General features: G+C 34.7%; 45 protein-coding genes (2 of these 45 running past the window's edge). 9 read left to right on the plus strand and 36 right to left on the minus strand.

What is annotated here, in order from left to right:
- The 6 genes from ACQ654_RS22655 to ACQ654_RS22680 all read right to left on the minus strand — a co-directional run.
- On the minus strand, positions 1 to 2,731 hold the 5' portion of the coding sequence (locus ACQ654_RS22655) for a VPS10 domain-containing protein (protein WP_430412623.1). 491 nt of this gene lie to the left of the window's left edge; the window shows 2,731 of its 3,222 coding nt (coding positions 1-2,731); the start codon lies at positions 2,729 to 2,731; its stop codon lies beyond the left edge, outside the window.
- Between the two features lie 372 nt (positions 2,732 to 3,103).
- Entirely contained in the window at positions 3,104 to 6,394 is a 3,291-nt protein-coding gene (locus ACQ654_RS22660; RefSeq protein WP_430412624.1) for an amidohydrolase family protein, read from the minus strand.
- A 132-nt stretch (positions 6,395 to 6,526) separates the two neighbouring features.
- Complete coding sequence (locus ACQ654_RS22665; protein WP_430412625.1) at positions 6,527 to 6,916, minus strand: hypothetical protein; 390 nt, start codon at positions 6,914 to 6,916, stop codon at positions 6,527 to 6,529.
- Positions 6,917 to 6,981: 65 nt separating this feature from the next.
- A complete protein-coding gene (locus ACQ654_RS22670) occupies positions 6,982 to 7,614 on the minus strand; it encodes a DUF2306 domain-containing protein (RefSeq protein WP_430412626.1) in 633 nt (210 codons plus the stop codon).
- Between the two features lie 91 nt (positions 7,615 to 7,705).
- Positions 7,706 to 8,251, minus strand: coding sequence for a hypothetical protein (locus ACQ654_RS22675; protein ID WP_430412627.1), 546 nt, complete (start codon positions 8,249 to 8,251; stop codon positions 7,706 to 7,708).
- Positions 8,248 to 9,135 (minus strand): TolB family protein, encoded by an 888-nt coding sequence (locus ACQ654_RS22680; RefSeq protein ID WP_430412628.1) that lies wholly within the window; start codon positions 9,133 to 9,135, stop codon positions 8,248 to 8,250. The genes ACQ654_RS22675 and ACQ654_RS22680 overlap by 4 nt, the downstream gene beginning before the upstream one ends.
- 259 nt (positions 9,136 to 9,394) lie before the next feature.
- On the opposite strand from ACQ654_RS22680, the gene ACQ654_RS22685 reads away from it, so the two are divergent.
- A complete protein-coding gene (locus ACQ654_RS22685; RefSeq protein ID WP_430412629.1) occupies positions 9,395 to 9,748 on the plus strand; it encodes a hypothetical protein in 354 nt (117 codons plus the stop codon).
- Positions 9,749 to 9,752: 4 nt separating this feature from the next.
- Complete coding sequence (locus ACQ654_RS22690) at positions 9,753 to 11,354, plus strand: FAD-linked oxidase (RefSeq protein ID WP_430412630.1); 1,602 nt, start codon at positions 9,753 to 9,755, stop codon at positions 11,352 to 11,354.
- A 78-nt stretch (positions 11,355 to 11,432) separates the two neighbouring features.
- Here the strand turns inward: ACQ654_RS22690 and ACQ654_RS22695 are convergent, their stop codons facing one another.
- From ACQ654_RS22695 to ACQ654_RS22725, 7 genes are all read right to left on the minus strand, one after another.
- Complete coding sequence (locus ACQ654_RS22695) at positions 11,433 to 17,765, minus strand: T9SS type B sorting domain-containing protein (RefSeq protein WP_430412631.1); 6,333 nt, start codon at positions 17,763 to 17,765, stop codon at positions 11,433 to 11,435.
- 67 nt (positions 17,766 to 17,832) lie between these two features.
- Positions 17,833 to 18,408: a YdeI/OmpD-associated family protein gene (locus tag ACQ654_RS22700; protein ID WP_430412632.1), complete on the minus strand. Its 576-nt coding sequence runs from the start codon at positions 18,406 to 18,408 to the stop codon at positions 17,833 to 17,835.
- Positions 18,409 to 18,410: 2 nt separating this feature from the next.
- The gene (locus ACQ654_RS22705) at positions 18,411 to 19,184 is read right to left on the minus strand and encodes a hypothetical protein (protein WP_430412633.1); all 774 of its coding nucleotides are present in this window, start codon (positions 19,182 to 19,184) and stop codon (positions 18,411 to 18,413) included.
- 6 nt (positions 19,185 to 19,190) lie between these two features.
- Complete coding sequence (locus ACQ654_RS22710) at positions 19,191 to 20,528, minus strand: M28 family metallopeptidase (protein WP_430412634.1); 1,338 nt, start codon at positions 20,526 to 20,528, stop codon at positions 19,191 to 19,193.
- A 32-nt stretch (positions 20,529 to 20,560) separates the two neighbouring features.
- The gene (locus ACQ654_RS22715; RefSeq protein WP_430412635.1) at positions 20,561 to 21,823 is read right to left on the minus strand and encodes a DUF6265 family protein; all 1,263 of its coding nucleotides are present in this window, start codon (positions 21,821 to 21,823) and stop codon (positions 20,561 to 20,563) included.
- Between the two features lie 122 nt (positions 21,824 to 21,945).
- Positions 21,946 to 22,677 (minus strand): hypothetical protein, encoded by a 732-nt coding sequence (locus ACQ654_RS22720; protein ID WP_430412636.1) that lies wholly within the window; start codon positions 22,675 to 22,677, stop codon positions 21,946 to 21,948.
- Positions 22,678 to 22,695: 18 nt separating this feature from the next.
- Positions 22,696 to 23,274, minus strand: a complete 579-nt coding sequence (locus tag ACQ654_RS22725) for a pseudouridine synthase (protein ID WP_430412637.1) — start codon at positions 23,272 to 23,274, stop codon at positions 22,696 to 22,698.
- A 109-nt stretch (positions 23,275 to 23,383) separates the two neighbouring features.
- Here ACQ654_RS22725 and ACQ654_RS22730 point away from each other — a divergent pair, with 109 nt between their 5' ends.
- Together ACQ654_RS22730 and ACQ654_RS22735 are read left to right on the plus strand one after the other, a co-directional pair.
- Positions 23,384 to 23,740 carry a DoxX family protein gene (locus tag ACQ654_RS22730; RefSeq protein ID WP_430412638.1) on the plus strand — a complete coding sequence of 119 codons (357 nt, stop codon included), beginning with the start codon at positions 23,384 to 23,386 and terminating at the stop codon, positions 23,738 to 23,740.
- Between the two features lie 391 nt (positions 23,741 to 24,131).
- On the plus strand, positions 24,132 to 25,040 hold the full coding sequence (locus tag ACQ654_RS22735; RefSeq protein ID WP_430412639.1) for a T9SS type A sorting domain-containing protein: 909 nt from the start codon (positions 24,132 to 24,134) through the stop codon (positions 25,038 to 25,040).
- A 32-nt stretch (positions 25,041 to 25,072) separates the two neighbouring features.
- Here ACQ654_RS22735 and ACQ654_RS22740 read toward each other — a convergent pair whose 3' ends face one another.
- The 15 genes from ACQ654_RS22740 to gndA form a co-directional block, all read right to left on the minus strand.
- Entirely contained in the window at positions 25,073 to 27,103 is a 2,031-nt protein-coding gene (locus ACQ654_RS22740; RefSeq protein WP_430412640.1) for an alkaline phosphatase family protein, read from the minus strand.
- Between the two features lie 50 nt (positions 27,104 to 27,153).
- Complete coding sequence (locus ACQ654_RS22745; protein WP_430412641.1) at positions 27,154 to 28,800, minus strand: sulfatase-like hydrolase/transferase; 1,647 nt, start codon at positions 28,798 to 28,800, stop codon at positions 27,154 to 27,156.
- 265 nt (positions 28,801 to 29,065) lie between these two features.
- The gene (locus ACQ654_RS22750) at positions 29,066 to 29,719 is read right to left on the minus strand and encodes an alpha/beta fold hydrolase (protein WP_430412642.1); all 654 of its coding nucleotides are present in this window, start codon (positions 29,717 to 29,719) and stop codon (positions 29,066 to 29,068) included.
- 32 nt (positions 29,720 to 29,751) lie between these two features.
- Positions 29,752 to 30,228, minus strand: a complete 477-nt coding sequence (locus tag ACQ654_RS22755; protein ID WP_430412643.1) for a hypothetical protein — start codon at positions 30,226 to 30,228, stop codon at positions 29,752 to 29,754.
- Positions 30,229 to 30,287: 59 nt separating this feature from the next.
- Positions 30,288 to 30,716, minus strand: a complete 429-nt coding sequence (locus tag ACQ654_RS22760; protein ID WP_430412644.1) for a GNAT family N-acetyltransferase — start codon at positions 30,714 to 30,716, stop codon at positions 30,288 to 30,290.
- A gap of 270 nt (positions 30,717 to 30,986) precedes the next feature.
- On the minus strand, positions 30,987 to 32,498 hold the full coding sequence (locus ACQ654_RS22765) for a sodium/proline symporter (protein ID WP_430412645.1): 1,512 nt from the start codon (positions 32,496 to 32,498) through the stop codon (positions 30,987 to 30,989).
- A gap of 252 nt (positions 32,499 to 32,750) precedes the next feature.
- A complete protein-coding gene (locus ACQ654_RS22770; protein WP_430412646.1) occupies positions 32,751 to 33,965 on the minus strand; it encodes a class I SAM-dependent rRNA methyltransferase in 1,215 nt (404 codons plus the stop codon).
- A 180-nt stretch (positions 33,966 to 34,145) separates the two neighbouring features.
- On the minus strand, positions 34,146 to 34,538 hold the full coding sequence (locus ACQ654_RS22775; protein WP_430412647.1) for a hypothetical protein: 393 nt from the start codon (positions 34,536 to 34,538) through the stop codon (positions 34,146 to 34,148).
- A gap of 118 nt (positions 34,539 to 34,656) precedes the next feature.
- Positions 34,657 to 35,787, minus strand: coding sequence for a helix-turn-helix transcriptional regulator (locus tag ACQ654_RS22780; protein ID WP_430412648.1), 1,131 nt, complete (start codon positions 35,785 to 35,787; stop codon positions 34,657 to 34,659).
- Positions 35,788 to 35,895: 108 nt separating this feature from the next.
- A complete protein-coding gene (locus tag ACQ654_RS22785) occupies positions 35,896 to 37,560 on the minus strand; it encodes a serine hydrolase domain-containing protein (RefSeq protein ID WP_430412649.1) in 1,665 nt (554 codons plus the stop codon).
- A gap of 90 nt (positions 37,561 to 37,650) precedes the next feature.
- Positions 37,651 to 38,727, minus strand: coding sequence for a polysaccharide lyase family 7 protein (locus ACQ654_RS22790; protein WP_430412650.1), 1,077 nt, complete (start codon positions 38,725 to 38,727; stop codon positions 37,651 to 37,653).
- A 47-nt stretch (positions 38,728 to 38,774) separates the two neighbouring features.
- Complete coding sequence (locus ACQ654_RS22795; protein ID WP_430412651.1) at positions 38,775 to 39,542, minus strand: SDR family NAD(P)-dependent oxidoreductase; 768 nt, start codon at positions 39,540 to 39,542, stop codon at positions 38,775 to 38,777.
- Positions 39,543 to 39,600: 58 nt separating this feature from the next.
- Entirely contained in the window at positions 39,601 to 40,293 is a 693-nt protein-coding gene (locus tag ACQ654_RS22800; RefSeq protein WP_430412652.1) for a FadR/GntR family transcriptional regulator, read from the minus strand.
- 43 nt (positions 40,294 to 40,336) lie between these two features.
- Positions 40,337 to 41,611 (minus strand): Nramp family divalent metal transporter, encoded by a 1,275-nt coding sequence (locus ACQ654_RS22805; protein ID WP_430412653.1) that lies wholly within the window; start codon positions 41,609 to 41,611, stop codon positions 40,337 to 40,339.
- Positions 41,612 to 41,632: 21 nt separating this feature from the next.
- Positions 41,633 to 43,522, minus strand: coding sequence for an NADP-dependent phosphogluconate dehydrogenase (gndA, locus tag ACQ654_RS22810; protein WP_430412654.1), 1,890 nt, complete (start codon positions 43,520 to 43,522; stop codon positions 41,633 to 41,635).
- 269 nt (positions 43,523 to 43,791) lie between these two features.
- Here gndA and ACQ654_RS22815 point away from each other — a divergent pair, with 269 nt between their 5' ends.
- The 3 genes from ACQ654_RS22815 (at position 43,792) to ACQ654_RS22825 (ending at position 46,276) form a co-directional block, all read left to right on the plus strand.
- Positions 43,792 to 45,456 carry a helix-turn-helix domain-containing protein gene (locus ACQ654_RS22815; RefSeq protein ID WP_430412655.1) on the plus strand — a complete coding sequence of 555 codons (1,665 nt, stop codon included), beginning with the start codon at positions 43,792 to 43,794 and terminating at the stop codon, positions 45,454 to 45,456.
- A 125-nt stretch (positions 45,457 to 45,581) separates the two neighbouring features.
- Positions 45,582 to 45,887: a hypothetical protein gene (locus tag ACQ654_RS22820; RefSeq protein ID WP_430412656.1), complete on the plus strand. Its 306-nt coding sequence runs from the start codon at positions 45,582 to 45,584 to the stop codon at positions 45,885 to 45,887.
- A gap of 110 nt (positions 45,888 to 45,997) precedes the next feature.
- The gene (locus tag ACQ654_RS22825) at positions 45,998 to 46,276 is read left to right on the plus strand and encodes a hypothetical protein (RefSeq protein WP_430412657.1); all 279 of its coding nucleotides are present in this window, start codon (positions 45,998 to 46,000) and stop codon (positions 46,274 to 46,276) included.
- A 111-nt stretch (positions 46,277 to 46,387) separates the two neighbouring features.
- On the opposite strand, the gene ACQ654_RS22830 is transcribed toward ACQ654_RS22825, so the two are convergent.
- A complete protein-coding gene (locus tag ACQ654_RS22830) occupies positions 46,388 to 47,575 on the minus strand; it encodes an alpha/beta hydrolase-fold protein (RefSeq protein WP_430412658.1) in 1,188 nt (395 codons plus the stop codon).
- Between the two features lie 512 nt (positions 47,576 to 48,087).
- On the opposite strand from ACQ654_RS22830, the gene ACQ654_RS22835 reads away from it, so the two are divergent.
- Together ACQ654_RS22835 and ACQ654_RS22840 are read left to right on the plus strand one after the other, a co-directional pair.
- Positions 48,088 to 48,459 (plus strand): hypothetical protein, encoded by a 372-nt coding sequence (locus ACQ654_RS22835; RefSeq protein WP_430412659.1) that lies wholly within the window; start codon positions 48,088 to 48,090, stop codon positions 48,457 to 48,459.
- A gap of 98 nt (positions 48,460 to 48,557) precedes the next feature.
- Positions 48,558 to 48,830 (plus strand): hypothetical protein, encoded by a 273-nt coding sequence (locus tag ACQ654_RS22840; RefSeq protein WP_430412660.1) that lies wholly within the window; start codon positions 48,558 to 48,560, stop codon positions 48,828 to 48,830.
- A 136-nt stretch (positions 48,831 to 48,966) separates the two neighbouring features.
- On the opposite strand, the gene ACQ654_RS22845 is transcribed toward ACQ654_RS22840, so the two are convergent.
- The 7 genes from ACQ654_RS22845 to ACQ654_RS22875 form a co-directional block, all read right to left on the minus strand.
- On the minus strand, positions 48,967 to 50,778 hold the full coding sequence (locus ACQ654_RS22845; protein ID WP_430412661.1) for an acyl-CoA dehydrogenase family protein: 1,812 nt from the start codon (positions 50,776 to 50,778) through the stop codon (positions 48,967 to 48,969).
- 116 nt (positions 50,779 to 50,894) lie between these two features.
- Positions 50,895 to 52,085, minus strand: coding sequence for an acetyl-CoA C-acyltransferase (locus ACQ654_RS22850; protein ID WP_430412662.1), 1,191 nt, complete (start codon positions 52,083 to 52,085; stop codon positions 50,895 to 50,897).
- A 43-nt stretch (positions 52,086 to 52,128) separates the two neighbouring features.
- Positions 52,129 to 52,476 (minus strand): four helix bundle protein, encoded by a 348-nt coding sequence (locus tag ACQ654_RS22855; RefSeq protein ID WP_430412663.1) that lies wholly within the window; start codon positions 52,474 to 52,476, stop codon positions 52,129 to 52,131.
- Positions 52,477 to 52,566: 90 nt separating this feature from the next.
- Positions 52,567 to 54,972 (minus strand): 3-hydroxyacyl-CoA dehydrogenase NAD-binding domain-containing protein, encoded by a 2,406-nt coding sequence (locus ACQ654_RS22860; protein ID WP_430412664.1) that lies wholly within the window; start codon positions 54,970 to 54,972, stop codon positions 52,567 to 52,569.
- Positions 54,973 to 55,047: 75 nt separating this feature from the next.
- Positions 55,048 to 55,512 (minus strand): MarR family winged helix-turn-helix transcriptional regulator, encoded by a 465-nt coding sequence (locus ACQ654_RS22865; protein ID WP_430412665.1) that lies wholly within the window; start codon positions 55,510 to 55,512, stop codon positions 55,048 to 55,050.
- A 200-nt stretch (positions 55,513 to 55,712) separates the two neighbouring features.
- Positions 55,713 to 57,488: an AMP-dependent synthetase/ligase gene (locus ACQ654_RS22870; protein WP_430412666.1), complete on the minus strand. Its 1,776-nt coding sequence runs from the start codon at positions 57,486 to 57,488 to the stop codon at positions 55,713 to 55,715.
- A 159-nt stretch (positions 57,489 to 57,647) separates the two neighbouring features.
- Positions 57,648 to 57,671: the 3' portion of a S41 family peptidase gene (locus ACQ654_RS22875; protein WP_430412667.1), read on the minus strand. Its footprint extends 1,029 nt past the window's final position; 24 of the gene's 1,053 nt are visible here — the last part of the coding sequence; its start codon lies beyond the right edge, outside the window — the gene reads right to left on this strand; the stop codon is at positions 57,648 to 57,650.

Consider the following 57,671-nt stretch of genomic DNA (forward strand, 5'->3'; position numbering starts at 1 on the left):
CCTGTAAGCGTGGATCACTTGCTACTTTAATAGAAGTTTCAGAAACTTGATCGCCATAAGTCATTTTTAGTTGATATGTTCCAGGTTTTACGCTCATTCCACCAGATTCACGTGTACGTTTCCGAATTCTTCTGGATGGTCTGTCAACTCCTTTTTCGTCCATTCCCCAAAACATTCTGTGAATTCCGTTTTCTTTTGGAACTTTATTTTTTAAGGTACGAATCAACTTTCCGTTGTTATACACTTGAAGCGTTAACGAATCCCATTTTACTTTCTTTTCATCATTCTTTGCTACTTCCTTTTCGTCTTTCTCATCATCTTCTTTGTCCTTTTTATTTTTCGAACCTTTTTTCGGCATTTCTTTCTTATTGATGTAATACGAAATCATTGCGCCGCCTCTTTTGTTTTCACCATGATACGTTGCGTCAGCACCAAAACGACTTCCCGTAGGTTGTTGATATGCCGCTTGATACGCAGTTGGTGGCTCAAATAGCTCAATATTTTTAGCTAGAATATTTTTATCTTTTGCAATGGCACGTAACGGACGAATATCGTCTAAAACCCATGCTGCTCTACCAAATGTTCCGATCACTAAATCGTGTTCACGTGGTTGAATTACTAAATCTTTTGTAGAAACTGTTGGAAACCCTGAAGTCCATTTTTGCCACTTATTTCCAGCATCTAAGGAAACGTATAAACCATCATCAGTTCCTAAAAACAATAAATTTTTATTCTCAGGATCTTCTACAATTGATAAGGTGTAACTTTTTACATCAGAAGCATCTACAATGCGTTCCCATGTGTTCCCGTAGTTTGTCGTTCTGTACGCATAAGGTTCGTAATTGAAACGTCTGTAATCATTCGCGACAAGCAATGCTTCACCTTGTTTTTTATTAGAAGCTTTTACTTGCACAATCCAACTTCCAGTTGGTAATCCTTTTATATTTTTGGTTACTTCCGTCCATTCTTGCCCACCATTTCTTGTAACATGCACACGACCATCATCAGTTGCCGCCCATAACATGTTTCGTTCTAATGGAGAAGGTTCAATGACTAAAACTGTACAATGGTTTTCTGCTCCAGTTGCATCCATGGTCAATCCGCCACTTTCTGCTTGTTTCAATTTTTCAGGATCATTCGTAGATAAATCATCCGAAATCACCGTCCATGTCAAACCTTTGTCGGTACTTTTATGTACAAACTGACTTCCAAAATAGAGTGTATTCGTATCAAAAGGGTCAATATTAATAGCAGCATTCCAGTTGAAACGAAGTTTTACATTTGCATCTGGATGTGTAGGTTTTACGGTGTAATTGTTTCCAGTAATCCAATCATAACGAGATACAAAACCTTGTTGACTCATAGACCAACCGTAACGTGAATCGTCTTTATCTGGAACTACATCAAATCCGTCACCAAACGAAATTTCCTGCCAATATGAATTGCGAATTCCTTGTGAACGCCAAACATAGGCAGGTCCGCGCCAAGAACCATTGTCTTGCATTCCGCCATAAACGTTGTATGGAAATTCGTTATCTACATTAATATGATAGAATTGCGCCACAGGAAGATTCCCGATAAAACGCCATGTTTGTCCACGATCTTTTGTAATATTCATACCACCATCGTTTCCATCAATCATAAATTTTCCATTTGTCGGATGAATCCACCATGCATGATGATCTGGATGTACACCATTGTCTACACCATACGCAGGCATCAACTGTCTGAAATTTTTTCCACCATCATCAGAAACATTTACATATGTAAATATTGTATACAACCTGTTTTCGTTTTGCGGATCAACATAAATTTCAGAGTAGTAAAACGGACGATTTCCAATACCAGGTTTATCACTTACCTTACGCCATTTAAATCCACCATCTATACTTTTATATAACGCATTCTTTTTAGATTCAATTAAGGCATATACAATATTTGGACTGCTTGGCGCGATTGCAATTCCGATACGACCCAAGTTTCCTTTTGGTAAACCTTCTTTATCCGTTAGTTTTTTCCACGTTTTTCCTCCATCGTGTGTAATGTGTAAACCAGAACCTTCTCCACCAGATTTGAAAAACCACGGATCGCGTTTGTGTTCCCACATGGCAGCAATTAGTTTGTTTGGGTTTGTTGGATCCATGACTAAATCAGCGGCTCCAGTTTTGTTATTTGCAAATAGAATTTGTTTCCACGTTTCGCCACCATCTGTTGTTTTGTACACACCGCGTTCTGGGTGTTCTCCCCAAGGTGAACCAATTGCCGCAACATATACTATAGCTGGATTTGTCGGATCGATAATCACACGGTGAATGTGACGTGTTTTTTCTAATCCCATCAATGTCCAGTTTTTTCCACCATCTAATGATTTGTATATTCCGTAACCACCATTTAGGCTGTTTCTAGGATTTCCTTCACCAGTTCCAACCCAAATTACACTTGGATTTGATTGTTGAATGGCAACAGCTCCGACAGAAGCCGTTACTTCTTTGTCAAAAACGGGCTTCCATTTGATACCGCCAGATGTAGATTTCCACAATCCGCCAGAAGCTGTACCAACGTACATTACATCAGGATCATTTGTGACAACATCAATTGCGGTAACACGTCCGCTCATTCCGCCAGGACCAATATTACGTGGTTTCATGTTTTTGACCGTTTCCATAGAAAACTCTTGTGCTGAAATACTCAGCGCGGAAAAGGTAAGTAGGAGTAGGAGTAGTTTTTTCATTTTATTTTAGGTTGGTTATTTGTGGTTTTGTTTATTTTTTATTTTGTTTACACTGAGCATTATTGAAATCAAAATACATTTTGATTGAAAGTACCTAGCGAAGCTACCGACGTGTTGATTTGTTTTTTAGTCGTTTCGTTCTTGTTATCAGTTTTGTGTTGTTTGGTACTAATACTTTTATATTTAAAATTTAGCATTTTACATTTTTAGTTTCAAATTACTTCTCGATACAAAATTCTTTCATTTCGACTCCACTCAATGTGCAGAATTTCACTCGAAGTGACGTTTTGGTATCAAACTAACAGATTACTTCGTTGCAAACTCCTCGGAATGACTTAGAAAACACGCCACTTTTACATTTATAATTTCAAATTATTGATGTCCCAAATGGCAACCGCAACCTGGACGCATGAAACTATTTGATTCCTCATGCCAAGGAAATGCGGCATTATATTTATTGTTTTCCCAATAGAATGGTGAACGTTCTTTTGCTTCGTTACCAATTTCATTCATCGTTTTTGTATCGTATAAACGTCCATTAATCATCGTATGCGTGATGCTTTCCGTATTTCTAATATTTTCTAAAGGATTTTTATCCATGATGATTAAATCGGCTAGTTTTCCAACTTTTAGCGAACCAATATCATTTCCTGCACCAATGTATTCCGCAGGGTTTATAGTTGCCGTTTTTAAGGCTTCCATTGGCGACATTCCACCTTGTTCCATCATCCAAAGTTCCCAATGCGCGCCCAATCCTTGTAATTGTCCGTGTGCGCCTAAGTTTACTTTTACACCTTTGTCTGCTAACGCTTTTACCGTTTCAGATGTTAAGATGTGTCCGTTTTTATATTCTTCTTCTGGCAACATGGTACGATGTCTTGAACGTGCATCAATAATTGCTCTTGGTGTGTATTTTAGCAATTTTTCATTCTCCCAAACATTCGTTTTTTGATACCAATAGAATTCACCATTTACACCACCATAGTTTACAATTAATGTTGGCGTGTATCCAGTTTTACTATTTCCCCACAATTCTAATACATCTTTGTATACAGGCGAAACTGGAATGTTGTGTTCAACTCCAGTATGTCCATCCATAATCATGGTCATGTTGTGATAGAACGTTGAGCCTCCTTCTGGAACAACAAAGATTCCTTCTTCGCGTGCGGCTTGCAATATTTGTTGCCGTTGTTCGCGTCGTGGTTGATTATAGCTTTTTACAGATAATGCGCCAAATGCTTTTGTACGTCTGATGGATGAACGCGCGTCGTCTAAGTTGTTTACGACTGCTTTGAAATCGCCATCAGCTCCATATAATATAAAACCTGTAGAGTAGAGTCGTGGTCCAACTAATGTTCCATTTTTCACCAATTCTGATAACGCAAAAACTGTTTCTGTATTCGCCGATGGATCATGTGCAGTTGTAACCCCAAACGCTAAGTTTGCGTAGAATTGCCAATGTTTTTGTGTTGTTAATCCATAACGAAAAGCACCAATATGAGCATGCGCATCAACCATTCCTGGCATGATTGTTTTTCCTGCCATGTTGTATGTTTTTGCGCCACTTGGAACTTTTACATCACTTGTATTTCCGATAGCTTCAATACGATTATTTTTTACGATAATTGTTCCGTTTTCAATTACTTGCTCATTATCCATCGTAATGATTCGCGCATTTGTAAACGCAATTTGACCACTTGGTTTGTCAGTTTTTAAGGTTAAGTCTATTTTAATTCCTTTCGTTGTAAGTTCAGGAGTTTTTTCTGGGGAACCGTCTAAATACGTAAACCTATTTTTGATTTCATTTGAGAAATATTCGTCTCCTAGTGTCCACATCACTTTTTTGCTATCTGGCGACCAATGTAAGTTTACACCAGCATCTTTTGCAATTTGAGCAACAGGAAATGCTTTCGTTTTGTTGTCTAAATTTACCGTTTGACCAGTTATGATCATTGGCGCCACATACGCTTTGTGCAATTGAGAAAAGGCAATCCATTTGTTATCTGGACTTGGTACAATTCTGTTTGCATATTTTGATGTGAAGTGCGTGCGTTTGTCGTTTCCTTGAAGATTGATACTGTGTAAAGATTTCGTTAAGTTCCCAAAGTACGTTCCGCCAGTTTGAATGAAGATACGTTTTCCATCCGCTGAAAAGATTGGATATTCGCCATCTTTTGTCACAAAATGTGCTTCACTTCCAAAAGCCGTCATGGTGTAGATTCCAGCTTTTTTAGCAAATGTAAATCCTTGATCACTGTTTCCGCGTTCTTTTCGGTATACAATATGTTTTCCATCAGGAGAGAACGAAGGTGTTCGGAAGCTTCCTTTTTCAGAAGTTAGTTGCGAAGAGTTTCCGCCGTTTATCGAGATTTTTCGAACTGAACCTAATTTGAGATCATTCCAAGTAACGTATACAATTTCTTTCCCGTTAGGAGAAAAACTCGGTTCTGATTCAAAATCAGTTCCTTTTGTCAATCGTGTTGGTGTTCCGTTTGGCAAGTTTTTCTTCCATAAATAACCAACCGCATTGAATACTACTATTTTTCCATCAGGAGAAGTTACTGCCTGCCGAATTACTTTCGCATTGAAGTTATCTGGCGCAACAGGCGTGTCAAACGAAACCGCTTCTGCAATTTGAATGTTCGCATTTACTTTGAACGGAATGTTTGTCACGCTCAATGAACTGATATTTATTTTTTGAATTTTCCCAGCTGCCCAAAATACAATTTCGTTGTTGTTTGGCATCCAACTAAAGTTTGGATAGACGCCAAATATTGCCCAAGCTTCTTGCTGATCTTTGTCTAATGCATCATATAAAGGCCATTCTTCACCCGTTTCTAAATCGTGTAGATATAAAACAGATTTTGTACGCACTCTTTTGATGAAGGCTAGTTTTTTTCCGTCTCTTGATATTTGCGGACGTGAAGCACCACCAGGTCCGCCAGTTATTTGAGTTGTTTTTCCAGTTTGGAAATCGTAGCGTTTGATGACATATATTTGCTTGTTTGGATCTTTGTTGTATTGAAACGATCCGCCAGGATATACATCTTCACTATAATATAGGTAGCGACCATCTGGTGAAATAGAAGGTTCGTTTACGTCTTGTTGTGCATTTTTCTTTTTGGTGAGTTGTAACCCTGAACCGCCAGTGATGTGATATTGCCACATTTCTCCAGCTCCAAGTGAACGTTGCGAGGTGAAGTGTTTTCGGGCAACAAACGAAGTACCATCAGGCATCCAAGTTGAGTTATTTAGTAATCGAAAACTTTCTTTTGTAATTTGTTTCGCATCAGAACCATCTGCATTCATCACCCAAATGTTATCGCCGCCGCCAGCATCACTTGTGAACAAGATTTTTGAACCATCTGGACTGAAATGTGGTTGTACTTCAAACGGAATTCCTGAACGTAATACTTTGGCATTTCCTCCAGAAATAGGAATACTGTAAATATCGCCCAACATATCAAATACAATAGTTTTTCCGTCTGGACTTACGTCCAGATTCATCCATGTACCTTCCGTTGTTGTGAATTTATGATCTTTGTAATTGAAGTCTCCTTTAGGATTTGAAACGTCCCATTTTTCAGTTTTTGTTTTGTCTTGCGCAAGCGTAAAACATACAAAAAAGAGTCCCAGAAGGACAGAAAGATTGGCTTTTAGCATTAGGTTTTTAATTTAGACTTCTAAATTAGCCAATATTGTGTTAATATTTCTTAAAAGTGTGTTAAGGTGTTTTGGAGAAGTCTTAAAAAGAAGCGTTCAAACAAAATGAAAATATTTTAAATTTAATATTAACTATATCTTTGTCAAACGTATTTCAGTTGGAGAAAGAAATTCTATTTGAATTTTATCACCAGCACTGACACCTAAATGAATAAACCAACTTCCTAATAGTTTTAGGTTTCCAGATCCCTGAAATTGTTTAGCATATTCTCTTTTGTATTGATTCCCAGCGGCTAATAATTTCCCGTTTGTTATAAAACCATCTGAAGTACTAAAATCATATTCTGCGCTTCTAATGCTAGAATGATTGTTTGTGATGTCAAATCTATAGGCATTACTTGCTGCTATTTGTAAATAGCCTTCACCATAAACAATACCTCTTGTGTTTGTGTGTCTATGACTTCCCCATTGTAGGTGGGCTACTTGTAATTCAGTGATAAAAGTATCTCCTTGCTGTGGCATATTTTTATTTTAATATATAAATAAATATTTAAACTAAAAAACACATTAATGGAATTCTAGTAAGTTTAAATTAATTTCTTATTTAGTTTCCAAAACCAATAATTCATATACGCAACTCCAAATACACTAGGAATTAACCATCCTGCAATTCCAGGAATGAATTGATTTACGACAATAAACGCCGTAACTGCCGAAATATAACCGCCAAGCATTTTCCCAATGTGTAGTTTTAGCCAACTTTTTCGGAGTTTGTTTGCGTTTTTGAACAGCATCAAATCTCTTGTCGCAAAGATGATTCCGATAGTTCCGAAAACTGTTAGAACAATGTTTATTTTTCCGTTAAGTATTAGTGGATAAAGTATCATGACAATTCCTGTAAGTAGCATGAATGCTGAAATTATTTTATCTAGCGTAAGCGAAATATTCGACTTTTTGAATCGTAATGCACGATATCCAGTAATGATAAAGTACGAACTGAATAATCCGATGGTGAATAGAAATGGATTTTCATGTTTTGGTAATACTGCAATGACTAATGCAGATACCGCCGAAAATAACATGGTGTAATAAAATACAATTCCAGATTTTTTGTGTGCATTTCCACCTTTTTTTGTGATGATGGCTATAAAACCTGCAATGAACGCGATACTTCCAAGTGTTGCATGTATGTAAATGAGATAGGTTGCAAAAGTTTCCATGTGTTTATTTTTATCAAATATCCACTTTTTGTTATGCCGTATTTATTTTTTGTGACTGAATTGCAGAATATGATTGCTGAATTGTGGTTTTTTATAGATCTTCTAATTCGTCTTTTATGATTTTGTGATTGTTTTTGCGCTGTTTCTTTATTTTTTTTGATTTTTCTTTTGCGGCATCTTCATTTTTATCTGATTTAAAACTCATGTGATTTTCTGCCAATCGTGAACCTTGTTTGACCATAATTCCATTATACGGGCAATCTTCATATCCGCAATTATGCTTTGAGTATTCTCCAAAATTTCGATGCTTGATTTTCTTTTTGGTGAGTATTTTTTCTTGATTGATTCGAATATCATCCCAAACTTTCCGTTCATCCGCTTGTGTCATTTTTCTTCCTAATGTTGTTAAATCAAAATAAGTTTTAGGATCTTTTAGCTGATAAAAATCAAACGTTTTCCCAAAAATTGTATGCGCATAATCACGTATTTCAATTTGGTCATTGAGTTCGAGTATTTCATTTTCGCAGATAGACCGATACATTCCCAAGGTATTGAAATCTGTATATTTTTTGTAGTTATCTATAAAATGAAAATATTCACTTTTAGTCAATTGATTAAATTTTCTTCCTATTTTCATTTTTTTAATTCAGATTCAATAGCAACCCATTTCACAGACCATTTCGTTTCAGAATTTCCTGTTGTAAAGAACAAAAAAGCATTATCGGGTGTTACATACGGATTTCCTTGTCCGTTAGTATTGATGTTGGTATTTAATTTTTTAGTGTTTTCCCATCCACCATTTCCGTCACTGAAACTTATCATAAGCTCAAGTGAATCGCCAATAGCGGCAAAAATCAAGTAATCTTCTTTAGGAGAAACATATGGTGTACAATTTCCAGCTTTTGAACTTCCTGTAATTGCTGTTTTTTCAGCGTTACTATAGTTTCCATTGATTAATGCTGCGTGATAAATGTCCATTTTGCTATAATCTAAATTACTCACATGAAAATATAACGTTCCAGAATTCGTGATTGTAGGATGAGAAACTAGCTTATTTCTCAAGTTGGGAATGTCAACAAATACTGGCGTTCCCCATTTTCCATTCACTTTGTCAGTTTTCCAAATATGCCAAGTTTGAGGCATTCCAGCAATAGAAGTTGGTCTTGTTGAACTAAAGTAAAGTGAGTTCCCGTCAGGAGAAAAACTCATTCCGTGTTCATTGTATGTACTGTTAATAAAGGCGCTTTCTGGTTCAGACCATTTTCCATTATGCTTTTTAATTACATAGATATTAAATTGTTCAAAATTTTGATCAGAAATTACATAATAGTATTCGTCTAAATTTGGAGAAAATATTCCTTTATGAATTAATTGGTTCTCAGGAACCAACTGTTGCATGAAATCAATAGGAATGTTATTTGGAACTTTATTTACTAAAAATTTCACGTTACTATTTTCAGCTTTATTCTCACAACTCATAAATACTGTCATTAAAAGTAGTATCAGTAAAAGTTTTTTCATGTGTCTAATTAATGCCACTATATCCATACATGAAATTTCATATATTTTTAGTGTAACTCAACTTTTTTATGGTTTCGTTCAGTTAAAAACCGAAGCTAGTTGTTTCTCAATTAAAAACCAAAATCATTATGAATCATTCTATAAAATTCTGAAGGAACTAAATCACATATATTATCAATACCTTAAATTTTAGGGTGTTTCTACCCTTGAAACTCTATCAGAAAACAACTACTTTTATACTTCATTAATTTAAATAATCATGAAATTAAAATATAAAAATTTTGTTAGATGGAGTTTTGCATTGTTGCTATCTTGTTTGTTTTCATCTTGTTATAGTGTTCGATTAAAGAATGTCTATGGCGATCCAATGCCAGATCCTGTGAGTGATAGAACCGATTATTACAGAATGATGAAGGTGAATGAAATTGATACGGTGATTACCATAAAATCCACGGATAAAGATTTTACGCTATTGCTGAAAGATTGCGGTACAAGCGGAATACACACCATAGAATATCGAAATACATTTGGCGGCGTTCTATTAAGCGCAGTCACATTAGGTCGAAAACGCAGCGTTCGTGTAAAATATGTATGTATGAAACCTAACTTTTAACATCATGGCAAAAACAACACCTTATTCAAAAAGCACATGGGACACCTTGCATAATAATGGTCCTTTTCCGTTGAAAACCTTATATGTAACCGAATTGGAAGGTTCGGCAAACATGTTTTCAAAATACGATCGATATAATGACGTAGCATTGGAAATTCAACGTTTAATTAGAGAATCCGCAGACAGAAATGAAGGTTTTAGAGCGTATGGTTCAAGTTGGTCGTTATCGCATGTTGCGCATCAAAAAGACAATATGCATTACAATGGTTTTATGAGTATTCATATTCCAATTCCACAAGAATTGACACATGAAAATTCGAATTATGCCAATGAAAACCTGTTCTTTTTTGAATGTGGAAATACAATCAAACGAATTTCAGAAGTATTAGGTTCACATGGTAAATCGTTAAAAACCAGTGGCGCAAGTAACGGACAAACTATTGCTGGTTGTATATCTACAGGTGTACATGGCGCTGCTTTAAATGTTGGTTCCGTACAAGATTATGTAGTTGGAATTAATTTAATAGTAGGCGATAAGCCAACAGATATTGTGTATTTAGAACGACACACAAAACCTGCGTTGAATGATAATTTTGCTGAAAAAATTAATGCAAAAGTAATTCGAAATGATCATTTATTTAATGCTGCTTTGGTAGGATTGGGCGCGTTTGGCTTTATTCATGGCGTTGTCATTGAAGCAGAAGATCGTTTTCTGTTAAAAAGATATGTAAGAAAGATTGGAAAAGAACTTGCGTTAGAATTGTCGGACACGATGGATTTTAAAAATTCGTCGTTCAAAATTGATGGAGAAGTTGATGAAAATGGCAAGCCAAATCGTCCATATCATTACAAAGTATTCATCAATCCGTATACGAATGAAAGTGAATATGTGATTGAAATCATGTATAAAAAACCATATAAAATTCCATATCCTGATCCGTTTCCTGTCATCAAAACGTCATTATACAAAGATTTAATTTACTTGTTGATAAAAGTATCTGAGAAGTTCCCGAAAAGTATTCCTTGGTTTATCAAAAAATTACGAAAAACCATTTTGCCAGCGGTAGATGAAGAAACATTAGGAACGTTGTATGAAACCTTTTGGGACGCGCCATATCAAGGTCCAGCATTTGCTTGTTCAGTAGGAATACATCATAAAGATTCATCTAAAGCGTATAAAGTTTTGGAAGAAATGACACAAAAAGAAGGTCCAATTCCAGGGATTTTTGCAATGCGATTTGTGAAGCAAACAGAAGCCACACTTGGGTTTACGAAGTTTCCAATAACATGTATGTTAGAAATTGATGGTGTACTTTGGGAAAAATCTCGAAAAATCATGAGTTTGACCGAATATTCCAGAAGAATGATAGAAGTATTGCAAGAAAATAAGATTCCGTTTACGATTCATTGGGGAAAGAATTCCGATTGGAAATTTCCAAATTTGGTGAATGATATGTTTGGTGAAAAAGTAATTGAATGGAAAAAATATAGAAATGGATTACTATCTACCGAAATGCAACAAGTATTCTCAAATGGTTTTCTGCAGGATGTAAATTTACATACGCCAAATGATACTAATGATGATGATTTGATTGTTTCTTTATAGAATCAGTATTTTAATTATACAAAAAAACCGAAAACATTTTGTCTTCGGTTTTTCTTTGTTTTTTTATTTCTGTGTACATTATCTCTTCAATGTAAAATGATTGATAAACTCTTTTGGTGTTCCATCAAATGGATCTACATATTCCACTCTAAACCAATAATCTGCCGATGGCATTGGAGTTCCGTTGTAGGTTCCATCCCAACCAGCGCCTGCTGGACTTATTTGTTTTAGAAGCTTTCCATATCTGTCAAAGATGTAAATCTTCGCCGATGGTTGGTTCTGTAATCCGATAATATTCCATGTCGGATTGTAAGCATCTCCATTTGGAGTAAAGAACTCCATAAAGTCGATCAGTCCAAAAGTTCTTACCAGCTCTCCACATCCGTTGGAGTCTCTAACCGTGATGGTATGTTGTCCTGGTTGTAAATCTGTAAAGATTCCATCTATTTGCCACTGTCCATCATCTAATTGATACTCATAACTCCCTGAACCACCTGATGCGGTTGCTGTGACAGTATGCGTATCTGAGAATGCTGGTGTGTTTACTGCAATATCCAAGGTTGTTGGCGCCGAAGAAGCTGTATAGGTTACACTATCATCAAAAGTACAATTGGTTGGATGATTCATATCGGTTACCGTTACACTATAAGTTCCTGCTTCGGTTACTTGTACCGTTGGCGTAGTTTCTGTTCCACTTGGTGTTGTCCATTGGTAGGTATAACCTGCTCCAAAATCGACTCCAATAGTTCTTATATCCAAGGCTTGTCCTGTAGCATCTACACACAGAATATCAGCTGCAGGTAAGGTAAATACAGGCAATGGATTTACTTGTAAGTTCACTAAGATTGGATCTGATAAACATCCCGTGATGGTTTGTCTAACACGTGCATAGAGCGTTTGTGGATTGGACATGTTTACATATGTACTTGCGTTTGCAATACTATTGCTGTCCATATCCGCATCGGTAGCACTTTCATAATACACCACTTCCATATCAGCTTGTCCATTAATAATGGTTGCATCCAAACTTGTCAAATCAAAGGTTGCTGTGTCTTGATCTGTTTGATCATCTGCACAGAGTTCATAGGTATTTGGAGCAGTTGCCGTTGGAATTGGCTCTACACTGAGTTCTAGACTCGCAATGTTGTTGGAGTTGATACACTCAGTTGCAGTATTCTCCACACGGATAAATACCGTTTGTGGATCGGTGGCATTCTCAAATCCATTGACAAGTGCCGCTGTTCCTGCCAGCGCATCTGCCACCGTTGGATGATAAGTTACTGTAAAGGCTGCAAGATCTTGTGGCGCTTCTAATAGATTCAGTGAAGCAGTTACCACATCCCACTCAAACTGTCCTGTGTTATCATTGTCATATTCACAAAATACATATTCAAAAGTTGTACTAGTTAGTACTGGTAATGGATGTACAATCACAGGAAGCGCTACTACCTTATAACAAGGTAGCATATTGCTATCAATCTGCAAATCACTCTCCACACGTACATAAATAATTACCTCTCCATCAGTATTGGCAGTTGCCATATCAATACTATGCATGGTCGGATCAACAATGGCGTTTGTATCATTCATAGCATCTGTTTCGCTTGTGTGATAACTAACTGTTACATTGTTTTCATTATTTACAATCTCTGCTTCTGACAAAGTAAGATCGAATACTAAAATACCATCTGCATCATCGTCACATTGAGTCAGTGGCTCAGGCATGGTATTAGGTGTTGGAATTGGAAGCACACGAAGTGTCATGGTGATATCAGTGGTACATCCTGCGCTATTGGTGGCTCTGATGTAGAGTGTTTGTGGGTTCTCCACATTTTGATACGCCGTTGGATCTACAATTGGTGTATCACTAGCTAAATCAGTCGCATTGGCATAATACGCAAGTGTTAAACTGGTATCGCCACCTGTGATTTCTAAATATTTCTCTGTCAGATCAAATGTTGTAAGCTCGTCACTATCATCTCCACTTTCTGCATCATCACACAGTGCAAATGGTATGGGTTGTACCAGCACTGGTGGTCCTACCACAATGATATCAAAACGACCAATGGCAAAACATTCCGTAGTATTGTCTTCCAATCGTACCCAAATGGTTTGTTGATTGGCTACAATGTTGGTATAATCCGTTAGATTTACAATTGGATTGAGAGCATCTGCTGCATCTTGCTGACTCTCATGATAACTCAGCGTGAAATCACTTGGTGTTTGAGTTCCATAGATTTCTGTTTGGGTCTGGGTCAGATCAAACATATCAAAACCATCCAAACTATCGGCATCATCACACGCTTCTATATCTGTAATCACGAGTGGCAATACTGGAATTGGTGTCACCGTTAGTTGTAACGGTGTCACGGTAAAACAACCTGTAATAGTATTGGTAGCAAGTACATAAATTTCTTGGCTATCCATCATGATATTGGTGTATGGACTTGCCAGTGGAAATAGGTTCTGCTGTGCATCAGCCAGTGTTTCATGGAAACTATACACCACATCGGGTTCATTGTTGATGATATCGTTTACTAAATCATCCAAATCAAAGAGTTGGAATCCATCATTGTCCTCATCACAGATATCTGCCACTAACATTCCGTTAGGATTTAGTGTTGGACTTGGCAGTGGATTGACACTGATGTCAAAAGTGATGGTGTTTTCACAACCTGTGGTATCATTGGTGGCTTTTACAAAGATGGTTTGCACTCCAGGTTCTGTATTGCTATACATACTTGGATTGGCAATTGGCGTGTCACTAGCTAGATCAGCCGCATTGGCGTAATAATCAAGACTAATTCCAGGTGCGCTGTTGAGTAAATCTTCTGAGAGTGATGTTAGATCAAATACTTCAACACCATCATTGAGCGAAACGGCATCACAGAGTTCCAGTCCTGGTAATTGTACCAATGTTGGTAATTCATTGACGATTAACGTTAGGTTGGTTACTGTAAAACAGCCAGTGGCTAAATCTTCCACACGTACCCAAATGATTTGTGGACTTGGTGGAATGTTGCTATAGGCGTTTGTGTTGTTGATCTCGCCTGCGTTAGTTCCTGCAATAGCATTTGCTTGTGTGTTGTAGTAACGAACATCGTGAGTTAACGGATCTTCTCCGTTTAGAATGTCTGGTTCACTTTGCGTCAGATCAAACTGAGCAATACCATCGGTATCAGCATCACACTCGGCAAGAAGCGTGGCATCCATAGCGGCAATCTCTGGTGAATCGTGAACAATCAAATCAAGTGGTACGACATTGAAACATCCCGTAAGGACATTTTCAACACGTACATATATTGTTTGGTTATAGGCGTTGATGTTGGTGTAACTATCTGCTAACACATTGACATTGTTATCCGCATCTTCTGGTGTTTCGTGGTAGGTGACTGTTACCTGTCCTGGAATTACGCCACCTGTAATTTCACTCTCCGTGCTACGAATGTCGAAGATTCCGAATCCATCGTTGTCCGTGTCGCAGTATTCTAAATCGGTCGGGATATTCGCCACAGGCGATTCACTGACTACAATTTCAAAACTAGTGGTGCTAAAACAGCCTGTTGTTCCATCTTCGACACGTACAAAAATCATTTGTGGATTGCTGGTATTTGTATAGGGAGAAGCGAGTGGATTCATGTTGGTATCCGCATCCGCTTGTGTTAGGTAGTATTGCACCGAAACACCTGTTTGAGTTCCGATGATTTGTCCACTTTGAGAATTTAAATCACTTGGCGCAATTCCGTCAAACGGATCGTCACACACGGCTAAATCATCGGGCATGTTAGCAATTGGATTTTCATTGATGATTAAATCAAAATCCATGGTAGTATTGACACAACCTGTTACGGTGTTTACCGCACGTACAAAAATGGTTCTTGGAAAAGAGGTGTATGGACTTGCTATTGGATCGGTATCGGACTGTGCATCCGCAAGCGATTCATGATATGAAACATCAATATTGGCTTGTCCGTCGATTACTTCTGAATCTTTTGTAGAAAGATCAAAAATGAATTGATTGGCATCATCACTACAAACGACATAATCTGTAATTGTGTTTTGCGTTGGCAATGGATTTACTGTAAGACTGATATGTTCACCAAGACCAAGACAGGCATTGTCCACATCACTATCCACACGCACCACAATGTTTTGTAAGTTAGGTGAGGCATCATTTCGGTGATTGCTAATATCTGGAATTGCGTTTGTTTCTGCCAAGGCATCTGCAAAGTTTTCGTAGTAGGTGATCGTTAATGTTTGACCAGTAGCTGGAAAAAGCGCGTTGATTTGTGCTTCCGCTGAACTGAAATCAAACGTAGCTACACCGTTGGTATTGTCATTATCGATGAGTTCATCATCACAGACTTCATATTCTATTTGAAAGGTAGCAGGAATCTGCGTAGTAGCTACCGAGAGATTTACCTGTCCAATTCTAAAACAACCATTTACAGTTTCTACATTTGCGTAGACTAATCCGCCATTTGTGCTGGCAAATGCTGTTGGATCGGCAATAGGATTGGTGTTATTCTGCGCATCAGTAAGATCCGTATAATAGGTAAATGTTTCATTGGCAAAATCATTCGATAAGAGTGAATTGGCTTCTGTGAGATTAAAATCAGAAACTCCATCAGTATCATCATCACATTGACGAAGCAGTACAGGTTGTAGAACTACAGGCAATGGATTCACCACTACATTAAAGGTAGTCGTTTCAAAACAGTTTGGATTGTCAATATTCTCCACACGAATCACCACTTGATTTCCACCAGCAGTAGTATTGATATAGGAATCTGAAAGCGCGTTCATGTTATCATTCGCATCATTTTGATTGGCATGATAGGACACAGAAAACTGTGTAGGATCTTGCGTATTCAGTACTAAAGGATCAATCGTTGTCAGATCAAAGGTTGTAAAGCCATTGGTATCATCTCCATCAGTGGCATCATCACAAAGCTCGTAATTCATCACGGCATTCGCCACAGGCTGATCAAAGACATCAAAGTCAAAAGAAATGACAGCAGCACAATCGGTATTGTCATTGTTTTCTATACGAATAAAGATCGTTTCGAGTGTATACGCCGTTTGATTTGTGTACATTCCTGCAATAGGATTGGTATTCATATCCGCATCCATCTGTGTAGGATGGAAGGTAGTTGTAAACTGCAATGGATCTTGTGTTCCGAGAGCAATCGCAATGAAATCATCTAAATTTAAGGTAGAAAATCCATCATTGTCATCATCACAAATGAGTTGATCATCGATGACGTTGGCGGTTGGTGTTGTAAATACTTCAATTGTAAATGACGTAACACCTGAACAACCAGAGCCACTATCTAATCGTGCCCAAATAGTTTCTATTGTGAACGCATTTTGATTTTGATACATATCCGAAATCGGGTTCATTTCGTCCTGCGCATTCATTTCCGATAGATAGAATGTGATAGTTGGACTTGCGACACCATTCGCGATAAGCGTATTATTTTGAGTTAGATCAAATATTTCAAAACCATCTCCATTATCATCACAAGCCGTTAAGTTATCTGGCGTTCCAGGATCAAGATTTCCAGAGATTCGCAGTTGAAAATCATCTACGGTAAAGCATCCTGTGTTGTTATCTTGTATACGAACAAAAATATCTTGAGGAGCACTTGTATTTTGAAATGCCGCTGGATTTTGTATCGGACTATTTGCAGTTTGAGCATTTCCAAGTGATGTGTAATATGAAATACTTACTCCTGTCTGAGATCCCGTAATTACAGGTGTATTGACTGTTAAATCAAAAATCGTAGAATTGTCATTCGGATCTCCTGTTGTGTCACATTCTGCTAAATGCAATAGAGTTCCTTGTGGTGCGGTATCTGGCGCATCGTTAAACGTAGCAGTTCCTGTCCACTCTAAATCAAAGCTACTATTACCTATTGGTCTATCTATGACAATGAAATAACGATCTCCAGGATTTACATCTAGCCAACGAACAAAACTATTTCCGTCAGCTCCAGGTCCTTCTGAAGTATCTGTTTCCGTAGCATTCATTCCTGTGAGATTGTTTCCTTGCCCAGCCGCTTGTGGGTTTGTGGTTGAACAGCGAATGGCTTGTCCAATATTTCCACAACTTACACTTGGACCAAATATAAAGAAGTCAAAATCTTCTGTAATGGCATTGCTTGTAGGTGTTAAGGTAAAACCTAACGTTCCACCTGTATTTACGGTAACGTCTAGCCATAAGGAATTGTTTTCCTGGCTACCACAGGTATTTGAGCCTGAAAGTTCTTGAGTTCCGACACCAACTACGTCTAGGTCTTCAAAACCGAGATTGCCACATACAACTATGGCTTCATTACAATCATTTTGGGAATATGCAATACTAGTGAGGAGCAATAGCGTAGCTATCACCATTGGTAACTTTTTCATCTTTTTCATAATAATTATATGCAAGATATTAATTAGATCAATACGATACCTAAAATTCTGACGATTGTTACCTTGTATCCCTAGATTTTACATTTTCAGCACACAAACGAATAATTTCTGTAATTCGTTTCTCACGAGTTGCTTCTCGTTTTGCTTGATTTAGCCAGTATAAATAGCCTTTTCTATAGGAAGGACTGAAGTTTTTATAGTTTTCAAATGCTTTTGGATTTTGATCAAATGCTTGTTGTAATTTTTTTGGAATGATTAAATTTTCAACATCATCCAATGCAGTCCATGAACCATCTTTTATGGCCGCAATCATTTTTAGCGAACCACTTTCGTGCATTTTATTTTCTGCAATGAGTTCTACAATGTATGTTTTGTTGAGCTTGCTCCATACACTTTTTGGCTTACGTTGACAGAAATATTGTCGCCTGCGTTCGTCGTCCAATTTTTTTACTGTACTGTCAATCCAACCAAAACACAAAGCAACTTTTACTGCTTCTTCCCAACGCATGCTTTCTGTTGAAGAACTTACTTTGTAAAATATAAGATAAACGCCAGTAGATGTGTTATGATTTTTTTCCAACCAAGCACGCCATTCCACATCGTTTTTAAAGTATAGTTCTTCTTTTTCGGTCATTGTTATTGAATGTTATCTAAAAATGGTTTCATTTCTAATAGTTCTATATCGTCTCTTTTGCGAAGTTCTTTTAGAAACCAACCTTTGTGTCCTGCGCCGTATGTTATTAAGATTCGTTTGTTTTGATAACGATATTTTTCAAGCGCTTTTTCAATATTCCAATAATGTGCAATGTTGATGTTGTTCCAACCGCCAAGACCTAATTCTACATTAAACAATTTGTTATATACTTCTAAACTAATGTTATAGATGCTGTCGTATGCATTGGTATGAATAAAGTATGGATCATTTTCTTTACCAATAGCTTTCATTAGTGAATCTGAAGTTTTATTCGCATTTGTGTATGCTTTCCAGTCGTTTATACGCGTAGAATCTTGACTAATAGCTCGCAGTTTTTGCTGTCGTTCCATTGCCATTGGTTGTGTCCAACCAGCAGTTGGAATGATTTCAAAATTCATCGTTTTTGAAAGTGGAAATATAACGTCTGTATATTCAGGAAAACGCATTACGCGCGGTTCTGAGATGCTATCATCTTTTTTAAATCCTGCCATAGCCAAAGCAAAACGATCTGGCGGAATTTCCGTAAGGATAATATCAGGTTTTATTTCTTGAATTAGCTTGGTGAGTTTTTCAATAGAATACTCTTCTTTCGTTAGATGACCACTGTGAATTGTCCCTAATACCAATACTTCGTTTTTGTTTGCTTTTTCATCTGTGCACGATGCTATACAATACAAACCGATCAAGACTAAGCATATTTTTAACGTAATTTTCATAAAGATTTATCTAAATGTTTTTGCAGGAAAAGAAATTAAGCTTTCATGTCCATTTTTGCTAACTGTTGCAATTCCGAAATAGTAATTATCAATGACAATTCCGTTTAAAACAAATTCAGTAACATTCCCTACAAAACGTGAATGTTGCCATTGTGGAGCCGTTGTATCACGCCAATATATTTTGTATCCAATAATGTTAGTATCATCCGATTTTTTCCAACGGAATTTTGCACTTGGTTGAACAATTCCGCCAATTTCAACATTTTCTGGAGGCAATGGCGACCAAGCCAAACTTGCCAAGTTGATTGCGTTTACAGCCGTGAGTTTTTTCGCGTATGCAAAATTTACACCTTCAATTACATCACCATATTTGATACCATTTTCTTCTCGAATATCTTGATGCTGACGATTGTAATTTTCGTGTGCTTCCATGATTCGGATTCCTGCAAAACCTAAATCGTTAAAAGGTCTGTGATGTCCACCACGACCAAAACGGTCTAAACGATAAATTAGCATCGGGTTCATTTCGGGCATGTATGTTTTTACTTGTTTGTGTACGTAACGTGCTAATTGTCTTGATATTCCGTCAACTTCACCACCATAAAAACGACGCGCTCTACGTTGGCGTTCCGTTTCGTTTGCAGGCACTGGCTCAGAGAAAATTCTGAATGAACGATTGTCAATCACACCATCAACACCTTCAATATTACCAATCATGTCATTGTTTAAAACGCCAATGATATCCCATCCTTTTTCTTTTGCATATTTTGCCAATCCTTGCCCGCCAAATAATCCTTGTTCTTCTCCAGAAAGTCCCACATAAATAATACTGTTTTCAAATTTATAATTCGATAAAACTCTAGCTGCTTCAATGGTTCCAGCCATTCCAGAAGCGTTGTCATTAGCACCAGGCGCGTCTGTTGTAAAGTCCATTGTGTCGCTTGCGCGTGAATCGATATCGCCACTCATAATGATATATCGGTTTGGATATTTCGTTCCTTTTTGAATCGCAATTACATTTACAACCCACGCATCTTTTGGAACCCGACGATTGCCTTCTTTCGTGACAAAATCTTTTTGATAGAATACATTTAAACAATCATCACAGTTATCAGATATTTTGTCAAATTCACCTTTTATCCAACGGCGTGCCGCACCAATTCCGCGTGTTTCAGATATGGTGTCGCTAAACGTGTTTCGTGTACCGAAATTGGCTAAAGTTTTGATGTCGTTTTCAATGCGTTCTTCCGAAACGGCTTCTATGATATCATACAAACGTTGATCGGTTTGTGACATCGCGATAGCAACTGAAAAGAGTAGGATAGAGGTGATAATTTTTTTCATATGAAAGATTATTTGATAGATTTTTTTGGTTATTATTTTTTGGTATAACTGAATGGAACAATAGCCGTAGCTCCATTTTTTTGATTGATGGCTACATATACAATCATGTTATTTTTGTCTATAGATTCGAACGTCATACCTTCAAAAATAGCTTTGTTTTTGGTGATTTTAATCAATGGGAAATCAACGGTTTCATCTTTTGTTTCCCAACCTTTTAATTCGTTGTTGAAGTGTTTTAGACGAAGTAATAGACTGTTGTTTACTTCTGAAATGGTTTCAATTTCGTAAAAGTTTACTTTTCCATCCACAATCAGTTTGAAAGTCGCCATCATAGAGCCACCAGAAGGTTCGCTCCAGTTTTCTTCCGTTATTCCGCCAAAGGCTTCACCTTTCCAGTTTCCGGCAATCCAACGAATGTTTTCAAGTTTGGGTTTTAGTGTGGTTTCTGGTTCGGCAACTAAAACAAGTTTGTTATTTTGTTTGTTTACCGTAATTCGGGTAATATTATCAAAGTTTTCTTTGTCGAATAGTTTAATAATTTTCCATTCGGTATCTTTTTTTGGATTAAAGTGGTACAACGCTTTTCCTTTTCCCATCAAAATGGAACCATCTGCCAACCAACACATATCTTCTATATTCGGAACCGTATTTGCAATTTTTTTCGTTTCAAGACTTCGTGTATTTAACGAACGAATTTCCCACTCATTTTTGTTCTTTTTTATATAACTGACCAAGTTTGTATTTGGAATGTTGTGCAACGACCGACCAATAGTGGTATCAACCTGAATGTTCAAGTTACTTTTTAGGTCGGAAACGATCAAGTTATGCGGTTCGCCTAATACAAAGGAAACCAACATATTTCTGGAATTCCATACATGATATCCAACTTTTAAATCTTTGAGTAAAACCTTGCTTTTTCCACTTCGGTAACGATATAAGTGTTGCAAACCTGTAGTATCGAGTCGGATTGCTGAAAAATCTTTCGTTGTTGGAATGCTTGTTGGCGAATATTCACTTCCTTGTTTGGTATCTGTCAACCATTTTTTTGAACCATTATTGGTAGCATATGAAACGACATCCGTTTGTCCGTTACGCGTAGACGCGAATAGAATCGTGTTTTCATATTGAAACGAAGGTTGATTGTCATAGCCTTCATTGTTAGAAATGTTTTTTCCGTTGGTGATATTGATTTGATTTCCTGTAGTGTTGAGATCAAATAGATATACTTCTGTATTTGGTTGACAAATAACAGCAAGCGGAAATATAATTACTAATACTTGTAGTAATCTTTTCATATGAGGTTGTTGGTTTGGTGACTGAAAGTTACACAATTTTGAAAAGATGCTTTGTATTGGCGTAGTTTTTTAACAAAATGGAGTTTTAGATGTACAATTTTAAACTTCAATACCGAATCGGTTTACGTATGTTCTAACAATCTCTTTTTAATCATTTCAATTTCAACTTCCGTATTGAAAGCTTTTTCAAAATGTTTATTGATCCAATAGGTAGCATTTTTTGAATCTTGTTTCTTTTTGTATAAAAATGCTAAAATGTATTCAGATGTGATGATTTTATTTTCAAATTCATAGCAAAAAGGTGGATTTTTGATATCTTCTAAAACCGAATTTATAATTTGATCAAGTGTTTGATGCGCTTTAAACCATTTTTTAATTTTCGGCGTATTATACCATAACACTTTATCTAAGCTACATCTAAATTTATGCTCGTTATATGTTTTTATTTTATACGGTTTTGAGCGTTTATCTTCCTTATAGTTTTGCCAACCTTCTAGTAGTTTTTCGTAAATAATTTTTGTGGATTTTTCAGTGCGATGATTGATTAGTTTTTTTCCACTAATTGTGGGAATAAAATCAAAACAGATTCCATAACTAAACGAACCACCATACGTTTTGAAAACGTGGTATTCAATTACATGTTTGATACCGTCTTCATTGAAATCACTAAACCAATGATATTTACCATTCCAGTTTGTAAGACCAATTTTGGCAAATGCAGGATTAACAACTTCTTCAAAAACTTCCAAACGTTTGGCTAGTAATACTTCATCAACATCTTTGATATCATCGAGCAATTCCCACATTTCTTTTTTTCTGCGGAAGTAGGTTTGTATGTTTTTAAAGATATTCATGTGTGTAGTAATAGTGTGTCAAATTTCAAACTTTGAGACTTCTATAATTTCTCCTGAAGGTAAATTGTTTAGTAAAATAGGACCAATCCGAATGCGGAGTAAGCGTAAGGTCGGAAACCCAACTTTTGCGGTCATTTTTCGTACTTGTCTAAATTTCCCTTCGTTGATTGTGACGGAAATCCAACTCGTTGGTCCATGTCGTGCGTCACGCAATTTTTTGGTACGTGCTTTAAATTCTGGTGCAGGATTTAGGATGGAAGCTTCACACGGTAAGGTTTGATATTTTTTCCCATGAATACCAATTTCAACACCAGTTTTTAGTTGATTTACAGCTTCTTGCGTAATGTTTCCATCAACTTGTACGTAGTATTCTTTCTCAACTTTTTTACTTCTGACTTGTTCACTTACCATTCCGTCAGTTGTTAAAAAGAGTAAACCTTCTGAATCTTCATCCAAGCGACCAATTGCCATTGTGTTTTTAGGAAAATCATGTAATTCGCCTAACAGTTTTTTGTTTTTTCGCTTGTTTTGATTGTTCACAAACTGCGAAAGATATCCAAACGGTTTGTGTATGATAAAATGACGGTGATTTTGCATAGTATTTTCTCAAACTGAAAACTACCATTTTTATGGCGTAAAACAAATTTTTATGGATGTTAAGCCGAAAAGCATTTTTATTCCTAATGTAAACACGTAACTTTAACAAATGTCAACACTATACTATATTTCTTTAATTTCCATGGCTGGAATTTACATTTTTGCAGGAATAAGTCATTTCTGGAAACCGAAAATTTTCTTAAGTATTACGCCAACATGGGTTCCGTATCCTGCAATTGTAAATGTTATTGTTGGAGTTTTGGAAGTTGTTTTGGGAATTGGACTTTTGTTTGAAGCGACACGTTCTTTTTCCGCTATTGGAATTATTATTTTATTAGTTGCTGTTTTTCCTGCAAACGTAAAACATTACCAAAAGGCAAAACGCAACCGAAAATTTGTGATTCCTACTACAATTCGATTGCCGTTACAACTAGTGTTACTTTATTGGGCATATACGTTTGTGTAGCTTGTTTGGACTTGTTAGCATTTTTTGAATTTAGTTTTTTCAGAAATTATTGTATATAACTTTTAGAAGTAAATTCATTTTCTCCGCTGCGTACAAAAGCTATTTTCAGTGTATCTTTTCATTCACAATATGTGTAGCAACGTTATCCGTACACTAATCATAAAATTATTGTGCATCATGGTTATATTTTTTGTAGAATAAAAAATGTCGTTGAAGAATTTATATTAAAAATTACTTTCGAAACCTTCTAGCAATTGTACGATAAGCTTTTGGGAACTATCTTACTTTTTTTGTTCAAATTTATCAATTTGAATCAGATTAAGGTAAATATATTTCAGTTTTTGTAGATAAATAAGTACATTAGGATTGAAAATCAATCAAAAAAAACACTATGAAAAAACAATTACTCTTTACTTTATTTTTATGTTTTCCATTATTTATTTTAGCTCAAGTAGATATTGATTTTGAAAACGGAACGATTACGAACTGGACAAATACAGATGGTTCTACCAGTGTATTGACTAATGAAACACATCCAAATAACGCAGCTCCTATTTTGGGGGACCGTTTTTTACTGAAAACTTCTAATGGAAGCAACAGTTCTATGGGCGAGATGGCTTTTCAATATAATTATGGTACTTTTCCTTATGGCGGATTTATGTATGGTGAACAATGGGGAATTACAATTCGATTCCATGTGAAAAACGATAATAATTTTCCGCTTAACTTACGTGTTGGAATAAAAGGAATGAATGATGCTATTGTGGTAACACAAACACCTTTTGTGATTCCGGCAAATACGGATTGGACGTATATTGCAATTGAATCAAATTCAGATATACCTGCAAATAATCCATATGGAGATTTTCAGACGATAACTACAGGAACTTATGATCCTAATGTAAATTCAAATCAATCCTTTATAGAGCAAACGCTTTCAAATGTAGTAGAATTTCGAATTATTCATAATACGAATACAAGTTATGATGGAGAATTTACCGCAGGAACGTTACAAGTTGATAACCTGTTCACACTCATACCACTTTCTGTAGAAGAGAAGTTTTTACAAGACATTCAAGTATTTCCAAACCCTGTAGTAGATCAATTATTTATCAATTTCCCACACACAACCAAAGGAACATTGAGTTTAACTTCTATTGATGGTAAACAATTGCTTTCGCAAGACATTAAAACAGATCAGATGCAGTTAGATATGTCTAGTATTACAAGTAAAGGAATCTATTTCTTAAAAATAGAAACACCTAAAGGAACATTGACAAAGAAGATTGTGAAAGGCTAAAGGTGTTTGATTATATAACTAATTTATAAAGTTTACTCGTTGGGAATGTACATTCCTTGTTTGTATTGAATCGTTTTTGTATTGGCATCTGCCCAAACCAATGTAAATGACGTTTCGTTTGCACACATTGCAATGGGACTTAGAACATTAATGGCAACATTGTCCATTTCTTGTTCTTGAGTCCAACCAGCTTGATCCAATGTGCCATAACCATTGCTTAGTTGACTTTGAGCGGCATAAATTCCTGTGAGTCCAAATACTTCTGTATATACATTTGGCAAATCTTGATAACCGCCTCTATGTACCAAATGCATTTCTCCAGATACGGTTGCCATTGCCATATGACCTAAGTTTTGATATTCATCTGCCAAAGCAGCCATTTTGTTTGAGAAGTGACCTACTGAGAAATCTGTAACCGACCATTGGTGTAAAGTTGTATTGTTTTGAGGTGCTGGATTGTCTTGAAAATCATGTGCTTCAAAAGCATTAAAAGGCCCTGTATTATATGAAGTGATACGCATTTTACGCGTGTTTCTTTCTTTATATACTAAGAATAAAGATGCACCTAATTGACTTAACGTCATATCACCATCTGTTAACTGGTTTACAGCAACTACATTTCCAGAAAAACCATTGGCATTTCCTTCCATAGATTGAATAAAGCCATCTGTAGTAACCCAACATAACATCAGTTTGTTTTCTGAAGTCGCCAAATCTTCATACGCAGTTAAGGCAATACTTCCAGTTGTTTTTTGATCTAAAGCGATCGTCTTTGACCATTTTTTTGTAGTAGCATCATATGTAGTCTGCATGAGCGTTCCATTAGCACCTATACTGACTACTATTGTTGTAGTGCCAATAGAAGCTAGTGCAATTTTCCCTTGCGTAATAATCGCTAATTTATTAGGTTGACACCATCCTGATGTTGTTAAAATACTATCATATAATTGTCCGTTGGTATTTGAAAACACCATATGAGTTCCTTCATGACCATTGCTTACAGCCATGGCATCACCAACAGCTATTTTTGAATCGATTGGTTTGTTCCAAGCAAAAGATTCATTCCAAAGAAATCGAAACCAATTAGCTCCGTAATCATTCTTCTTTAAAGACTCTAATTGGAAATTTTCTTGTACTGTTCTAATTAAGTTGTAGTGATTGTATGGCGTATCAATTGTAGTTCCTGACTGAATCATATCGCCTAATAATACAGTGTATATTTGATTTGGTCCATCATAATTGGTATCATAACCATTTGCATCATAATCTGCTTCATCAAACGTAATTACGAGCAAGGTTCCTTTTGGTACATTTGATTGTTCCCAAGCTTTCTGCGGATCAGTCAATAATAAATCGACATCTAAATTTAAACCTATGTTATCAAGACCTGTAGCTTCTCCTCCTTGAATATTTGAAGTTTTAATATTTCCTAAGAAAACATGTTCTAACCAAGCTGAAAGTTGCGGAACTAACAGCGTACGCGGATTTGTGTCAATATGTGTATTGTATAAGTAATGACCATCATTCCAAATATCAGGCGTAAACCAACTGTATTCAGGCAACGCATCATTAGCAACATCTTGCCAAAACTCTACATCACTTACAATGTTTTTCCACCTATTTTCATCTTTTTGAACATTGTGAAAAGAAGCAAAAGCATTGTGTTTTCGGTAATATCTCGAAAGTTGTTTAGCTCCAACTGGCGGATATTGTGTAATTGGTTGTTCATTTTCAGCATAATCAGGACTCGTCCATTTAGGATTCCAAGGTTCATTCGGATAGGCTTCCATATATGCTTTCCAACTTATATTTTTGGCTTCTAAGATATCTACTAAGGTTTCTTGTAGTAATGGTGAAGCCGGTGGCGTATCATTGGTAACGGAACAAATTTCACCTGCAAAAGAAGCTAGATAATTAGTTTGTGATGGATGAAAAGCACCAAAATAGTTTGTCATATCTGCTCCAGCAGCCGCTAGTTTTTTTAGAAATGGATTTTGAATCACATAACTTCGGTACTGATTCTCAAACATGATGGTAATAACACGATCGAAAGGTTTATTCATGATAGTAGATTAATAAGGTTAGTTCTCTGTGTAATATATTAAATTAAAAATTATTCTGTTGTAACTTCTGGAACATCTGCAAACTCCCAATTGTTAGGTAGTGTGTAGGTATCTTCCATTTTAGCGGTAAGAATAGCGTGTAATTCTTTCCAAGTTTCTAACAAATCATTATCAATATTATCAGGATTTGCTAAAAGATTTGTAGTTTCTGCGCGTCCATCTTCTGTTGTGTAATCATACAATTCGTATTGAATTGTTGTTGATGGCACGCTAGCATCATCTTTACTTGCTGAAATTTCTCCATTATAATTGACAATTCCATAGTTTTGACTACTATAACCAGCCGCGTAATACACACCGTATTTGTAGTTGTGACTAATAATTCCTCTGATACAAGTATAAGAAGACATTGAACAATCGTCCGTTGCAAAATAGTTGTATTCTCTATTGTTTGATACGCCATTTAATACAGTAGTTGCATAACTTTCTCCTTGAATGGCAATATTTTTAGGAATAGTTGCATCTGTAAGATCAGCAATAGTAGGCAATAAATCGATTAGCGAAACCAAATCTTGAAGTTCTACATTTTGTGGTAAGTTCGGATTGGAAAATATCATAGGAATGTTGATGGTTTCCTTATAAATATTATTTTCTTTTTGACGCAAACCACCTTGTGACATTGCCATTTCTCCATGATCGGATAATCTAATTACGTAGGTATCTTTTTCCAATTGATCGCCAACATGAACGTTTGATCGCATTGCATTGATGATATCGCCTGTTAAATCGTCAATTAAGGTTTGTAAATACGCATAGAATTTTAAATAGTTTGTTGCCGTTTCTGGATCTTCAATTTTACCACGCTGAAAACCTTTCAGGAAATCTAGCTGTGCAGTTGGTTTTTCGTCTAAATTAGTGTCATAACTTTCTGGAAGGCTAAAATCGGCATAAGCACTTCCAAGCCATTCATTTCCAGTATAACCAGCACTATCTGGCGCAAACGGATATACCCAAACGTCATGCGGATTTGCCAAAGAAACCACTAAACAAAAAGGTTTTTCATCGGTTGGATTGTAATTTTTGATAAAATCTACTGCTGATTCTTGACTGTCTAAAAACATAGGACCATTTACAATTCTGTCGTCATTATCTGCAAATCCGCCACCGATAGAATTTAGCGGAGAATTTTCAGTAGGTTTTTCTTCGGTTCTTTCTGTTAAATTAGCTTCTGCTGTTCCTAAATCGGGTGATGTCCAACCAGGAAACGCATAATGATTTTCCATTGCATCATCTTCAATCATCATTCGATCCATATCGGCAGGACGTATAAAACTTGAGTTTGCAAAAGAACTATCCAAATGCCACTTTCCTTTGTACACCATACGATAACCTGCGTCGGTCATAATTTTACCAAGCGTTGCAATAGATCCGCCCATTGGTAAGGTGCGACTCATGTCTATGGTATCATTCACTTTTAGCACACCATTCACTGTAGGATATGTGCTCGAAAAAATAGTAGATCTACTTGGAGAACAAGCAGTTGAACTACACATATTATTTTTAAACGTAACACCTGTTTTTTTCAAATGTGTTGTCCACGGTAAATACTTTTCCGCCCAACCTTCGGGGAAATGTTGAACAGTTCGTTGTTGGTCTGTAATTAAGATAAGAATGTTTGGTTTTTTTGTTGGTTCCATGATGTTAGTTTTCAAAATTGATCTATATAAATGTAAATCAAAGATGAAAAAAATACAATTTGATATAAGGTAAATTTGAAAAAACACGTATTATTACGTATTGATAATGAGGTAGATATACTTTAAATGTATGAAAATTTACCTTCAAAAAGATAGCTTTCGTATAATTCAATTTTTGATATATCATTTTTTAGCATAAATGCATGAAGATATATTTCGCAAGACAGATTTTGTAACGAAAATGCTGAAAAAACAGAAAATGTTTTTAGTTTTGGATAGATTTTTTAATGAATTCAGAAATCTTTTCAGCTTCAGTAATAACACAGATATGACTTCCGTTTTCAATACTTAAATCGGGTTTACGAACCAATTTATAGGGTAAAGTTTTGTCGTTGGTTCCATGAATCCGAACGATTTTTGTTGAAGTAGGAACGTTGGGTTCGTTCCAAGAAGATAACACTCGAAAAGCCCATTGCAAATAAGAGTTTGTTTGCTTACCAATCATGCTTTTAAATAGCTTTGTTGTTTCTGCATTAAAACCATGACTTTTGCCCCAAAACCGAATCGATTTGACACATATTCCTTTCGTAAAAAAACGATCTAAACGCAACGGTTTTACAATTTTGAATGAAAGCGGTAATTCCTTTCTAGATTTTATACTTGAAACTAAAATGATTTTTTCAATAGGTTGTATACTCGCAATTTCTTGTGATATAATTCCACCTAACGAATGTCCGATCAAAATTGTTTTTTCAGAAGAAGGTTTCGCGGTTGCAAACAAACGTTGTGCATAATCGTGAATGTGTTCGTTTGCGAGCGGTTCAATCCAGTTGAGGTATTCAATTTCAAATTCTGATAGATTCAGATTGTGAAAAATACGATCGTCGTAACCAAGTCCCGGAATTAAAATAATTCTCATAAGCGTTCAAAATAGTGCTTTTCAATCTAAATTTACTGTATATATTGAAAAACACACCAAACGGCTACAAATTCTTCAATTGTGAGTTCGCCATCAAAAGTAAATAATACATCATTTCGAAAGGTTGAACGTTCTTGGTAAACTTTTCCATCACTTATGGTAGCTATAATGTCAAATGATGATATTGAATTGCCACGATAGATTTTATTGTCTTGTATATTGAATAGAATATCGCCTTGAAAGAACGAATTTTTGTTATACACTTTTCCGTTTTTAATGGTTACCACAATATCTTTTATAAACGTAAAATTGCCTTTGTATATTTTTGAATTTTGAATCGTACATACTACATCAGCTCTAAAGTTTGAATCACCTCTGTATACTTTTCCATCTTGAACATTGCACACCAAATCATTGAAAAATGTTGAGTCACCTTTATAAATATTTACTTGTGCTAACATTATATGTGTTGAGCAAAGTAGGAGTGTAGTTACGAGTATTTTTTTCATGTATGGAAGATAAGAAATCTATTTTTGTATTGAAATAGTGTGATATAAAGTCTAACAATTTATGATAAATCCTTTGTCAAATAATGTGAAGCATGTCCTTTTGGTCTGTCATTTAATGTTGCAATATGTGTGTAACCAACTTTTTCATAGAATGGTTTTGCTTGCCAACTTGTGGTTTCAACAAAAACCTTTTCACAGTTGTTTTCTTTGGCAAAGTTTTCGGCAGCGATAATCAATGCTTTGCCAATTCCTTCACCACGACATTTTTCAGATAACCATAACAATTCAACGTGTAACGTATTCCAAAAACAAGTTGCTCGTACACCACCAACTACTTGTTGCTGTTCATTCTTAGCAAATACAAAAAACTTTACTTCTGCTTCATTTGGCTCAAGGTTGGGAACTTTTAACAGGTTGAAGTCAACAATTCCTTTACTAATGGTTTTCGCATCAGCTTCGTTTGGAGTTGTTGTGATTTCAATATTCATGATGGAATCAAATTTTGATTAAAAATAGGATTTTAATTAGATTTCTAAAAACTACTGTGTTGATTTTTCAGGAATAAAAAAACGTTAAAACGCCACTAATTATACATAAAATTCCAGCAACTAACATGATATAACTCCAGAGTATAGTTGGAATATAGAAAAAATGATGATTTATTTCAATTCGTTCTTTTTCACCATTATTTAGTACATAATCATAACTCGTTAGGTATGTCCAGATAAAAGATATAAAAAGCCCAATATAAAGTAAAATCATTCTACGGTTTCAGATAACTTTTCTGTAGGATTCTTTTTCGGGAATATTTTTGAAACAATATAGCCAACAATCATTGCCAACGCAAACGAAGGTGCCAAAACATCTAATTCTACAAAGTAAGCGCCAATTCCTTCCATATTCGATACGACAAATTTGAAAAAAATCACAGAAGCAAACCCAGTAATCATGGAAGCAATTGCTCCTTTTTCGGTGTAGCCTTTCCAGAATAATGATAAAATAATGACAGGACAGAAAGTTGCGGCAATTCCTGACCAACCAAAAATCATAATCCAAAATATCTTTCGATCAGGATATAAATTGTATAATAAAACAGCAATTCCAAGTGCCGCCATTGCCATTCCAATCGTAATCAATCTTGAAAATTTTGTTAAGTCTTCATCTTTTAAATCTGGTCTGAATATTTTCTGATAAAAGTCACGCGTAATCGCACTTGATGCAAGAATTAACAGTGAATCAATAGTTGACATAATTGCCGAAAGTACAATAGCAATAAAGATTGCGACTAGAATTGTTGGTAAGAATTCGTTGGTAATCATACTTAATACATCTTCTCCGCCAGTACCTAATATTGATTCCGGATCTTGTCCAGATTGTGTAAAATAAACACGCGCAAGAATACCAATTGTTACAGCGGCAGCATCCGTTAATAGTGTAAATAGAAGTGCTACCCATTTTCCTTTATCAATTTCGTGTTCACTTTCAATAGACATAAAACGGACATATACTTGCGGTGATCCTAAGAAGCCTAATCCAATCATAGAGAATCCAAGAATGGTAAATAAGTTCATCCAACCATCAGTACTTCTTCCCATTATTTGTGTAAGTGTAGGATCAATGGCGTTTAATCCTTCGGTAATTCCAGCTCCATGATCCATGGAAAACCAGACAACAATTGGTAGTAAAACCAATCCGAAAAACATTAAAATTCCTTGAAACATATCTGACCAAACAGCCGCGACAAATCCACCAATAAAAATGTAAATAAGCACAATAGTAAACCCAACTAACACACCAACTCTGTAGTCAATGCCGAGCATGGATTCAAAGGCGATTCCAGTAACGTCCATTTGTGACGCGACATATATGACGACAAAAACGACCAATACTGAAGCGGAAATAATCCGTAATGTATTTGTGGACGATTTAAAATGACTTTGTAAATAATCGGGTATGGTAATGGCTTTGTATTCGTCAGACCGCTTTTTAAAACGCTTTGCCATGAATTGCCATGAAATAAAAACACCGAGTAATTCACCCGCAACTACCCAATATCCTGAATATCCTGCAATGGCGCCCATTCCCGTTAAACCAATTAAAAGCCATCCAGATTCTCCAGTGGCTCTCGCAGAAAATGCCACAGCCCAAAAGCCCATTTTTTTTCCTCCTACATAATAATCACTCATACTTTTCACTCTCCGCGAGGCAAGTATTCCGATTAAAAATAGAATGGCGACATAAATAGCTAGAACAGTAATTTTAGTAATCATTGGATTTAAATTTTGGATGGTTTTGGTTTGAAATGGAATATACGGAACTTTTATGCTGAATTCATAATGTTGGGAATATAAATTGAAAGATTGAAAATGAAATCATTATTCGAAAGTCATTTATCTACTGTAAAGATATTTTGTTACTTATTATTGATGGTGTATGATTCATCAATCTAATTATTTTTTCAGTACTTCTTTATGAGTTTCTTTGAGTATTACTAATTTCTAAAATCATTTATAATGAAAAAACTAGTCAATCTTCACATACACACACTTCAAATACGCACCTTCTTTAAAACCAATAGGATGATCGATATCATGCAGTGTTTTTTCAAGAATGGTATATTTTGCGTTGTTTCTGTGAAGTGTTTCTTCCACCAAATCGAAGAAGACATCAGAAGTTACTCTTGAGCTGCATGAAGCCAACACTAATGTTCCTTTCTTTTGAACCAGCTTTAGTCCGAGTTGTGTTAGTTTTTTGTAACTCGCCAATGCTTTTTCAACTTCCGTAGCACTTTTGGCAAACGATGGTGGATCAATCACAACAATGTCAAATTTTTTGTTTGATTTCGCAAGTTTTGCCAATTCTTCAAAAGCATCACCAGTAATCGTTTGATGTGTTCCTGAATATTGATTGAGTTTGGCATTGCTTTTCGCAATTTCTAAGGCAGGCGCGCTTATATCCAAACTTGTCACAGTTTTTGCGCCGCCAACCAATGCATGAATGGAGAATCCGCCAGCATAGGAGAATACATCTAAAACTGTTTTGTTCTTAGCAAATTCACCAACTTTTTTTCTGTTGTTTCTATGATCTAAGAAGTAACCTGTTTTATGACCGTGAATCACATTTGCAGAGAAGTTTACGCTATGTTCTTTGAAAACAATTACTTCATTGTTTAGTTCGCCATCTAAAATTTGTCCATCTGTAAAGTTGAACTGATTTTTTTCTTTTTGCACATTTCTGCTTAAGCGTAACACAGTCGTTTTTGCTTTACTCACCTTAATTAATTCTGGTAAAATGTCTTTCAAATGATAAAACCAAAACGAAGCATATAATTTTACAACAAGCACATTATCATACACATCTGCAACCAATGATGGTAAGTTGTCGTTTTCGCCATAAATCAGTCGGTAACTGTTGGTATCCGTTTGTAATAAGGGAATTCTCTTTTGGTAAGCTTCATTTACTTTTTTTGAAAACCATTCAGCATTTATAGTTACAGATTTGTTTGCTTGTAAAATTTTAATGCGAATTGGCGAATTTGGATCATAAAATCCGCACGCCAGAAATTTATTTTTTCGATTGTCAAATATGATGGCTAAATCTCCAGATTTCCCTTCTTTATTTTGCTTTACAATACTATTCTCAAAAACCCATGGATGTCCTTTTTTGACTAAGGTTTCCGCTTGAGGTTTTAGTTTTATGGCAATTTTACTCGTTGCTATTTCTGGTAATTCAATCAAATTTTCTGCTTTGTAATGTGTTTGAGCAAAAGTACGATAAATAGTCTTGAGATGTTAGAAGTTAGTCTTGAGAAATAAGTTGAGAAATCTTGGATACTTTCGCGTCACATGAACTTTTAAACTAAGTGAAGTCGAAATATGATTTAGCAGTTTATATAAAAAAGATTTTATTTCATGAATTTACTTTTCCTTAGTAGCTGTCCAAACCGATAAGAAATTCCTGCTGATTGCATGTGTGGAGCCATGTAAAACACCGCCTTTATAATAAAAAGTCGTGTTGTAGTCGCCAGTACCATCACCAGAAATTAAAGCGCCATAAATGATTCCTAATTGTGTATTGATTTGTGCATTTCTAATTTTAACGCCTTCACGATAAAACTCACCTATAAATGAATCGTTTTTGATTTTGGTAATTTTCATCATGGCAAAGTTTTCGTCAGTTGTGTCTTGTGGACTCATATCAAGTTTCCAGGTACCAACTAATACTTCTGTATCAACTTTTGAAGATTGTGCTTTTGTAATGTTAGGAATTGAAAGTAATAGAATCACTACTAATACATAAATTGTTTTCATTTGTATAGGTTTTATAATTTGAAACAAACCTATGCTTTTGAATGTTTCAAATCGTTTCAAATGGCAAATTGAACCTTATTTCACAGCCAATAGTAGCGTCATTTTAAGAATTGACACGTTATTTTTTGATTTTTAGTTCACTTGGTGAAATACCGAGTTGTTTTTTTATCGCACGATTAAATGAAGATTTTGAATTGAATCCAGCATCCATTGCCAAACTTAATAGGGTATATTTTGAATTTGTAGCATCTTCAAGTAACGATTGAACTTCTTTTACTCGGTATGCATTTACATAATCATTGAATCGTTTGTTGTCAATTTCACTCAAGCTACGCGAAATTAAATACGGTTTAATGTCTAGTTTCTGTGCCAAACTATGTACTGATAATTCTTGGTCTTTGTATATTTTATCTTCTTCCATTGCTTGTCGTAACTTCTCTGAAATTACTTTGAGACGTGACAATTCATCAGCATTTATTATATTTTTTGTGGAGATTTCCGGATCATTTCGACGTGAAAAACCTTCTAAACAGATCCAGTAGGTTAATACAGCAATTCCAATAAAAAACGGATAGTAATAGAATCGTATGAAGTAAAAATAAGATTCGTTATTTGCAGCTTTGTACAGAACTAAATCTGCCAAAAGCACAACCAAAACAATACTGAAGTACACTAAAAATGAACGAATTATTCGTTTGATCCATGTTAGTTTTTTTGCAGTAATTTCAAAATTATCACCAATAGAATTCAATAGTTTATTGGATTTGTATGCGTAGATGATGATTAACGTACTCGCAATAATGTAGATAGTTGGGTTATTCATCCAAACGATATACCCATAATAACCTAGCCACGATAAACTTTCTTTTGTGCCGTCCCAATATAAGTTTTGCAATCTGACAAAAATGCTAAAACTAATTTGAATCACAACTGGTATAAAATGAAGCCAGTCTTTCGGTTTAAATTTTAAACGTGGTTGTATTTGTGCTTTTGTATAAAAGTAAAGAAGCGCGCCATGAATCGAGCTGAGGTCAATCATTACATAATACCAAGAATCATAATACCCAATACCAAACAATCGCATAATTTGAATAATCAAACGATAGGAGAGTAGAAATAAAATCGTTGCTAGTAAGCGATTTGCCAATTTATTGTACGTTGTTGACTTAAATAGAATAAAGCCATATACAATACCTTGTAATGCGCCAACAGCCAATAAGAGTATGATAAGAATCGTACCTATTTCCAAATTTGAATTGTTTTCTATAAAAGTAACCTAAAGATTGTTGTTGTGCAAAGTAGTATTGAGATGTTGATTGTTAGTATTGAGTTGTGCATGTAGTTGATAACTCTTCGTTCATTCTTTGATGTTAGGCAAAATATACTTTTCTAAAATCAATTCAGGTTGTTGAAACTTTCCGTTTCTATAATTTCCAGATGTTATGACTACAACAGTTTGCAATGCAGGAAGTACAAAAATGTATTGTCCGCCAGTACCTCTTGCTTCAATAGATTTTATTGCTTTGCCATTGACTTGATACGTATGATGCCACCAAAAAAAACCGTACCCATTTTTATCATTCGTGTTTTCTAAATTTCGATAGTTTTTAAATGAGTTTACAATCCATTGTTCACTTAAAACCTGTTCGTTTTCCCACTTTCCTTTCTGAAGATATAACTGACCAAATTTCATCATATCTTTTGGTGTTAAATACATTCCACCACCAAAGTAAGGACGTCCAATATTATCAGTTTGAATGATATAATTAGATATTCCCAATTTTTTAAATAAGTTGTTGTCAATAAAAATTTCTAATGATCCTGAAACTATAGAGTCCATTGCAACTCCAAGAAGATATGGATTCGCTGAGCCATAATTAGCAAATTTATTTGGTTCATGAATCATTGATGCATCAACAACTGTCTTTGTCCAATCTTGAGAATTTTGATAACTATCTTCAGATGCTTTAGATTCTTTTGTAGTTCCAAAATCTATTGCGTCCAAACCAGAACTCATTGTCAATAAACTAATGAAGTCTATTTTATGTTTTAAATCGTCTTTGCTGACTTGATATTTTTCTGGTAAAAATTCAAAAATAGATTGGTCTAAATTTTTAAATAATGACTTGTCTTTTGCAATACCTACAATTGCAGACGAAATACTTTTTGAAACTGAACGCGTATCGTGAGGAATCTTACTATTATAACCATCAAAATAATTTTCATAAATGGTTTTGCCTTTTTTAGAAATTAAAATTGCATGCGTGTTTGGTAACGAATCTATTGAAATTAAGTATTCCAGTTCATCTAGCTTGCTATTTTGATGATTTTTGTATTGTTTATCTGTTTTAAAATTTCCTATTTGCCAATCAGCTTGAGATTTATTTAACGCTATTTGCGTAATTAAATAACGATCTAAGTAAATTGATAATTGTATTTTTTGATCACCTAATTTCCCTTTGAATTTTAATCCAGTTTTAATATCTGAAAAGTAAATAATATCATTTTCTTTCTGAAAATTTGCGCACCAAGTTCCCGTAAAACGGTTATCGCCTAGAACTGGATATGCCTGATAGTTATTACCAGCACCATTTTCTAAACTCAAATAAAAATTTTGTGACTTTAGTTTGTCTACCATCAAAATATTCCAAACTCCAGTAAATGAATCCGTTTTTGTTTTGGTTAATTTTATGTGATATAATAGTATACCAGATTTTATAAAACCATTGATTTCATTGTTATTTTCAGATACGATACCTTCGAAAGATAGATTTTCTCCAAGGTCAATACGAATCATTTTGTTCTCAATTTTCTTAAATGATTGCTCAATAATAACCTGATCATTTGAAATAATGAAAATTGGATTTTCTGATTGAAACTTAGCTATTTCGATAGAAAAATTGAATGTTTTTGTGTTTTCAATTTTTCCTTCCCAACCACTTGTATACGCTTTCATATCTTGGGCAGATATACTAAATGAAATACTAAATAAAAGATAGACTATGATATTTTGAAATTTCATTTTTGCTTGATTCAGTTAGAAATAGTTTGTAGCCGACATTTTGTATATGATTATGTATCTAATTTACTAAATATAAACCAATATATAGATTTAATCATTTTTAGTAAAATAACCTTTATTTGATATAGCGTCATCACTTACGTAAATACTTGCATCTTTAAACCAAACTTCTGCGTAATTTCCAGTTTCATATTGCTTTTGAATATTTCCGCCAAAAGTTTCAGCTCCAGAACACCAGTTTTTGTTTATTTCAGGAGATTTTCCATTTGTTTGGTTGTAAGAACCTAACTTAAAAAAAAGACCTTCATCAGCATATGCATTTTCTCGTTCAACGCCATCTTGACCAATTGGTACAAATAAATCTTGCGTTTGCTGAGGTATATCGGCTGTTGTAGTATATGCTGATTTGATTAAGTTTTTTGTAAATGTTTTCGTTTCGTGTCCGTCACTTGTAAATGTAAGAGACATTATTCCGTCCTTGATTTCAATTTCATAACTAAATTCTTCACCTAATTCAATACCATCTGTAGGTTCAGCTGGATAGCTGTTTTCTTCAGTACCCACAACAGAAAAATCATGACCCCAAACAGCTGTTGAATAATCCCAGCGTCCAGAATTGTCATCACCAGCAGTGTTGATTTCGTAATGCCAAAATACAGAACCGTTGGTTTGACCAGGAAATTTTTTGTAAAATATTTTAAGCGGTTCATTTTCATGTCCGTCTGCACTATGAATTTGCCCAACGACTACTGAGTAAGAAGCGGCAACTCGTGCATCACCTGTAGCGGATACATTCATCACTTTAAGTGTAGCTGTCAATTTCGCATCTGTCATTGGAGACCATTTTTTTGTTTGTGCTAATTCGGTTCTTGTGTTATTTGAAGTTCCGTGTGTATCTCCTGAATTTGGTGCTTTGTATACAACCCAACTTTCTTTTTCATCATTTTCTGTATAGAAGAAATCTTTGTGTTCAAAATTTATGGCATGTCCTACATTTGAACCATCTCCTAAGATCAAATTCCAATGATTAAAAAATGGAATGACATCACTTGCATATACCGTTTTTTGAGCTTCTTTTGCAGGTTTTTTTGTAGCATTTTTACAACTGTTTAGGAAAAAGCTGAAGGTGAAAACAGCGGATACTACTAAGATTATTTTTTTAGTCATTTTTTTGATTTGTTTACGAAATTGGTTACCTAATTTTCTTTGATGTATTACATATTATAAACGCCGCCATTAATATCTAGCGTAGCTCCAGTAATAAAACCATCATATTCAGACGCTAAATATAGAACAGCTCTTGCTACGTCTGCGGCGTTACCTGCGCGTTGAATTGGAATGCCAGCTGTTGTTTTAGCAGCTGATTCTTTTGTTGTATGTGTGTTGTGAAATGAAGTACCAAGTATAAGTCCTGGCGCAACCGCATTTACTCGAATACCTTCAGGGCCTAACTCAGTAGCTAATGCGCGCGTTAGTGTTAAAATAGCGCCTTTACTGGTAGCATAAGCAACAGATCCAGGATGACCACCTTTTCGTCCTGCAAGTGAAGCTAGGTTGACAATACTACTGTTGTTGTTTTTTGCCAAATAAGGAGCCGCCGCTCGTGTAACAAACATCATTGAGGTGAGATTGATATTCATTACTTTGTGCCAAAACTCAGTTTCCATGTTGTCTAACATTTTGCGTGCCACGAGCGAACCTGCATTATTAATTAGGATGTCCAAACCGCCAAATGCTTCTATTGTTTTTTCAATCATTGCATTCGCGTCCGCTTCGTTTGTTAAATCGCCACGAATTATAACAGATTTTTGTCCTTTACTAGTTGCATAATCCATTAATGTTTCTGCTGTGGTTGCACTTGAAAAATAATGGATAGCAACATTTGCTCCGCTATCAATAAAGTGTTTTGTAATGGATTCTCCTATACCTTGCGCTCCTGCGGTGATGAGTACATTTTTGTTCGTTAGTTTAGTTGTGTTCATAGTATTTTAGTTGATAATCGTACTGAAATTATGTTGTTTTTGTTTTTTTATTGATTTACTATTCGATGTATTTTGATAGTTTATAAAAGTGATCTTCCATCATTTTATTTGCCAATTCTACATCTTGAGCTTCTATAGCTATATAAATGTCTTCATGTTTTCGTATCTCAGAAATTGCTTTGTCTCCTTCACACACAGTGTCTTTGTCGTAAGTTGCTAGAATTGGTGGCGTAATTAATAGCATTAAGGTTAACAGCGTACTGTTTTTACTTGCTTTGGCAATTGCTAAATGAAATAATAGATCTTCTTCCAAATAATCTTCACCATACATCATTTTTTCTTTGAAAGCATTCAACGCTTCTTTTATATTTTTTAAATCGTCAGTTGTTCTTCTTTTAGCCGCTAAGCAAACCGTCTTCAATTCTAAGGTGATTCGTGTTTCAACTAATTCTTTAAATGATGGCGTGTCTAGTGAAATAATTTCATTGATCATTCCGTTAAAACCAATCAATCCGATATCTAAAACTGTCCCACTTTGCGCCATTGATTTTACGACACCATAAAATTCTAATTTTCGAATGGCTTCTCGTATTTGATTTCTGTTTACTCCAAATTTTTCAGACATCAACCTTTCTGAAGGCAACTTTTCTCCTTCTTCTAAGTTTCTACTGTTTACCAAATCACGAATCTTTGAGATTACATCATTTTGTAATGATTTTTTATCGTCTTTATCTATTAAACTTATTTTCACTTGAATCAATTGTTTTTAGAAAATGTGTTTCAATTTTATTTGTTTAAAAATATTCTGTTAAGGCAATAATTCCGTTTACAGAAATTACCAACGAAAAGAACAATGCGGCAAAAAGTCCAACATTTACCCAAATACCTGTTGTATAATCTTTCATTACTTTTTTATTATTCACTATTAAAATAATTCCCAGTATTACTGCTGGTAAAACAAAGACATTAAATACTTGTGATAGAATTTGAATTTCAATAGGATTCGCACCAAAAGCAGGGCCAATTAAAGCAACTAAACACGCTACAAAAGTTACAATCCTAAATTGCTTTGAACTCGTGTCTAACTCACCCGATTGATAGTCTGCCAATAATAAAGGCGCAATTAACAAGCAAGGAAAAATAGAAGACAATCCAGCACTTAATGCGCCAAAAAAGAAAATAGTGACTGCCCATTTTCCTGCAACTGGTTCTAGTGTGTTTGCCATGTCTAATACATGTGTTACTTCTTTTCCATCATAAAATAACGCGCCAGCGGCAACCGCCATAATTGTTGCACTAATGACAAATATTAAAATTGCGGCAGTAATGGAATCTCTTTTTTGTTGATTTAAATTTTTAACTGTCCAACCTTTTCCTTTTACAAATAATGGTCGCGATAAAAATGTTGCCGCTGCCATCGTAGTACCCACAAATGCGGCAACTAGCATTTTACCACCTGGAACATTCGGAATTGTTGGAATCAAGCCTTTTACAACATCTACTGGAAGTGGTTGTACAAAACACAAGGATATAATAAATGACAATCCCATGAGCGTAACAAATATGACGAGTATTTTCTCAAAAAAAGTATACTTGCCAACCAACATTAGTAAGTAAAAAATTGTAATGATTGCAACTGCAATGGCTAATACAATTTCATATTTGAATTCGCTTAAACCATCAAAATTGACAGCTAAAATTTCATAAATGATATTAGATGAAATCCCTAAAATTCCCATTAAAGAATTCCATTGTCCAAATGTGATTCCAATAATGATTAATATGGCTAAAGCTTTTCCGTATTTTAAGTGTTTTTTAAAACCATATAGCGCCGTTTCGCCTGTTACTAAACCATAATTTCCGTATACAAACATAAGAACTCCAGAAAACAGACAGCTTAATAGTAAAACCCAAAGTAGTTGCATATTAAATTTACTTCCGGCAACAATCATAGACGTTACACTACCTGTACCAATTGTATAACCAATAGCAAAAAATGCTGGACCAAAGCCAAGTATGATTGAAATAATTTTCTTTAAAAAAGATTTTTTATGCTGAGAAGCTTCCATGTTTTCGTTTTTAGTTTGTAATTATTTCCAGTGTGTATGATGGTATTTTCCTGAAGCATCATCTTTCCTTTGATACGTATGCGCTCCAAAATAATCGCGTTGTGCCTGAATTATATTTGCTGATGAATTTGTCTTCGAAAAGCTATTTAAAAAGTTAATCGATTCACTTAATGTTGATATTGACAATTCGTTTAATATACCTTCTGAAACCACTTTTTTTATGAACGGTTTTAGTGCTTTTAATTCGTTTATAAATTGCTCATGTTGTAATAGATTATCTGTTGTTTTAAATACAGAAACTAACGAAACCATCAATTCTGATCGGATAATGCATCCATTGGTCCAAATTCTGGCGAGTTCGCTTAAATTTAAGTTCCATTTGTATCTAATTGAAGCTTCTTTTATCAATTTAAAACCTTGATAGTGATTTATGATTCTTGCAAATTGATATGCTTTTAAAACATCGTTTTCAGTAATTTTTAAATCTTGTACTTCGGATATTTTGAAATGTTCACTTGCTGTTATTCTTTCATCTTTAAAGAAAGAGGTGTATCGAGCAAATAGGGCAGAAGCTATTAATGTACTTGGTATGCCTAATTCGGCTGTAGCAATTGTTGTCCAATTTCCAGTTCCTTTGTTGCCAGCTTTGTCTAGTATGTTGTGAATTAACCAGTCATTTTCTTCTTTTTTCCTTAAAATATCAATGGTTATTTCGAGTAGATAACTATTTGCTGAGGTTTTCCAAGATTCTAAAATAGTTGCGATTTGATCAGGATTATTTCCTAGTTTATTCAGTAAAACATAGACTTCAGCAAGTAATTGCATTTCTACATATTCAATTCCGTTATGAACCATTTTTACAAAATGACCACTTCCTTCAGCACCGATATATGTACAACATGGAAGTCCATTTTTATCTGTAGCTGCGATTGCTTCTAAATAAGGCTTTACGTTTTCATACGCTACTACATCTCCACTTGGCATGATTGACGGACCTTTTAAAGCGCCTTCTTCACCACCAGAAACTCCAGTTCCGATGAAATGAATCTTCTTAGATTGTAAGTACTCAAAACGTTCTTTGGTTTTGTTGTAATTGGAATTTCCACCATCAATTAAAATATCACCTTCTGATAAAAATGGAAGCAGATTTTCGATGACGATATCAATTGTTTTTCCAGCATTTACCATTACCATTATTTTCCTAGGAACTTTCAAAGAAGCTACAAAAGATGCGATATTATCAAAAGCTACTGCAGTCGATAATTCACCATATTGATTTTTGAAATTTTTAGCAACATTCTCTTCAATACCATCAACATGTCTGTTAAACAACGACACTTTAAAATCGTTATTTGCAAAATTTCGACTTAAACTTTTCCCCATGATGCCTAATCCAAAAACTCCAATTTCAGATTTGTTTGTGAGCTTACTTTTTATGACTTGTACACTATTTTCTGTTGACAAACTGATATCTATTTTGATTGCTTGTTTAGGTTCTTCTAAAATATCAAACTGCGATTTTAAGAGTTCAGAACTCATAAAATGTCCTTTTCTAGTATCTAATCTTTCTTTAATTAGATTGAACGATCCTTGAAGAAAAACCCATTTCAAATTAGTTTCAATTCCTTTGTTTAAAATGGTTCGGTACGATTGTTTTAATGCAGAACACACAATAACACAACTCGCTTTTTTCTTTACCTGATGCAGTGCTAAATCATTTAAAACTTGAAGCCAATTGAACCTGTCATCGTCGGTTAAAGCTATTCCACTAGCCATTTTTTTAATGTTATGTTCAGAGTGAAAATCATCTCCATCAAAAAAAGGAATTTGTAAATCTTTAGCCAATAGTTTTCCTATGGTAGTTTTACCTACACCTGAGACACCAATGATAAAAATGATTGTTGTTTTCATGTTGTTTTTTTTGGGTAACCAAATTGGTTTACCAGTTTGGTTACCCAAATATATGTTATATTTTTCGATTAGCAATATCTTTTTTTTAATAAAAAAAATACTATTTGTAAATTTTGAAAGTAGGAACAAGTAGCATTAGTTGTCTTATGTGTAGGAAGATATTATTGAGACTTCATATAATTCAAAGGTTGAATAGAAGTAACATATTGTTAAATTTTTTTATTGTAACTTTTTTGCTGATTGCATTTTTCCTAAAAAACCAACGTCGAATGAAACGATTACTACTTCTATTATTATATGTGTTTTTAAGTGTTACGAACGCACAAAGTAATGTGTCAAATGATTCCTCATACGATGAATTGGTCAACTTATATGCTAATTCTTTATTTAAAGATGATTCAAAGGCGTTAGATTTTGCTTTTCAGGCAAAAGGAGTTGCCTTAGTTAACGGGAATGACGAACAGTTAGCAAAAGCATTTTATTACATTTCAAAATGTCAATATCGATTAAATGAAAATAAGAAAGCTCTTAAGAATATTGAATTAGCTATTTCAAAGAAGGAAGCCTTAAATGATCTAAAATTTTTGCATAAATGCCTTTGTTTAAAAGGAGATATTCTTTCTGTATTAGGAGAAGATTCTAAAGCATTGGTAGTTTTTTTAGAAGCTCGGAAATATGGAAAACTTCTTGGAGATCCAATTTATGAAATTGCGCCGCTTTCTAATATTGCCTACATAAAAAAAATACATAAGGATTTTCAGGAAGCGATTCGTTTGTATAAAGATATCTTAAAATATATAAATACTGTAGAAGACACGAATGATACGGCTTATTATAAACTTCTCGCATTTATGAATATTGCTGATATATATCTTTGGTTAGAAAACCCAGATGAAGCGGAGTTTTATAATGAAGCAGGTTTGAAAAAGTGTTCAAAAGAGAAAGATACTTGGGCATATTATCCTTTGTTAATGAATAGTGCCATTATTTTTTATCAAAAAGGACAATATGAAAAGAGTATTTCAATCGCGAATCAAGTTCGTGATTTCGCTAAACCCGATATAGAAGGTTTGTACCTTACTTCGTTGTTATATCTTGGAAAAAGTTCATATAAATTACATGCTTATGAAAAGGCGATACATTATTTAGAAAAGGCATATGCAAAAGTAAGCACTTCGGATAATGTAGGTGTTAATGAAAAAGAACTACATGAGTTTCTAGCATTGGCATATCACGAAAGTGGAAACTCTGAAAAAACAGTATTTCATTTTCAAAAATATACCGCATTAGAAAAAAAGCAAAGTACTGAGGATTTAAAACTCAACAATGAAACACATGAACTTATGGATGTGTTACCGCTTAAAACAGAAATAAATAAACTCGGAGAGGAATTAACAACGGAAACAAAGACCAAGAAAAACTTATTTATTATAGCAATACTATTGCTTTTTCTTTTTATCGGAAGTGTACTTTATTATATACTACATAAAAAAACTACCAAGAAGAAAATTAAAGAACTCCTTAAAAAAGTAGCTGCATTAGAAAATGGGCAAGAGGAAAAAGTAGTTGTAAAAAAGGATAAAATATTTGATGAGAAAGCGAGAATTATTTTGAATAAAATTGCTGAGTTTGAAAAAAAAGAACAGTATTTAGACATCGATTGTAGTTTGGGTTTTATGGCAGAAAAATTAGAAACCAATACTACATATTTGTCCAAAGTAATTAATACCTATAAAGAAAAATCGTTTACAGCTTATATGACTGAATTGCGAATTAATACTGCTTTACTTCGATTAAAGAATGACAAAACATTACAATCTTACACCATTCAAGGTATAGCAGAAGAGTTCGGTTTTAAACGACAAGAAACATTTTCGAGAGCTTTTAAAGCGCATACAGGAATATATCCTTCACAATATTTGAAAAATTTATGATAAAAAAAGGTGATTTATTGACGATTTATAAATCGTCAATGATTTAATTTTTGTTTTAGTTTAATATGTTCTTGCTTCACATCTTATTATAAATAACAACACAAAGTATTATGAAAAAAAAGAACATGAAAAGTCTAATGTTACATAAACATACTGTTTCAAATTTAGCAATACTTCATAGAAAAACTGGTGGAGTGACAGTACTAAATACTGACGGTCAAACAGCGATAACTCCTTATGGTGAAACCGTGAATAATACAGATTGTGAGCACATAACTACAAATACATTAATGATATCCGATTGTATAGGAACACTGTGTGCGGAACAATGCCATACCAATGCTGGAACAACAAGAGCACAACCGCCATCAGAACACCAAGGATGCAATATAAATTCAAACGGGAATTCAGCTCACATGCATCAAGGGTAATGATGTTTATAATAAAGTTATTGGCAATTTATGTTCCGTCAATAGCTTTGTTTTATGTTTTAAGATATAATGGCTTGCTTTATCACATGAATCTTTAAAACATAATTATAATGAAAAAAAGAAATTTTAAAAGTTTAGAGTTAAAAAAATCTAGCATCTCTAAACTAAACGGTGGAGGCATTGTCAATCCAGGAGTTGATGTACATTTCAACACTACAAACGATACGGTTACTATTATTCCTTATCATACGCAAGGAGCAGAGCGAGGATGTATTTGGTATAGTGAATTGTATACCGCTTGTGAATGTCATTCTTTAGCTGGTCTATCAAATTGTGCGGATTGCCCTGTTGATTATAATCACGATACAGATGCTCATGGAGCAATGTAATGATGTGAAAGAGCGAGCTTCGGTTCGCTTTTTTCATTTTTTGATAGAAATTTGACCATACGAGTTGGAAACTCTTCCTAACTTAGAACTATTTAGTTTGTGTGTATGACTTTATTCTTTTTCTAATTCTATTAATTTATATTTTGAGTAGGAATCAACGTATAATGAAACTGATTTTTTATAATTTTCAATAGCTTTTTCTTTATTTCCAATCGCTATATAAAAATCTCCCATTGAATCATAAACACTGAAATTTTCAGGATAATTTTTTACATTCAATTTAAAAACTTGTGCTGCTTTTTCAAACTGTTCATATTCTAATAGAGTGTAGCCAAGTTCATTAATGTATCGTTGATCTGGTTTCATTTCTATTCCAAACCCTTTTGATAATCTTTTGTAGTAATTCTGAATTTTGCCTAAAATATCAATTTCAGGATTAGAATACGCTTCATTGGTAAGCTTAAATTTATAAAAATCAAAAATATAGCGCAAGGCATCGTATGTTGCAATGAAAGGAATAGAACCATGATCATCATCTGCGTAATACTTCCCTTTAAAGGATAGATACTTTTGCGTGTCTTTTCTTAAATACGAATTAAGTTCTAAAATAGCACGAATATGTTTTGTAGAAGCTGTTGTGTCTTTTTGTACGCTTACGGTATCCATATCTTTGCGCATTGTATTTGCAATACCTAAAAACAGCGTTTTGTTGGCATACTTTTTATCTAATGTTGTGTTCTTAATTTGGTGTAGCAATTTTTTTTTATTCCAATGCATAGAAGGATCAATTGCTACATAGGCATTGAATAAATTAGGTGTATGTATCAATGTATTCATCACAGTAAGTCCTCCTAGTGAATGTCCAATAAATACGCGATATGGTTTTGTTGGGTATGTAGCATTTATGTGCGGAATGAGTTCTTTTTCTACAAATGAAATAAAATTAGCGCCACCACCTGAACCGGGAAGTTCGCCTTTGGTTGGTGTTAAATCTCTGGTTCTTTTCGTATTAGAAATTCCAACAATCATCATTTCAGGTAAAATAACATTTCGATGTATAGGACTCAATTGCCGCATTATAGCAACGACTGAATGAAAATGAGCATCTCCATCTAAAAGATAAATTACAGGATATGTTTTTTCAGGAGTATCTTTAGGAACATATATCAAGACTTTTCGTTCTTCATTTAATATCTCGGAATCTATATAGTCAATTTTTGCAATAATATCATTACTACTTTGTCCGTTCGCATTGTAAAGACAGAAACATAAAAAGTAGCTTACGATTATTTTTTTCATTTATTGTATTTTAATGAAAGATTTCATGAAAATACGAAAACCTTTCGATTTCACTCAAAGTTATGCAATTATGTAAAATCATCATTTTCTAATGCTATGTCTGAATAAGTCTTAGTAAAAACCACTTGAAAGCCTCTCGAAGTAATACAACATGGTTTCTAACGTGCTTTATTCGATTTCGCAGACCTACGACAAACTTTCAGAGAGCTACGAATTGTTCTTACAGATTTCAAATTGCAGTAAATAATTGATTGTAGACAACATAAAAATGACAAAGTTTAGTACAACGTGAATACTATTTCATTTTTTGTTCTTCATAATTAAAGCTTTATACCTAAGTTTCTCCACCTCAAGGACTTTTCTTGAGTTTCAGCGATCAGTTTCTACACTTTTGTTATGTAATCAAAAATAAATATTCCGATTGAGTAGCTACATGAGTTTGTTTTTGGTTTGATAGGCGGAATCCGAAAAACCTTTTTTAAATAGAGTAGGAGATTTTAAATATAGAAATTATGTCAACCAAAGCAACAAAATTCACAATGACAGTAAACCCATTAACAGATGTACTTGATATAACAAAAGGAAAGTTAATGACAGATTTAATACCATACGATGCAGTTTCGGGTCAGGAATATGCAGTTAGTTTAACATCTAAAGCTAAGTATCATAAAAATGAACTACCTGTAAACAAAGTTGTGATTTATAATACAACGAATACGAATCCTAAAGGATGGTTTTATGTTGTTGAAGAAGGACAGTCGACAGTAATCACTATCGGTAAAGAAGGTACAGAGAACACTAAAGTGTATGCATTCTTTATTGATATTACTGCACAAGATAATACAGGATCAGCAACCTTGACTTTTACTCCAGTTTGTGAGTAGATACAGTAGGTAGACTTTACTTAATTAAAGTTTTTGATTTGAAAAGGCGCAATCTGAAAAGCCTATATTAAATAGAGTAGGAAATAAATATTATTAATATGCAATCACCTAAAGATTCACACGATCAAACTGGAGAATGGTTTACTTGTTCTGTAAATTCCATTGGTCCAATTGAAAATAACGGAGTTTATGTAATGCTAACTGATGACGGAGGTAAGTTCAATAAGACTTGGTTTTATACTTCTCCAAATATTAGCGCTCTCGTAAATGAAACAGGACTATCTGCCATTCAAAATGGAAAAAAAGTTTATGTAGAGTTGACTGGTTCATCTCCAGCAAGTAGCGTTTTGAGATTTCATTTATTAGCATAAAAAGAAAACTATATTCTTTTAATAAATATGTAATCAGCAAACAAAAAAGCCATCTTCTTCAAGATGGCTTTTTAACAAACAACTAAATTCTAAAACCTATCAAGTGTTTAGAATTACTTTTAAATATTTTTATTTCTTAGAAACAATATTCGTTTTCTGCAGTCATTTTTTCTGCAATTTGGTTGCGTAATGCAACTACATTTGGCATGTTTGCATATTTTGTGAAACGCTTTAATCCCATTAACATCATGCGTTGCTCGTCACCTTCAGCAAAGGAAACAATTCCTTCTTTTGCTTTTGTTGAGATTTTTTCAACGGCATTGAACAAGTTTAGTTTTGTCATTGCAATTTGAATTTCTTGAGAATCTTCTCCAAAACGTTTTGCATTCTTTTCTGTACGTAACATAGACGATTCTATCATGTAGATTTCAATTAAGATATCTGCCGCTGCCATTAATAATTGTTGGTGCTCTTCTAGTTGAGGTCCAAATTTTTGAACTGCTGATCCAGCAACCATTAAGAATACTTTTTTCAGTTTCCCTAGTAATTCTTTTTCTTCAGCGAATAATTCAGAGTAATCTGGAATGTCAAAAGAAGGAATTCCCATCAATTCGTCAGCTACTTTCATTGCTGGCTCTAATAGGTTTACATGCCCTTTCATTGCCTTTTTTACTAACATTCCAACAGCTAACATTCTGTTGATTTCGTTGGTTCCTTCATAAATACGCGAAATACGTGCGTCTCTCCAAGCAGCTTCCATTGGCGTATCCGCTGAGAATCCCATTCCACCAAAAATTTGAATTCCTTCGTCTGTACAGTTTTGTACATCTTCTGAAACTTTCACTTTTAAGATTGAACACTCAATTGCATATTCTTCAACACCTTTTAATTCTGCATCTTGATGTGTATTTCCTTCTGCTTCACGAATTGCAATTCGATCTTCAATATTTTTTGCAGCTCTGTACGATCCAGATTCTCCAACGTAACACGCTGTTGCCATTTCTGCTAATTTAGCTTTGATAGCACCAAACTTTGCAATTGGAGTTTTAAACTGAACACGCTCGTTTGCATATTTTGTAGCTTCTGTAATCACACGACGTTGTGCATCTAAACAAGCCGCAGCTAATTTAATACGCCCAACATTTAAAGCGTTCATTGCAATTTTGAAACCATTTCCTCTTTCAGAAAGCATGTTTTCTACAGGAACTTTTGTTTCACTAAAGAATACTTGACGTGTAGATGAAGAGTGAATTCCTAGTTTGTGTTCTTCTTCTCCTAACGTAATTCCATTTGGATTTTCTCTGTCAAATTCAACAATAAATCCTGTGATGTTTTTGTCATCTTCAATACGAGCAAAAACGATGAATACTTCTGCAAAACCTGCATTCGAGATCCACATTTTTTGTCCAGAAATTAAATAGTATTTTCCATCTTCAGACAAAACAGCTTTTGTTTTACCAGAATTTGCATCTGATCCAGCACCAGGTTCTGTTAAACAGTAGGCACCAAATCTTTGTCCAGTTGCTAACGCAGGAACATATTTTTTCTTTTGCTCTTCTGTTCCGTATAATGTAATTGGCATTGTTCCAATTCCTGTATGTGCTCCAAAAGCTGTAGCGATAGAACCTGTTGCTCCCGAAATGTAATCACAGGTAAGCATCGTAGAAACAAATCCCATTCCCATTCCGTCATATGCTTCAGGAACTGCAATTCCTAAGAATCCAAGTTCACCAGCTTTACGCATAATTTCTTCGGTTAAGGCATAATCTTTCTTTTCAAATTGCTCTTTCTTTGGCCATACTTCACGATCGATAAATTCCTTTACCGATTCTTTCATCATTTGTTGCTCCTCAGAAAAATCTTCAGGAGTAAATACGTCTTCACATTTTGTTTCTTTTACTAGGAATTGTCCTCCGCGTAAAATATCTGTTTTTATTTCTGTGCTCATTGTTAATATAGATTTTAGTTTCTAGTAGTGAGTATTGAGATACTATACTAGATGTTTTTAGTTTGTTATAATGGTGAATAGTAATAAACTCACTACTCAATACTGATATCTCAATTCTAATTCAAGAATTCAAAAACTCCAGCAGCACCTTGTCCAGTTCCTACACACATGGTAACCATTCCGTATTTCCCTTTCATGTCGCGCTTGCGCATTTCGTCAAATAGTTGAACTGATAGTTTTGCTCCTGTACAACCTAATGGATGTCCTAAAGCGATTGCGCCACCATTTACGTTTACGATGTCTTGATTTAAATCTAATTCACGCATTACGGCTAATGATTGAGAAGCAAAGGCTTCATTCAATTCGATTAATTCAATATCGTTTTGTTGCAATCCTGCTTGTTTTAATACTTTTGGAATTGCAGCAACAGGTCCAATTCCCATGATGCGTGGTTCAACACCTGCCGCCGCATAGTTTACTAAACGTGCAATTGGCTCAAGGTTTAATTCTTTTACCATTTCTTCACTCATGATTAATACAAACGCGGCTCCATCACTCATTTGAGATGAATTCCCAGCCGTTACACTTCCGCCTTGAGCGAAAACCGCACGCAACTTATTTAATACCGCTGTGCTTGTTCCTTTACGTGGTCCTTCATCTTTGGTTACGGTGTAACTTTTTGTCGCTTTTTTACCGTTTTCATCAATATAGGTTTGATCTACAGTAATTGGTACGATTTGATCTTGAAAACGATCTTCTGCTTGCGCACGTAAAGCCTTCATGTGCGAATTGTATGCGAACTCATCTTGGTCTGCACGAGATACGTTGAATTGGTTGGCAACAGCTTCTGCTGTATTTCCCATTCCCCAGTAATAATCTTCATGACCAGCTTTTACGATGTCGTAGTTCAATTCTGTTTTAAATCCTGTCATCGGAACAGAACTCATGCTTTCCGCGCCACCAGCAATGATACAATCGGCCATTCCTGCTTGAATTTTTGCCGCCGCCATTCCAATTGTTTCTAATCCTGATGAACAGAAACGGTTTACGGTAACTCCGGGAACATCAACAATATCTAATCCCATTAATGAGATTAAACGTGCCATGTTGAGTCCTTGTGAACCTTCTGGCATTGCGTTTCCAACAATAACGTCATCAATACGTTTCTTGTCAAAATCTGGAAGTTCATTCATCATGTATTGAATGGTTTCTGCGGCCAATTCGTCTGTTCTTTTAAATCTGAACACACCTTTTGGAGCTTTTCCAACGGCTGTTCTATATGCTTTTACTATGTATGCTGTTTTCATTTTCAATGAATAGTATTGAGTATTGAGTTTTTAGTATTGAGTTTTATAACCTTTGCTGAAAAACATAGTTCATTTTTTGAATTTCAATACACTGCTCAATTATTGGTTGTACTTTTTCTTTGTGTATGAGATTTAACTCTATTAATAATAACAATTGCGTTTGGAATTCATAATTAGAACCGTTTGCAATACTTAAAAAATGCTTAAATTCTTTGTTAGAATTTCTTCCTGCACCTTCTGCAATGTTAGAAGGAATAGAAACAGCACTTCTTTTTATTTGAGACGTTAGCCCAAATTTTTCATCTTTTGGTAAACTTGCAACGAGTAGATATACAGCCTTTGTCAATTCAATTGACTTTGTCCATATTTTTAAATTATCTACTTTATGCATTTTTTTAGTATTGAGATCTTAGTAGTAAGTATTGAGCTATTAGTATTGAGAGTGTTTCTTGGAACTTGTCTCAATACTAATATCTCAAATCTAATTTCTTAAGGGCTTGCCCGTTTTCAACATGTGTTGAATACGTTCTAACGTTTTACGCTCCGTACATAAACTTAAGAATGCTTCGCGCTCCAAGTCTAGTAAGTAATCTTCAGTTACCAATGTTGGTTCAGATAAATCCCCACCAGCCATTACATAGGCAAGTTTGTTGGCGATTTTATGATCGTGTTCACTGATATATTTACTCGCTTCCATTGCGTCTGTTCCAACTAAGAACATACCCAAGGCTTGTTTTCCAAGCACTTTTACATCTTTTCTACGCATTGGTTGTGTGTATCCAGATGCTGCCATTAATTTCGCATGTGCTTTTGCTGTTGCGATTTGACGATCTTTGTTTACAACAACAACATCTTTTCCTTTTTGTAAAACACCCATATCAAACGCTTCATACGCAGAAGTTGCTACTTTTGCCATACCAATCGTTAAAAAGTGTTCTTGTAATACGTTTAATTCTACATCACCTTTTTTGAAGAGATCAGAAGCACGTAACGCCATTTCTTTTGATCCTCCACCGCCAGGAATTACACCGACGCCAAATTCAACTAAACCAATGTATGTTTCTGCCGCTGCAACTACTTTATCAGCATGCATAGAAAGTTCGCATCCACCACCAAGTGTCATTCCGTGAGGAGCAACTACTACAGGAATAGAAGAGTAACGCGCGCGCATCATAGTGTTTTGGAACATTTTGATAGCTAGGTTCAATTCGTCATATTCTTGCTCAACTGCCATCATAAAAATCATTCCGATGTTTGCTCCAACAGAGAAGTTTGCCGCTTGATTTCCAATGACTAAACCTTGGAAGTCTTTTTCGGCTAAATCAATTGCTTTGTTAATTCCTGCTAAAACGCCACCACCAATGGTGTTCATTTTCGATTGGAATTCTAAGTTGATGATTCCGTCGCCTAAGTCTTCAATTACAGCTTCACTATTTTTCCATACTTCTTTTGATTTGCGAATGTTATCTAAGATGATAAATGCATCTTGACCTGGTTTTTTCGTTTGCGCTTTCGCTGGAATGTCATAATAATAGGTTGCTCCATCTTTTACAGTGTAGAATTTCGTTTCTCCTGCAGTAATCATTTCAGTTACCCAAGCCGCAGGTGCTAAACCTTCCGCTTTCATCAGTTCAATTCCTTTTTCTATACCAACAGCATCCCAAATTTCAAACGGACCATTTTCCCATCCGAAACCAGCTTTCATTGCATCATCAATTCGGTATAATTCATCAGAAATTTCAGGAATTCTATTTTGAACGTATGCAAACATTGCTGCAAAGTTTTTACGGTAGAATTCGCCTGCTTTATCTTTTCCGCCAATTAGTACTTTGAATCTGTCAATTGGTTTGTCTATTGTTTTTGTTAATTCGAGTGTAGCAAATTTGGCTCTTTTCTTTTCACGATATTCTAGCGTATCTAAGTCTAACGATAGAATTTCTTTTTTTCCTTCAGCATTTACATGTTTCTTGTAGAAACCTTGTCCTGTTTTGCTACCTAACCATTTGTTTTCCATCATTTTTTCGATGAAATCTGGTAGTTTGAATAAGTCGTGTGCTTCGTCATCTGGACAGTTTTTGTAGATTCCGTTTGCAACATGTACCAATGTATCTAATCCGACAACATCAACTGTTCTGAATGTAGCCGATTTTGGACGACCGATTACGGGTCCCGTTAATTTATCAACTTCTTCAATAGTTAAACCAAGTTCTTTTACTTGATGAAATAGACTTTGAATACCGAAAATTCCAATTCTGTTACCAATAAATGCTGGTGTATCTTTTGCTAATACAGATGTTTTTCCAAGGAATTTTTCACCGTACATCATTAAGAAGTCTGTTACTTCTTGTTTACAATCTGGTCCTGGCACAACTTCAAAGAGTCGTAAGTAACGTGGTGGATTGAAGAAATGCGTTACCGCGAAGTGTTTTTGAAAATCTTCACTGCGTCCTTCATTCATAAATTGAATTGGAATACCAGATGTGTTAGATGTGATTAACGTTCCTGGTTTTCTGTGTTTTTCAATTTGTTCAAATACTTTTTGTTTGATGTCTAATCGTTCCACAACAACTTCAATAATCCAGTCGACATCTTTTATTTTGTGTATATCATCTTCTAAATTTCCTGTAGAAATTCTATTTGCAAATTTCTGTGAGTAAATAGGCGATGGTTTTGATTTTAAGGATGCGGTAAGGTTGTCATTAACCATTCTGTTGCGCACCACTGTATCTGCAAGCGTTAATCCTTTTGCTTGTTCTTTTTCGGTAAGTTCACGAGGCACTATATCTAAAAGTAATACCTCAACTCCAATATTTGCAAAATGACAGGCAATTCCGGAACCCATTATTCCAGAACCGATAACTGCTATTTTGTTAATTGATCGTTTCATCTTTTTTTCAATTTTTAGGTGTTAGTCAAAATTTACTTTGAAATGAATTAAGTAGATTTTTGAATGATTTTATGGTTATTTATTATGCTCTAAAGTAACTTCCATTTCGGAGTTATAGATTTTTTTATTGCTAATAAGTTCTAGAATAACTTCTGAAACTTCATAGAAGTTTTTCAATTTTTCTTGACTTATGTTTGCTCTAATTGCGTCGTTAAATCGTAATACGGTTGTTTTTGAAACGTCTCGCATTTCTCTACCGAATTCTGTTAAACAGATAAGTACACTGCGTCCATCTTTGGGGTTCTTTTTTCTGTAGATGAGTCCTTTTTCTTCCATACCTTTTAGGGTACGTGACAGACTCGTAGCTTCCATGCCCATTTTTGGACCGAGTGTAGTGGAAGGTGTTCCATCTTGATCAATACTAAGTAATGTGAATCCTGTTGCCATTGTACTGCCGTACTTTCCAGCCTCTTCATTGTACATTTTGGAGATGGCTTGCCAAGTGGCTCTCATTACATGATCTATAGTTTTTTCTTTCATATAGTTGTTTGGTCTTCAAATATATGAAAAAATACTATGCATGCATAGTAAAATAGTAAATAATTTTATGAATTTGCTAAAAAATTAGCAAGATGAATAGGAGTAATGTAGAAAATAGACTCTTTAACAAGGATTTTATATTTTTTTAGAAACAGCAAGATATAAAAAAAACCGTTCAAAAAGATTGAACGGTTTTAGTTTTATGCACGATCGTATATGCGTTCGCAACAATCTTTATATAATTCTTTGATCACTTTTCGTTTCATTTTCATGGTTGGAGTGAGTTCGCCACCGTCAATTGACCAAACTTTCGGAATGAGTTCAAAACGTTTAATTTGTTCCCATTTACCAAAATTACTATTAGCTTCATCCACTTCTTTTTGAATACGTGCAATGATTTCTTCAGATGTACATATTTCATTTTCAGAAGTTCCAATATTTTTATTTTTCTTTTTAATCCAATCTTTGATGAATTCGAAATTTGGTTGAATTAACGCTGCAGGCATTTTTTCACCTTCACCAATGACCATAATTTGCTCAATGAATCTGGATTGTTTGAATCTATTTTCTAACAATGCAGGAATTACATATTTTCCACCAGAAGTTTTGAACATATCTTTCTTACGATCGGTAATTTTCAGAAATCCTTCATCACAAACTTCACCAATATCTCCTGTATGGAAATATCCATTAGATAGAACGCTGGCCGTTTTTTCTGGATCTTTATAATAACCTTGCATTACGTTTGGTCCTTTTACAAGAATTTCTCCATCGGTAGCAATTTTTACTTCTACATTATCAATGACACGTCCAACAGTTCCAACTCTGAATCCGCCACCGCGTACATCATTTACAGATACAACAGGTGATGTTTCAGTAAGTCCATAACCTTCCATAATTGGAATTCCTGCCGCCGCAAATACACGCGTTAATCGTGCTTGTAATGGCGCACTACCAGAAACCATTAATTTTAAGTTTCCACCTAAACCTTCTTGCCATTTGCTAAAGATGAGTTTACGTGCAATTTTTAATTGTGTTTCATACCACCAACCATTTTGACCGTATGGTTCATATTTTAATCCGAGTTCAATTGCCCAGAAAAATAATTTCTTTTTAATTCCTGTTAAGTCAGCACCTTTTGCGTAAATTTTATCATATACTTTTTCGTATAAACGCGGAACTGCCGTCATTACATGTGGCTTTACTTCTTTTAAGTTATCACTAATCTTTTCGATAGATTCAGCAAAAACAATTTCAATTCCACAGTATTGATATAGATATAAAATCATGCGTTCAAATACGTGACACACAGGAAGGAAACTCAGTGCTTTTGCTTGTCCGTTGTGTAATGGAACTCTTTTTTCGCTATCTAAAACGTTTGAAACTAGGTTGTTATGAGATAACATTACACCTTTTGGTTTTCCTGTCGTTCCAGACGTATATATTAAGGTAGCTAAATCTTCAGGAGTTACCGCATCTTTTCGTGCTTGTAATTCATTTTCATTACTTGTATCTTCTCCTAATTTTAAAATTTCAGACCAATTTGTTTCACCAGTAATTTGATCAAAAGTATAAACACCTTTTAGTTTCGTATTTCCTTTAATAGCATTTAACTTTTCAATTATTTCCACATCAGACACAAAACAATAAATTGCTTCTGAATGATTTAAAATGTATTCATAATCTTCTTTTGCTATTGTAGGATAAATAGGAACATTTTGTGCACCAGTTTGTAAAATACCGATGTCCATAATATTCCATTCCGTTCTATTTGTGGTTGATATGACTGCAATTTTATCATTGGGTTGTATGCCTAAACGCAGTAAACCTCTGCTGATGGCATTTGCTTGATCTATATATTCTTGTGTTGTTGTAGAAACCCATTGTCCGTTTTTATAGGAAGTTAACGATTTCGCTAATGGGTAATTTGCTAGTTGGTAGTAAGGAAAATCAAATAGTCGCGTTACATTAGTCATTCTCTGATTTGGTTTTTGTATGAAATTGCAAATTATGAAATTTGTCAACCATTTTCAAAAGTAATGTTAAAAAAGCATATCATTTTATGACAATTTTATAATTAGTTAGCAATTTGATAGTAATTTTGCTTTTGTAGGATGAATTTGTAGTTTGTATTATTACTCAATACGAATCCATTCAAT

The sequence above is a fragment of the Kordia sp. genome (assembly GCF_965283645.1).
Taxonomy (GTDB): Bacteria; Bacteroidota; Bacteroidia; order Flavobacteriales; family Flavobacteriaceae; genus Kordia.

Excerpts from the sequence above, each read along its gene's own strand:
- ACQ654_RS22660 (WP_430412624.1), bottom strand. The coding sequence starts at position 6,394 with ATGCTAAAAGCCAATCTTTCTGTCCTTCTGGGACTCTTTTTTGTATGT.
- ACQ654_RS22665 (WP_430412625.1), bottom strand. The coding sequence starts at position 6,916 with ATGCCACAGCAAGGAGATACTTTTATCACTGAATTACAAGTAGCCCAC.
- ACQ654_RS22670 (WP_430412626.1), bottom strand. The coding sequence starts at position 7,614 with ATGGAAACTTTTGCAACCTATCTCATTTACATACATGCAACACTTGGA.
- ACQ654_RS22675 (WP_430412627.1), bottom strand. The coding sequence starts at position 8,251 with ATGAAAATAGGAAGAAAATTTAATCAATTGACTAAAAGTGAATATTTT.
- ACQ654_RS22680 (WP_430412628.1), bottom strand. The coding sequence starts at position 9,135 with ATGAAAAAACTTTTACTGATACTACTTTTAATGACAGTATTTATGAGT.
- ACQ654_RS22685 (WP_430412629.1), top strand. The coding sequence starts at position 9,395 with ATGAAATTAAAATATAAAAATTTTGTTAGATGGAGTTTTGCATTGTTG.
- ACQ654_RS22690 (WP_430412630.1), top strand. The coding sequence starts at position 9,753 with ATGGCAAAAACAACACCTTATTCAAAAAGCACATGGGACACCTTGCAT.
- ACQ654_RS22695 (WP_430412631.1), bottom strand. The coding sequence starts at position 17,765 with ATGAAAAAGTTACCAATGGTGATAGCTACGCTATTGCTCCTCACTAGT.
- ACQ654_RS22700 (WP_430412632.1), bottom strand. The coding sequence starts at position 18,408 with ATGACCGAAAAAGAAGAACTATACTTTAAAAACGATGTGGAATGGCGT.
- ACQ654_RS22705 (WP_430412633.1), bottom strand. The coding sequence starts at position 19,184 with ATGAAAATTACGTTAAAAATATGCTTAGTCTTGATCGGTTTGTATTGT.
- ACQ654_RS22710 (WP_430412634.1), bottom strand. The coding sequence starts at position 20,528 with ATGAAAAAAATTATCACCTCTATCCTACTCTTTTCAGTTGCTATCGCG.
- ACQ654_RS22715 (WP_430412635.1), bottom strand. The coding sequence starts at position 21,823 with ATGAAAAGATTACTACAAGTATTAGTAATTATATTTCCGCTTGCTGTT.
- ACQ654_RS22720 (WP_430412636.1), bottom strand. The coding sequence starts at position 22,677 with ATGAATATCTTTAAAAACATACAAACCTACTTCCGCAGAAAAAAAGAA.
- ACQ654_RS22725 (WP_430412637.1), bottom strand. The coding sequence starts at position 23,274 with ATGCAAAATCACCGTCATTTTATCATACACAAACCGTTTGGATATCTT.
- ACQ654_RS22730 (WP_430412638.1), top strand. The coding sequence starts at position 23,384 with ATGTCAACACTATACTATATTTCTTTAATTTCCATGGCTGGAATTTAC.
- ACQ654_RS22735 (WP_430412639.1), top strand. The coding sequence starts at position 24,132 with ATGAAAAAACAATTACTCTTTACTTTATTTTTATGTTTTCCATTATTT.
- ACQ654_RS22740 (WP_430412640.1), bottom strand. The coding sequence starts at position 27,103 with ATGAATAAACCTTTCGATCGTGTTATTACCATCATGTTTGAGAATCAG.
- ACQ654_RS22745 (WP_430412641.1), bottom strand. The coding sequence starts at position 28,800 with ATGGAACCAACAAAAAAACCAAACATTCTTATCTTAATTACAGACCAA.
- ACQ654_RS22750 (WP_430412642.1), bottom strand. The coding sequence starts at position 29,719 with ATGAGAATTATTTTAATTCCGGGACTTGGTTACGACGATCGTATTTTT.
- ACQ654_RS22755 (WP_430412643.1), bottom strand. The coding sequence starts at position 30,228 with ATGAAAAAAATACTCGTAACTACACTCCTACTTTGCTCAACACATATA.
- ACQ654_RS22760 (WP_430412644.1), bottom strand. The coding sequence starts at position 30,716 with ATGAATATTGAAATCACAACAACTCCAAACGAAGCTGATGCGAAAACC.
- ACQ654_RS22765 (WP_430412645.1), bottom strand. The coding sequence starts at position 32,498 with ATGATTACTAAAATTACTGTTCTAGCTATTTATGTCGCCATTCTATTT.
- ACQ654_RS22775 (WP_430412647.1), bottom strand. The coding sequence starts at position 34,538 with ATGAAAACAATTTATGTATTAGTAGTGATTCTATTACTTTCAATTCCT.
- ACQ654_RS22785 (WP_430412649.1), bottom strand. The coding sequence starts at position 37,560 with ATGAAATTTCAAAATATCATAGTCTATCTTTTATTTAGTATTTCATTT.
- ACQ654_RS22790 (WP_430412650.1), bottom strand. The coding sequence starts at position 38,727 with ATGACTAAAAAAATAATCTTAGTAGTATCCGCTGTTTTCACCTTCAGC.
- ACQ654_RS22795 (WP_430412651.1), bottom strand. The coding sequence starts at position 39,542 with ATGAACACAACTAAACTAACGAACAAAAATGTACTCATCACCGCAGGA.
- ACQ654_RS22805 (WP_430412653.1), bottom strand. The coding sequence starts at position 41,611 with ATGGAAGCTTCTCAGCATAAAAAATCTTTTTTAAAGAAAATTATTTCA.
- gndA (WP_430412654.1), bottom strand. The coding sequence starts at position 43,522 with ATGAAAACAACAATCATTTTTATCATTGGTGTCTCAGGTGTAGGTAAA.
- ACQ654_RS22815 (WP_430412655.1), top strand. The coding sequence starts at position 43,792 with ATGAAACGATTACTACTTCTATTATTATATGTGTTTTTAAGTGTTACG.
- ACQ654_RS22820 (WP_430412656.1), top strand. The coding sequence starts at position 45,582 with ATGAAAAGTCTAATGTTACATAAACATACTGTTTCAAATTTAGCAATA.
- ACQ654_RS22825 (WP_430412657.1), top strand. The coding sequence starts at position 45,998 with ATGAAAAAAAGAAATTTTAAAAGTTTAGAGTTAAAAAAATCTAGCATC.
- ACQ654_RS22830 (WP_430412658.1), bottom strand. The coding sequence starts at position 47,575 with ATGAAAAAAATAATCGTAAGCTACTTTTTATGTTTCTGTCTTTACAAT.
- ACQ654_RS22835 (WP_430412659.1), top strand. The coding sequence starts at position 48,088 with ATGTCAACCAAAGCAACAAAATTCACAATGACAGTAAACCCATTAACA.
- ACQ654_RS22840 (WP_430412660.1), top strand. The coding sequence starts at position 48,558 with ATGCAATCACCTAAAGATTCACACGATCAAACTGGAGAATGGTTTACT.
- ACQ654_RS22845 (WP_430412661.1), bottom strand. The coding sequence starts at position 50,778 with ATGAGCACAGAAATAAAAACAGATATTTTACGCGGAGGACAATTCCTA.
- ACQ654_RS22850 (WP_430412662.1), bottom strand. The coding sequence starts at position 52,085 with ATGAAAACAGCATACATAGTAAAAGCATATAGAACAGCCGTTGGAAAA.
- ACQ654_RS22855 (WP_430412663.1), bottom strand. The coding sequence starts at position 52,476 with ATGCATAAAGTAGATAATTTAAAAATATGGACAAAGTCAATTGAATTG.
- ACQ654_RS22860 (WP_430412664.1), bottom strand. The coding sequence starts at position 54,972 with ATGAAACGATCAATTAACAAAATAGCAGTTATCGGTTCTGGAATAATG.
- ACQ654_RS22865 (WP_430412665.1), bottom strand. The coding sequence starts at position 55,512 with ATGAAAGAAAAAACTATAGATCATGTAATGAGAGCCACTTGGCAAGCC.
- ACQ654_RS22870 (WP_430412666.1), bottom strand. The coding sequence starts at position 57,488 with ATGACTAATGTAACGCGACTATTTGATTTTCCTTACTACCAACTAGCA.